The organism is Pseudomonas sp. LD120 (assembly GCF_009861525.1).
Taxonomy (GTDB): domain Bacteria; phylum Pseudomonadota; class Gammaproteobacteria; order Pseudomonadales; family Pseudomonadaceae; genus Aquipseudomonas.
The window spans coordinates 3,085,655-3,142,345 of record NZ_WVHL01000005.1 but is presented as its reverse complement, the minus strand read 5'-3'; the positions used below and the strand labels follow the sequence as shown (position 1 = coordinate 3,142,345).

At 63.8% G+C, this 56,691-nt stretch carries 52 protein-coding genes and 2 pseudogenes (2 of these 54 only partly in view); 35 read left to right on the top strand and 19 right to left on the bottom strand.

Annotation, left to right across the window (positions count from 1 at the left end):
* From PLD_RS28845 to copD, 3 genes are all read left to right on the top strand, one after another.
* Positions 1-431: the 3' end of an AraC family transcriptional regulator gene (locus tag PLD_RS28845; RefSeq protein ID WP_159898090.1), read on the top strand. It extends 529 nt beyond the left edge of the window; only the last 431 of its 960 coding nucleotides appear in the window; the start codon falls outside the window, past its left edge; it ends in the stop codon at positions 429-431.
* Positions 432-559: 128 nt separating this feature from the next.
* Positions 560-928 carry a copper homeostasis periplasmic binding protein CopC gene (copC, locus tag PLD_RS28840; RefSeq protein WP_159898089.1) on the top strand — a complete coding sequence of 123 codons (369 nt, stop codon included), beginning with the start codon at positions 560-562 and terminating at the stop codon, positions 926-928.
* Between the two features lie 3 nt (positions 929-931).
* On the top strand, positions 932-1,807 hold the full coding sequence (copD, locus tag PLD_RS28835; RefSeq protein WP_159898088.1) for a copper homeostasis membrane protein CopD: 876 nt from the start codon (positions 932-934) through the stop codon (positions 1,805-1,807).
* Positions 1,808-1,984: 177 nt separating this feature from the next.
* On the opposite strand, the gene PLD_RS28830 is transcribed toward copD, so the two are convergent.
* Positions 1,985-3,469 carry a DASS family sodium-coupled anion symporter gene (locus tag PLD_RS28830; protein WP_159898087.1) on the bottom strand — a complete coding sequence of 495 codons (1,485 nt, stop codon included), beginning with the start codon at positions 3,467-3,469 and terminating at the stop codon, positions 1,985-1,987.
* A 444-nt stretch (positions 3,470-3,913) separates the two neighbouring features.
* Here PLD_RS28830 and PLD_RS30885 point away from each other — a divergent pair.
* Together PLD_RS30885 and PLD_RS28820 are read left to right on the top strand one after the other, a co-directional pair.
* Positions 3,914-4,111, top strand: a pseudogene (locus PLD_RS30885) (methyl-accepting chemotaxis protein); the annotation flags it as partial.
* A 246-nt stretch (positions 4,112-4,357) separates the two neighbouring features.
* Positions 4,358-5,563, top strand: coding sequence for an HD-GYP domain-containing protein (locus PLD_RS28820; protein WP_159898086.1), 1,206 nt, complete (start codon positions 4,358-4,360; stop codon positions 5,561-5,563).
* A 3-nt stretch (positions 5,564-5,566) separates the two neighbouring features.
* Here the strand turns inward: PLD_RS28820 and bkdR are convergent, their stop codons facing one another.
* On the bottom strand, positions 5,567-6,055 hold the full coding sequence (bkdR, locus tag PLD_RS28815; protein ID WP_159898085.1) for a Bkd operon transcriptional regulator BkdR: 489 nt from the start codon (positions 6,053-6,055) through the stop codon (positions 5,567-5,569).
* A gap of 196 nt (positions 6,056-6,251) precedes the next feature.
* Here bkdR and PLD_RS28810 point away from each other — a divergent pair, with 196 nt between their 5' ends.
* The 5 genes from PLD_RS28810 (at position 6,252) to PLD_RS28790 (ending at position 12,602) form a co-directional block, all read left to right on the top strand.
* Entirely contained in the window at positions 6,252-7,487 is a 1,236-nt protein-coding gene (locus PLD_RS28810) for a 3-methyl-2-oxobutanoate dehydrogenase (2-methylpropanoyl-transferring) subunit alpha (protein WP_159898084.1), read from the top strand.
* 1 nt (position 7,488) lies between these two features.
* Positions 7,489-8,547, top strand: coding sequence for an alpha-ketoacid dehydrogenase subunit beta (locus tag PLD_RS28805; protein ID WP_123725672.1), 1,059 nt, complete (start codon positions 7,489-7,491; stop codon positions 8,545-8,547).
* A complete protein-coding gene (locus tag PLD_RS28800; RefSeq protein ID WP_159898083.1) occupies positions 8,548-9,861 on the top strand; it encodes a dihydrolipoamide acetyltransferase family protein in 1,314 nt (437 codons plus the stop codon).
* 17 nt (positions 9,862-9,878) lie between these two features.
* On the top strand, positions 9,879-11,270 hold the full coding sequence (gene lpdA / locus PLD_RS28795) for a dihydrolipoyl dehydrogenase (protein WP_159898082.1): 1,392 nt from the start codon (positions 9,879-9,881) through the stop codon (positions 11,268-11,270).
* Between the two features lie 312 nt (positions 11,271-11,582).
* Complete coding sequence (locus tag PLD_RS28790) at positions 11,583-12,602, top strand: branched-chain amino acid aminotransferase (protein WP_159898081.1); 1,020 nt, start codon at positions 11,583-11,585, stop codon at positions 12,600-12,602.
* A gap of 489 nt (positions 12,603-13,091) precedes the next feature.
* Here the strand turns inward: PLD_RS28790 and PLD_RS28785 are convergent, their stop codons facing one another.
* A complete protein-coding gene (locus PLD_RS28785; RefSeq protein ID WP_159898080.1) occupies positions 13,092-13,604 on the bottom strand; it encodes an AAA family ATPase in 513 nt (170 codons plus the stop codon).
* A 79-nt stretch (positions 13,605-13,683) separates the two neighbouring features.
* Positions 13,684-14,892 (bottom strand): EAL domain-containing protein, encoded by a 1,209-nt coding sequence (locus PLD_RS28780; protein ID WP_159898079.1) that lies wholly within the window; start codon positions 14,890-14,892, stop codon positions 13,684-13,686.
* A 319-nt stretch (positions 14,893-15,211) separates the two neighbouring features.
* On the opposite strand from PLD_RS28780, the gene PLD_RS28775 reads away from it, so the two are divergent.
* A complete protein-coding gene (locus tag PLD_RS28775) occupies positions 15,212-18,817 on the top strand; it encodes a transporter substrate-binding domain-containing protein (protein ID WP_159898078.1) in 3,606 nt (1,201 codons plus the stop codon).
* 31 nt (positions 18,818-18,848) lie between these two features.
* Here PLD_RS28775 and PLD_RS28770 read toward each other — a convergent pair whose 3' ends face one another.
* The gene (locus tag PLD_RS28770) at positions 18,849-19,613 is read right to left on the bottom strand and encodes a helix-turn-helix transcriptional regulator (RefSeq protein ID WP_159898077.1); all 765 of its coding nucleotides are present in this window, start codon (positions 19,611-19,613) and stop codon (positions 18,849-18,851) included.
* Between the two features lie 81 nt (positions 19,614-19,694).
* On the opposite strand from PLD_RS28770, the gene PLD_RS28765 reads away from it, so the two are divergent.
* The 3 genes from PLD_RS28765 (at position 19,695) to PLD_RS28755 (ending at position 21,753) form a co-directional block, all read left to right on the top strand.
* Entirely contained in the window at positions 19,695-20,837 is a 1,143-nt protein-coding gene (locus PLD_RS28765; protein WP_159898076.1) for a cytochrome P450, read from the top strand.
* Entirely contained in the window at positions 20,834-21,193 is a 360-nt protein-coding gene (locus PLD_RS28760) for an antibiotic biosynthesis monooxygenase (RefSeq protein WP_159898075.1), read from the top strand. Before PLD_RS28765 ends, PLD_RS28760 begins: the two co-directional genes overlap by 4 nt.
* Positions 21,194-21,258: 65 nt before the next feature.
* The gene (locus PLD_RS28755) at positions 21,259-21,753 is read left to right on the top strand and encodes a DUF1543 domain-containing protein (protein ID WP_159898074.1); all 495 of its coding nucleotides are present in this window, start codon (positions 21,259-21,261) and stop codon (positions 21,751-21,753) included.
* On the opposite strand, the gene PLD_RS28750 is transcribed toward PLD_RS28755, so the two are convergent.
* On the bottom strand, positions 21,746-22,699 hold the full coding sequence (locus tag PLD_RS28750) for a LysR substrate-binding domain-containing protein (protein WP_159898073.1): 954 nt from the start codon (positions 22,697-22,699) through the stop codon (positions 21,746-21,748). The genes PLD_RS28755 and PLD_RS28750 overlap by 8 nt on opposite strands.
* A gap of 120 nt (positions 22,700-22,819) precedes the next feature.
* Here PLD_RS28750 and PLD_RS28745 point away from each other — a divergent pair, with 120 nt between their 5' ends.
* Together PLD_RS28745 and PLD_RS28740 are read left to right on the top strand one after the other, a co-directional pair.
* A complete protein-coding gene (locus tag PLD_RS28745) occupies positions 22,820-23,458 on the top strand; it encodes a LysE family translocator (RefSeq protein ID WP_178116253.1) in 639 nt (212 codons plus the stop codon).
* A gap of 213 nt (positions 23,459-23,671) precedes the next feature.
* The gene (locus PLD_RS28740) at positions 23,672-24,694 is read left to right on the top strand and encodes a sensor domain-containing diguanylate cyclase (RefSeq protein WP_159898072.1); all 1,023 of its coding nucleotides are present in this window, start codon (positions 23,672-23,674) and stop codon (positions 24,692-24,694) included.
* A 21-nt stretch (positions 24,695-24,715) separates the two neighbouring features.
* Here PLD_RS28740 and PLD_RS28735 read toward each other — a convergent pair whose 3' ends face one another.
* The 4 genes from PLD_RS28735 to PLD_RS28720 form a co-directional block, all read right to left on the bottom strand.
* Entirely contained in the window at positions 24,716-25,138 is a 423-nt protein-coding gene (locus PLD_RS28735) for an NUDIX domain-containing protein (RefSeq protein WP_159898071.1), read from the bottom strand.
* Between the two features lie 23 nt (positions 25,139-25,161).
* A complete protein-coding gene (locus PLD_RS28730) occupies positions 25,162-25,500 on the bottom strand; it encodes an FKBP-type peptidyl-prolyl cis-trans isomerase (RefSeq protein WP_159898070.1) in 339 nt (112 codons plus the stop codon).
* Between the two features lie 76 nt (positions 25,501-25,576).
* Positions 25,577-25,984 (bottom strand): Imm10 family immunity protein, encoded by a 408-nt coding sequence (locus PLD_RS28725; RefSeq protein ID WP_159898069.1) that lies wholly within the window; start codon positions 25,982-25,984, stop codon positions 25,577-25,579.
* A 22-nt stretch (positions 25,985-26,006) separates the two neighbouring features.
* The gene (locus PLD_RS28720; protein WP_159898068.1) at positions 26,007-26,438 is read right to left on the bottom strand and encodes a DUF4265 domain-containing protein; all 432 of its coding nucleotides are present in this window, start codon (positions 26,436-26,438) and stop codon (positions 26,007-26,009) included.
* 191 nt (positions 26,439-26,629) lie between these two features.
* Between PLD_RS28720 and PLD_RS28715 the strand changes: the two genes are divergently transcribed.
* Together PLD_RS28715 and PLD_RS28710 are read left to right on the top strand one after the other, a co-directional pair.
* Positions 26,630-27,229 (top strand): LemA family protein, encoded by a 600-nt coding sequence (locus tag PLD_RS28715; protein ID WP_159898067.1) that lies wholly within the window; start codon positions 26,630-26,632, stop codon positions 27,227-27,229.
* Positions 27,230-27,256: 27 nt separating this feature from the next.
* Positions 27,257-28,276 carry a M48 family metallopeptidase gene (locus PLD_RS28710; protein WP_159898066.1) on the top strand — a complete coding sequence of 340 codons (1,020 nt, stop codon included), beginning with the start codon at positions 27,257-27,259 and terminating at the stop codon, positions 28,274-28,276.
* A 5-nt stretch (positions 28,277-28,281) separates the two neighbouring features.
* On the opposite strand, the gene PLD_RS28705 is transcribed toward PLD_RS28710, so the two are convergent.
* The 4 genes and pseudogenes from PLD_RS28705 to PLD_RS28690 form a co-directional block, all read right to left on the bottom strand.
* Positions 28,282-29,535: an OprD family porin gene (locus tag PLD_RS28705; protein ID WP_159898065.1), complete on the bottom strand. Its 1,254-nt coding sequence runs from the start codon at positions 29,533-29,535 to the stop codon at positions 28,282-28,284.
* A 90-nt stretch (positions 29,536-29,625) separates the two neighbouring features.
* Positions 29,626-30,930 (bottom strand): CitMHS family transporter, encoded by a 1,305-nt coding sequence (locus tag PLD_RS28700; RefSeq protein ID WP_159898064.1) that lies wholly within the window; start codon positions 30,928-30,930, stop codon positions 29,626-29,628.
* A 139-nt stretch (positions 30,931-31,069) separates the two neighbouring features.
* Positions 31,070-32,394 (bottom strand): annotated as a pseudogene (gene dctA, locus PLD_RS28695) (C4-dicarboxylate transporter DctA).
* A 41-nt stretch (positions 32,395-32,435) separates the two neighbouring features.
* A complete protein-coding gene (locus tag PLD_RS28690; RefSeq protein ID WP_159898063.1) occupies positions 32,436-33,518 on the bottom strand; it encodes a 4-oxalomesaconate tautomerase in 1,083 nt (360 codons plus the stop codon).
* 169 nt (positions 33,519-33,687) lie between these two features.
* Between PLD_RS28690 and PLD_RS28685 the strand changes: the two genes are divergently transcribed.
* The 4 genes from PLD_RS28685 to PLD_RS28670 all read left to right on the top strand — a co-directional run bounded on the left by PLD_RS28685 (position 33,688) and on the right by PLD_RS28670 (position 39,068).
* Entirely contained in the window at positions 33,688-34,578 is an 891-nt protein-coding gene (locus PLD_RS28685) for a LysR family transcriptional regulator (protein ID WP_159898062.1), read from the top strand.
* A gap of 179 nt (positions 34,579-34,757) precedes the next feature.
* Positions 34,758-36,581: a monovalent cation:proton antiporter-2 (CPA2) family protein gene (locus PLD_RS28680; RefSeq protein WP_159898061.1), complete on the top strand. Its 1,824-nt coding sequence runs from the start codon at positions 34,758-34,760 to the stop codon at positions 36,579-36,581.
* A gap of 322 nt (positions 36,582-36,903) precedes the next feature.
* The gene (locus PLD_RS28675) at positions 36,904-38,010 is read left to right on the top strand and encodes a DNA alkylation repair protein (protein WP_159898060.1); all 1,107 of its coding nucleotides are present in this window, start codon (positions 36,904-36,906) and stop codon (positions 38,008-38,010) included.
* Between the two features lie 17 nt (positions 38,011-38,027).
* A complete protein-coding gene (locus PLD_RS28670; RefSeq protein ID WP_159898059.1) occupies positions 38,028-39,068 on the top strand; it encodes a DUF6602 domain-containing protein in 1,041 nt (346 codons plus the stop codon).
* Between the two features lie 142 nt (positions 39,069-39,210).
* Here the strand turns inward: PLD_RS28670 and PLD_RS28665 are convergent, their stop codons facing one another.
* Positions 39,211-39,762, bottom strand: a complete 552-nt coding sequence (locus tag PLD_RS28665) for a cytochrome b (RefSeq protein WP_159898058.1) — start codon at positions 39,760-39,762, stop codon at positions 39,211-39,213.
* A gap of 211 nt (positions 39,763-39,973) precedes the next feature.
* Between PLD_RS28665 and PLD_RS28660 the strand changes: the two genes are divergently transcribed.
* The 7 genes from PLD_RS28660 to PLD_RS28630 are packed head-to-tail and all read left to right on the top strand — an operon-like array spanning position 39,974 to position 46,324.
* Entirely contained in the window at positions 39,974-40,651 is a 678-nt protein-coding gene (locus PLD_RS28660) for a thermostable hemolysin (RefSeq protein ID WP_159898057.1), read from the top strand.
* Entirely contained in the window at positions 40,641-42,122 is a 1,482-nt protein-coding gene (locus PLD_RS28655; RefSeq protein WP_159898056.1) for an AMP-binding protein, read from the top strand. The genes PLD_RS28660 and PLD_RS28655 overlap by 11 nt, the downstream gene beginning before the upstream one ends.
* Complete coding sequence (locus PLD_RS28650; RefSeq protein WP_159898055.1) at positions 42,119-42,793, top strand: TenA family transcriptional regulator; 675 nt, start codon at positions 42,119-42,121, stop codon at positions 42,791-42,793. Before PLD_RS28655 ends, PLD_RS28650 begins: the two co-directional genes overlap by 4 nt.
* Positions 42,780-43,589: an SDR family oxidoreductase gene (locus PLD_RS28645; protein WP_159898054.1), complete on the top strand. Its 810-nt coding sequence runs from the start codon at positions 42,780-42,782 to the stop codon at positions 43,587-43,589. The genes PLD_RS28650 and PLD_RS28645 overlap by 14 nt, the downstream gene beginning before the upstream one ends.
* Complete coding sequence (locus PLD_RS28640) at positions 43,586-44,230, top strand: tetratricopeptide repeat protein (protein ID WP_159898053.1); 645 nt, start codon at positions 43,586-43,588, stop codon at positions 44,228-44,230. The genes PLD_RS28645 and PLD_RS28640 overlap by 4 nt, the downstream gene beginning before the upstream one ends.
* A gap of 22 nt (positions 44,231-44,252) precedes the next feature.
* A complete protein-coding gene (locus PLD_RS28635; protein WP_159898052.1) occupies positions 44,253-44,915 on the top strand; it encodes a response regulator in 663 nt (220 codons plus the stop codon).
* The gene (locus PLD_RS28630) at positions 44,912-46,324 is read left to right on the top strand and encodes an ATP-binding protein (RefSeq protein WP_159898051.1); all 1,413 of its coding nucleotides are present in this window, start codon (positions 44,912-44,914) and stop codon (positions 46,322-46,324) included. The genes PLD_RS28635 and PLD_RS28630 overlap by 4 nt, the downstream gene beginning before the upstream one ends.
* A 28-nt stretch (positions 46,325-46,352) precedes the next feature.
* On the opposite strand, the gene PLD_RS28625 is transcribed toward PLD_RS28630, so the two are convergent.
* Both PLD_RS28625 and PLD_RS28620 read right to left on the bottom strand, forming a co-directional pair.
* Positions 46,353-46,727, bottom strand: a complete 375-nt coding sequence (locus PLD_RS28625; RefSeq protein ID WP_159898050.1) for a hypothetical protein — start codon at positions 46,725-46,727, stop codon at positions 46,353-46,355.
* A gap of 15 nt (positions 46,728-46,742) precedes the next feature.
* Positions 46,743-47,387 (bottom strand): TetR/AcrR family transcriptional regulator, encoded by a 645-nt coding sequence (locus PLD_RS28620; RefSeq protein ID WP_159898049.1) that lies wholly within the window; start codon positions 47,385-47,387, stop codon positions 46,743-46,745.
* A 155-nt stretch (positions 47,388-47,542) separates the two neighbouring features.
* Between PLD_RS28620 and PLD_RS28615 the strand changes: the two genes are divergently transcribed.
* The 3 genes from PLD_RS28615 to PLD_RS28605 all read left to right on the top strand — a co-directional run bounded on the left by PLD_RS28615 (position 47,543) and on the right by PLD_RS28605 (position 50,617).
* On the top strand, positions 47,543-49,045 hold the full coding sequence (locus tag PLD_RS28615; RefSeq protein ID WP_159898048.1) for an MFS transporter: 1,503 nt from the start codon (positions 47,543-47,545) through the stop codon (positions 49,043-49,045).
* A 106-nt stretch (positions 49,046-49,151) separates the two neighbouring features.
* A complete protein-coding gene (locus PLD_RS28610) occupies positions 49,152-49,562 on the top strand; it encodes a hypothetical protein (RefSeq protein WP_256674803.1) in 411 nt (136 codons plus the stop codon).
* A 119-nt stretch (positions 49,563-49,681) separates the two neighbouring features.
* Positions 49,682-50,617, top strand: coding sequence for a phytanoyl-CoA dioxygenase family protein (locus tag PLD_RS28605; RefSeq protein ID WP_159898046.1), 936 nt, complete (start codon positions 49,682-49,684; stop codon positions 50,615-50,617).
* Positions 50,618-50,623: 6 nt separating this feature from the next.
* On the opposite strand, the gene PLD_RS28600 is transcribed toward PLD_RS28605, so the two are convergent.
* Positions 50,624-51,517, bottom strand: a complete 894-nt coding sequence (locus PLD_RS28600; protein WP_159898045.1) for a LysR family transcriptional regulator — start codon at positions 51,515-51,517, stop codon at positions 50,624-50,626.
* Between the two features lie 146 nt (positions 51,518-51,663).
* Between PLD_RS28600 and PLD_RS28595 the strand changes: the two genes are divergently transcribed.
* The 3 genes from PLD_RS28595 to PLD_RS28585 all read left to right on the top strand — a co-directional run bounded on the left by PLD_RS28595 (position 51,664) and on the right by PLD_RS28585 (position 56,074).
* A complete protein-coding gene (locus tag PLD_RS28595; protein WP_159898044.1) occupies positions 51,664-53,310 on the top strand; it encodes a GMC family oxidoreductase in 1,647 nt (548 codons plus the stop codon).
* A 302-nt stretch (positions 53,311-53,612) separates the two neighbouring features.
* Positions 53,613-55,235 carry an MFS transporter gene (locus tag PLD_RS28590; protein ID WP_159898043.1) on the top strand — a complete coding sequence of 541 codons (1,623 nt, stop codon included), beginning with the start codon at positions 53,613-53,615 and terminating at the stop codon, positions 55,233-55,235.
* Between the two features lie 95 nt (positions 55,236-55,330).
* Positions 55,331-56,074: a hypothetical protein gene (locus PLD_RS28585; protein WP_159898042.1), complete on the top strand. Its 744-nt coding sequence runs from the start codon at positions 55,331-55,333 to the stop codon at positions 56,072-56,074.
* Between the two features lie 154 nt (positions 56,075-56,228).
* Here PLD_RS28585 and PLD_RS28580 read toward each other — a convergent pair whose 3' ends face one another.
* Positions 56,229-56,691: the 3' portion of an SUKH-3 domain-containing protein gene (locus PLD_RS28580; protein WP_256674828.1), read on the bottom strand. 53 nt of this gene lie beyond the right edge of the window; 463 of the gene's 516 nt are visible here — the last part of the coding sequence; the start codon falls outside the window, past its right edge — the gene reads right to left on this strand; its stop codon occupies positions 56,229-56,231.

Below are 56,691 nucleotides of genomic sequence, written 5' to 3'. Positions count from 1 at the left end.
GCAAGGACCAGCAGTTGATCAGGCACTGCATCGACTACATCAACCGCCATTACCAACGGGAACTGCCCCTGGCGGAAGTCGCCGCCCAGGCCAACCTCAGCTACCACCACTTCTCCAAGCTGTTCAAAAAGGTTAACGGCTGCAACTTCAAGGACTACCTGGCGCAGGTGCGGGTCAACCGCGCGCGCTTCCTGCTGAAAAACACCCAGCTGCCGATCACCGAAATCTGCTACAGCTGCGGCTTCAGCGAGCACAAGCAGTTGATCGCAGCATTTCGCAACCACTGCGCCCTGACGCCCAGCGAGTACCGCAAGCAGTACCTGTCGCAATTGCAACGGGATTACCGGGATGCCGGCCGGGACTTTCGCTGCCTGGAGTGGGACAGCCAGATCCTCGGGTTGCTCGACGCCGATCCGCCACGGGCTTCCTGATCCGCGGCGGCTTCGATGTACACTGGCGCCGCCCACGGATTGGGACGCGGCCGAAAGTCCGCCCTCGGCCTTTTTAGTCGCCGCCAGTCGTGGCCTATTACCCTCCACTGTTCATCAGGTACCTGACCATGTCGCTGAAAAACCTGCTCAATGCCACCGCCCTGCTCACCTCGCTGCTCGCCGCTTCGTCGGCAATCGCCCATGCCCACCTGAAAAGCTCGACGCCGGCGGCCGACAGCAACGTGAGCGCGCCCAACGAACTGCGCCTGGTGTTCAGCGAAGGCGTGGAGGCGGCCTTCACTCAAGTGAAAATCAGCCAGGGCGGCGCCCCGGTCGAAGTAAAAGACCTGGCCACCGAAGGTGCGGACAAGAAAACCCTGATCGTCACCCCGGCCGCCACGCCGCTGCGCGCCGGCGAGTACAAGGTGGAATGGCACGCGGTGTCGGTGGACACTCACAAGAGCGAAGGCCGCTACAGCTTCAAGGTGAGCCCGTAACCCGTGGCGACGTGGCTGGTGCTGTGCCGCTTCGTGCACTTTGCGGCGGTGTTGACCCTGGTGGGTGCCTGGGTGTTTCGCCCGTTGCTGCTGGGGCGCGATGCGCAATCGAGTCCCTGGAACGCCCTGCATCGGCAACTGGACCGGCTCAGTCGCTGGCTGACCCTGATCGGCCTGGGCAGCGGCTTGTGCTGGCTGGCGCTGATCACCGCCAGCATGACCGGGACCTGGTCGGCGGCGCTGAACCCGGTGACCTTGCAGTTGGTACTGAGCAAGACCTTTTTCGGCTGGGTCTGGACCTGGCACTTGCTGCTCAACCTGCTCCTGCTGGGCCTGCTGCTCACGCCTCTGGGCCAGCGCCTACCGCTGCAACTGGGCCTTGGCGCTTTGCTACTGGCGACCCTGGCCCCGGTGGGCCATGGCGCTATGCTCGATGGCGTGCCAGGACAGTTGCTGATCCTCAATCAGATCGTGCACCTAAGCACTGCCGGCCTCTGGCTGGGAGGGTTGCTGGTGCTGTTGCGGTTGTTGCGGCAACCGGCCGGCGCCTCGATCGAGCCGTTGTTGAGACGCTTTAGCGGTGTGGGCTACGTCCTAGTGGCGGGGTTGCTGGTGAGCGGTCTGATCAACGTCCGGGTACTCAGCGGACAGTGGTGGCCGACTCCATTGTTCAGCGGCTTTGCCCTGATCCTGCTGATCAAAGTGCTGCTGGTGGCGGGGATGTTGGGGCTGGCGCTGTTCAATCGCCTGCGGATTCGCGGCTGTGACCAGCGCCTGGCAAGCCTGCGCACCAGCGTGCAAGTGGAATGGCTGCTGGGCGTGACCGCCGTCGCCGCGGTCTCGCTGCTCGGCATCTTGCCGCCGATGCAGGCGGCATAGTCTGCGGCGTCGCGCCCCACAGGGCTAGGGTCTTGGTTGGTGGGCAGCAGTGGGCTATGAAGGCGGCGCCATACAAGATGCGCAAAGAAGGTGAACTGGGACGGCCAGGGCAAGGCGCGCCTGGCCGGCAGCGTGACCCGGGGGTTCAGCGGGTCACGGTGAGGTACAGCCCAGTCCTCACATCCAGCCCAGCCATTTCCACCAGGTCATGGCGAACACCAGCATCAGCAGGTAGCCGATCAGCGTCAACAGCAGCCCAACCTTGGCAAACTGCCGTGCATTGAAGGTCTCGGTGCCCAGGCAGACCATGTTCTGCGGCGCGTTGATCGGCAGGATAAAGCCATAGCTGACGACAAAGCCCAGAAGCATGGTCATGCCCAAACGGTTGAACTCACCGGGCAAGGTCTGCAACACGGCGATCAGGATAGGCAGCAAGGCCGATGTCAGGGCCGTGGCGCTGGCGAACCCTAGGTGAATCAGGATCAGGAAGGCACCAAGAATCGCGAATACCGCCAGCGGCCCCAGTTGGTCGAGTCCGGTGCGGGCCACCACCTGAGTGCCCAGCCATTGCCCGGCCTGGGTGCTGAGCAATGCCGAGCCGAGGCTGATGCCGACCCCGAAGACGATCACCGTGCCCCAGGGAATGCGCGACTGCACGTCCTTCCAGGTCATGATGCCGATGCGTGGCAGCAGCAGGATCACCAGCCCGGCGTAGGTGGTGGTCGTGGTATCGAAGGGGTGCAGCTTGCCTTCGGTGGACCAGGCCACAAGCAGTAACAGCGATACCGTCAGCAAACGCTTCTGCGGGCCGGTCATGGGCCCGATGTCCACCAGGGACTGGGCCACCGCCTCCTTGCCGCCGGGGATGCTGTCGGTTTCCGGCGGCAGCAGTTTCAGCACCAGCCACAGCAGCACCAGGGACATGATCACCGCCCAGGGCGCGCCGGCGATCAGCCAATCGAGCCAAGACACCCGCTGGCCGAGCATTTTCTCCATGAAGCCCCCGGTCAGCAGGTTCTGCGCTGCGGCGGTCTGGATCCCGACGTTCCAGATGCTGGTGCCCTGGGCCACGACAATCATCAGTCCGGCGGCGATGTTGGAGCGTTTGTCGACACCGAACGCGGCAATCACCCCCATCATGATCGGCACCACGCAGGCACTGCGGGCCGTGGCGCTGGGCACCAACAGGCTGAGCACAATGGTCACCGCGATGGCCCCCAGCAGGATGCGTCGGGTGCTGGTGCCGACCCGGTTCAGGGTCACCAGGGCGATGCGTCGGTCCAGCCCGGTGTGGGTCATGGCGGCGGCGATGAACAGGGCTCCGGCCACCAGGGCCAGGGCCGAGTTGGAGAACCCGGTCAGGGCCAGGCTGATGGCCGCCGAGCTGCCATAAAGCTGGGTCGGGTCCTGCAGGGTCGGCGCGGTGCCGATGAGAAAGGCCATCAGCGCGGTGATCATGATGGCGCTGGCCTCGTAGGACACCGCTTCGCTGATCCACACCACCACCGCGAAGGCGAGAATTGCCAGCATGCGCTGCCCGGCCACCGGCAGGTCGGCGGGCAGTGGCAGCAAAAGTACGGCGACCAGCGCCAAGACGCCGATCAACAGGCCGACGGGCAAGCGCGCCCGAGGCTCGCTAGTGTGATTCACAGGGGCATTCATCGGTAGGGTGTTCCTTCTCCGGGTGGGCGGGCAAAGGATGCCGGCAGATTCGCCTGAACGCCTTGATAGAGGTCAAGCCGGAAACGCCGCAACAGCTCTAGAACGCGGTTAAAGCCGCGATTTTCGGGCGTTTTTCAAAGACTCGGAGGGGCCAGCGCCGTGCCTGTGACTAGGTTTTTTTTCATTTCTACAGATTTTTCACTTCAATGAGATCAAATTGACATCATATCCTGAGGGCATCGACACCTCGCCTTACCCCTTCTGACAAGCAGGTACCTTATGGTGACAAGAAACATAAAACCGACCGTGCGGACACCGTTCAACCTGGGCTCGATCGGCTTGTTACTGATTGGCCCCGGTGGACTGGCCCCGTGGAGGATGGAGCAGATCCGTGACCCCGCGGCGGACCTGCACACCAACGGGCTGCCCAGCAAGCGCCAAACCATCGCTGCACAGACCAACCTGCTGGCCCCCAACGCCGCCATCGAAGCCGCCCGAGCCGGCAGGCAGGGTCGTGGTTTTGCCGTGGTGGCCGACGAAGTGCGCGCCCTGGCCCATCGCACCCAAGTCTCGACCCAGGAGGTCGAGACCATGATCCAGGGCATTCAGAGTGGTTCGAACACGGCCATGCTGTGGATGCAACAAAGCCGCGAGGACGCCAGCCAGACGTCGGTGGCCAGCGGCCAGCTGTCGACACTGGCCGCGAGCCTGAACCCGCCGGTGACTCGCTGCTCGCGGTAAGACAAGCCCAGACCCGCGAAGAGGTCAGGTAGAAAAGCGGACGCGCTGACGCCGTTCGGTGGCAAGCTAGTGCCTACACTCGTCCACGTGACCCGTAGGAGCCGGCGTACCGACGATGGTCAGGCGTCCTGAGGGAGAGTATTGGTCATGCTGAAATTGATCTCGATCGAACAACTGCAATTGGGCATGTACATCCATCAATTCTGTGGTTCCTGGCTGGACCATTCGTTCTGGAAAGCAGGCTTCGTTCTCAACAGCCGCGAAGACTTGCGGCGCCTGCAACGCTCAAACCTGAGCAGCCTGTGGATCGATTCCGCCAAGGGCCGCGACCTGCCTGCCGCACCGGTCTCGCACTCACCCGCCGCTCAGCGAGTACAACCTGCCGAGCCTGCCAGGGCCACGGCGCGAGTGAGCATGAGCGATGAAGTCGCGCGGGCGTTAAAAATCTGCGCCCTGTCGCGCCAGGCGGTAATGGCGATGTTCCAGGAAGTGCGCATGGGCCAGGCCCTGGAGGTGCAACACGCCGAGGAATTGGTGACGCAGATCGCCGAGTCGGTGATGCGCCACCCCAATGCACTGATCAGCCTGGCGCGGCTCAAGACCAGCGACGACTACACCTACATGCACTCGGTAGCGGTGTGTGCGTTGATGATCGCCACCGCGCGCCAGTTGGGTCTGTCCGAGGACTACATTCGCCTGGCGGGCATTGCCGGCTTGTTGCATGACGTGGGCAAGCTGACCATCCCCGACACTATTCTGAACAAACCGCACAAGCTCTCGGAAAGCGAATTCGAGCGGGTCAAGCTGCACCCCGAAGCCGGCGGCGCGATCCTGCGTCAAAGCCACGATGTGGATGCACTGGTTCTGGATGTGTGCCTGCATCACCACGAAAAGGCCGACGGCTCGGGCTATCCGCACCGTCTGGCCGGCAACCAGATCAGCCTGTTCGCGCAGATGGGCGCGGTCTGCGATGTGTACGACGCGGTGACCTCCAATCGTCCCTACAACCGTGGCTGGGACCCGGCCGAAGCGATCCAGCGCATGTCCACCTGGAAAGGCCATTTCGATCAGCGGGTGTTCCAGGCCTTCGTCAAGAGCGTGGGTATCTATCCGGTGGGAGCCCTGGTGCGCCTGGAGAGCGGGCGCCTGGCGGTGGTGATCGAACAAAACCCCAAGTCGTTGCTGACGCCCAAGGTCCGGGTGTTCTTCTCCACCCGCTCCAACCTGCACCTGGAACAGCACGTGGTCGACCTGGCCAGGATCCACGGCCAAGACCGCATCGTGGCGCGCGAAGCCCCGGAGGACTGGGAGTTCAAAAACCTGGACCGGCTCTGGAACGGCGTTCCCGCCTGAGCCTCAACTGCCCAGGGTCAACCCGTTGGCCGGCAGCGGCAGCGCAGTCTTGTAGCGCACCTGCTTGAGGGCAAAGCTGGAACGGATGTTGGCCACCCCCGGGACCTTGGTCAGAAAGTCCATCATGAACCGCTCCAGGGCCTGGATGCTGGGCACCAGCACTCGGATCAGGTAGTCCGGATCACCCGCCATCAGGTAGCACTCCATGACCTCCGGGCGGTCGGCGATGGCCTCTTCGAAGTGCTGCAACGCCTCTTCCACCTGCTTCTCCAGGCTGACGTGAATGAACACGTTGACGTGCAGCCCCAAGAGGTCGGCATCCAGCAGGGTCACCTGCTCGCGGATCAGCCCCAGCTCTTCCATGGCCTTGACCCGGTTGAAGCACGGCGTGGGTGAAAGGTTCACCGAACGGGCGAGGTCGGCGTTGGTGATGCGGGCATTCTCCTGAAGACTGTTGAGAATGCCGATGTCGGTACGATCCAGTTTGCGCATGAGACAAAACAACCTTCTTTTTATGTTTATGCAGATTTTTTATCTGCAAATAACTTCCAGCGCAATGAAACAGAGATAAATATTCTTCTACGCCCAGCCTATGATGTTTGTAGGACAAGATTTCCCTTACCCAGGGAATGACTGTCAGCTAGCGCGCCCAATTACAAGAAATCCACAAGATCGAGCGTAGAAAGCCATGACCACCGCGTATGCACCGCTACGCCTGCACGTTCCCGAACCCTCGGGCCGTCCCGGCTGCAAGACCGACTTCACCTACCTGCGTCTGAACGACGCCGGCCTGGCCCGCAAACCTCCCATCGATATCGAACCTGGCGACTGCGCCGACCTGGCCCGCGGCCTGATCCGTGTGCTCGACGATCAGGGCAACGCCCTGGGTGACTGGGCCGACGACGTGCCGCTACAGATCCTGCGCCAGGGCATGCGCGCCATGCTCAAGACGCGGATCTTCGACAACCGCATGGTGGTTGCCCAGCGGCAGAAGAAAATGTCCTTCTACATGCAGAGCCTGGGCGAGGAAGCCATCGGCAGTGCCCAGGCCCTGGCCCTGAACATCGACGACATGTGCTTCCCCACCTACCGCCAGCAGAGCATCCTGATGGCCCGGGAAGTGCCGCTGGTGGAGATGATCTGCCAACTGCTGTCCAACGAGCGCGATCCGCTCAAGGGGCGCCAGTTGCCGATCATGTACTCGGTGAAGGAATCCGGCTTTTTCACCATCTCCGGTAACCTGGCGACCCAGTTCGTGCAGGGCGTGGGCTGGGGCATGGCCTCGGCGATCAAAGGCGATACCAAGATCGCCTCGGCCTGGATCGGCGACGGCGCCACTGCCGAATCGGACTTCCACACCGCCCTGACCTTCGCCCACGTCTATCGCGCGCCGGTGATCCTCAACGTGGTCAACAACCAGTGGGCGATCTCCACCTTCCAGGCCATTGCCGGCGGTGAAGCCACCACCTTCGCCGGCCGCGGCGTGGGCTGTGGCATCGCTTCCCTGCGGGTCGACGGCAACGATTTCATCGCGGTCTATGCCGCCTCGCGCTGGGCCGCCGAACGCGCCCGGCGCAACCTCGGGCCGACCCTGATCGAGTGGGTGACCTACCGCGCCGGCCCGCACTCCACCTCCGACGATCCGTCGAAGTACCGCCCGGCCGACGACTGGAGCCACTTCCCCCTGGGCGATCCGATTGCCCGCCTCAAGCAGCACCTGATCAAGATTGGCCAGTGGTCCGAAGAGGAACACACCGCGGTCAGCGCCGAGCTCGAAGCCCAGGTCATCGCCGCGCAGAAGGAAGCCGAGCAGTACGGCACCCTGGCCGGCGGCCAGATCCCCAGCGCCGCGACCATGTTCGAGGATGTCTACAAGGACATGCCCGAACACCTCAAGCGCCAACGCCAGGAACTGGGGATCTGACATGAACGATCACAACAACAATATTCAGCTGGAAACCGCCATGACCACCACCACCATGACCATGATCCAGGCCCTGCGCTCGGCCATGGATGTGATGCTTGAGCGTGACGACAACGTCGTGGTGTTCGGCCAGGACGTCGGTTACTTCGGCGGTGTGTTCCGCTGCACCGAGGGCCTGCAGGCCAAGTACGGCACCTCGCGAGTGTTCGACGCGCCGATCTCGGAAAGCGGCATCGTCGGCGCGGCCATCGGCATGGGCGCCTACGGCCTGCGCCCGGTGGCGGAAATCCAGTTCGCCGACTACGTCTACCCGGCTTCCGACCAGATCATTTCCGAAGCCGCGCGCCTGCGTTATCGCTCCGCCGGCCAGTTCACCGCGCCGATGACCCTGCGCATGCCTTGCGGCGGCGGCATCTACGGCGGCCAGACCCACAGCCAGAGCATCGAGGCGATGTTCACCCAGGTCTGCGGCCTGCGCACCGTGATGCCGTCCAACCCCTACGACGCCAAGGGCCTGCTGATCGCCTCCATCGAGAACGATGACCCGGTGATCTTCCTCGAACCCAAGCGCCTGTACAACGGCCCGTTCGATGGCCACCACGATCGCCCGGTAACCCCCTGGTCGAAACACCCGGCGGCTCAGGTGCCAGACGGCTACTACAAGGTGCCGCTGGACGTGGCGGCCATCACCCGCCCGGGCAAGGACGTCACCGTCCTCACCTACGGCACCACGGTCTATGTGTCGCAAGTGGCGGCCGAGGAAACCGGCATCGACGCCGAGGTCATCGACCTGCGCAGCCTGTGGCCGCTGGATCTGGACACCATCGTCAAGTCGGTGAAGAAGACCGGCCGTTGCGTGGTGGTGCACGAAGCCACCCGGACCTGCGGGTTCGGCGCCGAGCTGGTATCGCTGGTACAGGAACACTGCTTCCACCACCTGGAAGCCCCGATCGAGCGCGTCACTGGTTGGGATACGCCGTATCCCCACGCGCAGGAGTGGGCATATTTCCCAGGGCCGTCCCGAGTGGGCGCGGCGCTGCAACGGGTCATGGAGGTCTGAATGGGCACGCACGTTATCAAGATGCCGGACATCGGCGAAGGCATCGCGGAAGTGGAACTGGCGCAGTGGCACGTAAAGGTCGGCGACCAGGTGGTGGAAGATCAGGTCCTGGCGGACGTGATGACCGACAAGGCGATGGTCGACATCCCCTCCCCGGTGCACGGCACGGTCATTGCCCTGGGTGGCGAACCCGGTGAAGTGATGGCGGTGGGCAGCATCCTCATCAGCATCGAAGTCGAAGGCGCGGGCAACCTCAAGGAATCCGCCCAGGCCGCCGCACCGGCGGCAATAGCGCCGGACGCTATCAATCAGCCGGCTGCCGCGCCGGTGGTCGACGCGCCAGTGGTCGAAGCACCCAAGGTGGAACAAGCCGTCGTCAGCCAAGCAGCCTGCCGCCCTGCTCCCCAGGCGCCGGTGGCGCGCCAGGCCGACGAACGCCCCCTGGCCTCGCCCGCCGTGCGCAAGCACGCCCTGGACCTGGGCATCCAGTTGCGCCTGGTGCAAGGCAGCGGCCCGGCCGGGCGCATCCTGCACCAAGACCTGGAGGCCTACCTGGCCCAGGACAGCCAACCGCTCAAGGGTTACTCGGCACCGGGCGCTGGTTATGCCGAACGCCACGACGAAGAGCAGATCCAGGTGATCGGCATGCGCCGCAAGATCGCCCAGCGCATGCAGGAATCCAAGCACCGCGCCGCGCACTTCAGCTATGTCGAGGAAGTGGACGTCACCGCCCTGGAAGAGCTGCGCATCCACCTCAATGAAAAGCACGGCGGCACTCGCGGCAAGCTGACCCTGCTGCCATTCCTGGTGCGGGCCATGGTCGTCGCCCTGCGCGACTTCCCGCAGATCAACGCGCGCTACGACGACGAAGCCCAGGTCATCACCCGCCACGGCGCGGTGCATGTCGGGGTCGCCACCCAGAGCGACGTCGGCCTGATGGTGCCGGTGGTGCGTCACGCCGAAGCCCGCAGCCTGTGGGGCAACGCCGAGGAAATCTCGCGCCTGGCCAAGGCGGCCCGCAGCGGCAAGGCGGCCCGGGATGAACTGTCCGGTTCCACCATCACCCTCACCAGCCTCGGCGCCCTGGGCGGAATCGTCAGCACCCCGGTGCTGAACCTGCCGGAAGTGGCGATTGTCGGGGTCAACCGCATCGTCGAGCGGCCGATGGTGATCAAGGGCCAGATCGTGATCCGCAAGATGATGAACCTCTCCAGCTCCTTCGATCACCGGGTGGTCGACGGCATGGACGCTGCGCAATTCATCCAGGCCATTCGCGGCCTGCTCGAACAACCCGCCACGCTGTTTGTGGACTGACTTTCAGAGGAGCAGGCATGCAACAGACTCTCAACACCCAACTGCTGATCATCGGCGGTGGTCCTGGCGGTTACGTGGCGGCAATCCGTGCCGGCCAACTGGGCATCTCCACCATTCTGGTGGAAGGCCAGTCCCTGGGCGGCACCTGCCTGAACATCGGCTGCATCCCGTCCAAGGCGCTGATTCATGTGGCCGAACAGTTCCACCAGACCCGCCACCACAGCCAGGGTTCGGCCCTGGGCATCGAAGTGGCGGCGCCAACCTTGAACATCGGCAAGAGCGTGGAATGGAAGGACGGCATCGTCGACCGCCTGACCACCGGGGTCGCCACGCTGTTGAAGAAAAACAAGGTCCAGGTGATTCACGGCTGGGCCAAGGTCATCGACGGCAAGACCGTGGAGATCGAAGGCGCCGACACCCGCATCCACTGCGAGCACCTGCTGCTGGCCACCGGTTCGAAGAGCGTCAACCTGCCGATGCTGCCCATCGGCGGGCCGATCATCTCCTCCACCGAGGCCCTGGCGCCCAAGACCCTGCCCAAGCGCCTGACCGTGGTCGGCGGCGGCTACATCGGCCTGGAACTGGGGATTGCCTATCGCAAGCTCGGGGTCGAGGTCAGCGTGGTCGAGGCCCAGGAACGCATCTTGCCGGCCTATGACGCGGAACTGACCCAGCCGGTGCTGGAATCGGTGAAGCAGCTGGGCATCAAGCTCTACCTCAAGCACAGCGTGCTGGGCTTCGATGCCGCCAGCAGCAGCCTGCAGGTGCGCGAGCCCAATGGCGACACCCTGAACCTGGCCACCGATCAGGTGCTGGTGGCCGTGGGCCGCAAGCCCAACACCCAGGGCTGGAACCTGGAAAGCCTGAACCTGGACATGAACGGCGCGGCGATCAAGATCGACCAGCGCTGCCAGACCAGCATGCGCAACGTCTGGGCCATCGGCGACCTCAGCGGCGAGCCGATGCTGGCCCACCGGGCCATGGCCCAGGGCGAGATGGTGGCCGAGCTGATCGCCGGCAAGCACCGCGAATTCAACCCGACGGCGATCCCGGCGGTGTGTTTCACCGACCCGGAACTGGTGGTGGTGGGCAAGACTCCGGACGAGGCCCGCGCTGCCGGGCTGGACTGCATCGTCAGCAGCTTCCCGTTCGCGGCCAACGGCCGGGCCATGACCCTGGAATCGAAAAGCGGTTTCGTGCGGGTGGTGGCCCGAAGCGACAATCACCTGATTGTCGGCTGGCAGGCGGTGGGGGTCGGTGTCTCCGAATTGTCCACGGCGTTCGGCCAATCCCTGGAAATGGGCGCGCGCCTGGAAGACATCGGCGGCACCATCCACGCCCACCCGACCCTGGGTGAAGCGGTCCAGGAAGCGGCGCTGCGGGCACTGGGCCACGCCCTGCATTTATAGAAGCCCCCAGTGGCGGGGGAGCTAGCTCCCGCTCCAGTGCGCAGCGCTGGCAATAAGGAAGACACGGTGCAACGGAAATACTGCGTAGGCCGGATTGGGGCCGCTTTACGGCCCAGCGGGAGCAAGCTCTCTCACCACAGTAGGTGCACATGGCTGTATCGAGAGCGCTTTATGAGCTGGCTAAGTTTTTTTGCTCACCCGCCCTTAGTCCGGGATGCGATACGCCCCCGGAATGCAGTATTGTTGTGCCCATCCAAAAAAACGTCAGAAGCCTTGAGCCGTTCCGGCGGTTGTTAAGTGATAGAGGGTGTCATGGGTAACGAAAGCATCAATTGGGACAAGCTGGGTTTTGACTACATCAAGACAGACAAGCGCTATCTGTCGCACTGGCGTAACGGCGAGTGGGACGCAGGCACCCTGACCGAAGACAACGTGCTGCACATCAGCGAGGGCTCCACCGCCCTGCACTACGGTCAGCAATGTTTCGAAGGCCTGAAGGCCTACCGCTGCAAGGACGGCTCAATCAACCTGTTCCGTCCGGACCAGAACGCCGCGCGCATGCAGCGCAGCTGCGCCCGCCTGCTGATGCCGCAGGTGTCCACCGAACAGTTCATCGAAGCCTGCAAGGCCGTGGTCCGTGCCAACGAGCGCTTCATTCCGCCATACGGCACCGGCGGCGCGCTGTACCTGCGTCCGTTCGTGATCGGCGTGGGTGACAACATCGGCGTGCGCACCGCTCCCGAGTTCATCTTCTCGGTCTTCGCGATCCCGGTCGGCGCCTACTTCAAGGGCGGCCTGACCCCGCACAACTTCCTGATCTCCGGCTACGACCGCGCCGCGCCGCAAGGCACCGGCGCAGCCAAGGTCGGCGGCAACTACGCCGCCAGCCTGATGCCCGGCTCCCAGGCCAAGAAAGCCAGCTTCGCCGACTGCATCTACCTCGATCCGCTGACCCACAGCAAGATCGAGGAAGTGGGCTCGGCGAACTTCTTCGGCATCACTCACGATGACAAATTCGTCACCCCCAACTCGCCATCGGTGCTGCCGGGCATCACCCGCCTGTCGCTGATCGAGCTGGCCAAGACCCGCCTGGGCCTGGAAGTGGTCGAAGGCGACGTGTTCATCGACAAGCTCTCGGACTTCAAGGAAGCCGGTGCCTGCGGTACTGCGGCGGTGATCACCCCGATCGGCGGCATTCAGTACCAGGACAAGCTGCACGTGTTCTACAGCGAAAAAGACGTCGGCCCGATCACCCAGAAGCTCTACAAAGAGCTGACCGGCGTGCAGACCGGCGACATCGAAGCGCCAGAGGGCTGGATCGTCAAGGTCTGATTGGCTGCTTTATCTTTCCCATCGTTCGGAGACTCCGTCGGTGGGAAAGCGCTGATTCGCCAGATAGGTAGAACGTCACCAGCGACTCAAAAAGACTGCCTGCTATTAGTAACCGTCCGGCCTGCACACAAAAAATCTGACAGTCCCCGTCGACTTACTACTTGATTTTGTCTACACCGTCTTAAAGTAACGCTCAGGGCGGTCCAAGCGTGATTGACTAGGGGGCTCAGCGCACGGCGCTCGCAATACTGATCACAGTGCTAAACGACTCGGGGCGGCTCACCGCCCCTCAAGCAGACACTCAGGATTGAACACCATCGGATCGATGGCAGGCATCATCCAGACTCACTAAATCACCTCAACCGCCTGGGACCGTAGCCACGCCAGGCATCCACCAACTGCACCGGCACACCCTATGCAGCACCATTCATCGGCCGCCTGCGCTGCCATCTATGCAGCCGATGCCAAGCCGGGCACTCACACCGGCGTTCAGGTTTGAGGCTCAAGAGCCGATCGGAGCTGTGCGAGGATCAGTTGCACCGCCTGCTGTAGTGATAGTTGCGCGCTGTCAATAAGCAGCGGCGAAGACGCCCAGGGCTGGTAATCATGTTCAAGCACCGACTGCCAACTAGGGGCTTGCAGCCCCGGCACATCCAGCTCCCGGGTCTCGACACGGCGTCGATGCTCCTGCCGGTCGGAGCAGACCACCTCAAGTTCCAGCAAATCCACGCCCAGGCGACGCGCCAGGGCCTGCCAGGCCTCGCGGCTTTCAGCCACGGGGTTGACGCAGTCGGCCAGCACCAGATTGCCCAGCAGCAGGTTGGCCTCGGCCAGCTGCAAGGCAATCTGGTAGCCGCACTTGCCAACCTCCGGCCAGCCACTGTTGCGCAGCTCCTGCTCGATGGTGTCGATACGCAGATAGGTGGCCTTGAGGTGTGGCGCCAGCGCCCGGGCGATGGTGGTTTTGCCGGTGCCGGGCAATCCGCTGAACACGATAAGCATGCACGTTGCTGCCGGAGTCAAAGGGTGGCCAGTTTCAACACAATGGCCACCGGCGTCCAGTAGGGGTTGGTCCGGTGTTTCACAAAGATTGCGTTGGCGGTACGCTGGGAACGCTGCGAGGCCAGGCGAGCAGTTCGGCTTCCGGCATCGGCCTGGCGTACCAGTAGCCTTGGCCCAGCACGCAGCCCATCTCCAGCAGCAGACGACGTTCAAGCTGGGTTTCCACGCCTTCGACCACCAGGCGCATGTCCAGCTTGTTGGCCAAAGCCAGGGAGGCGCCGACCACCGCCCGGCAGCGCGGCTGACGCACCAGTTCACGGACAAAGTGGGCATCAAGCTTGATCTGGTTGAAGGGCAATTCGCACAGACGTTGCAGCGAGGAATAACCGGCCCCGAAGTCGTCGATGGCCAGGTTGCACTCCATCATGCGCAAGCGCACCAGGTTTTCCAGGCTGATGGCCGGGGCCTGTACCAGCCCCACCTCGGTGATCTCGAACGTCAGCAAGCGTGGCGGCACCCGATGGCGCTCGATGGTCCGGCGGATATGCCCCACCATGTCGCTGCAAGCCAACTGCCGGGGCAACAGGTTGAAGGCCAGCTCCAGTTCTTCGCCCTGATTCAGCAATTGCCGCTGCAAGGCCATGCTTTGATCCAGTTGTTGCAGAAACACCTGATCCAGCAGGCCTTCGGCTTCCAGTTCATCGAGAAACGCGGCCGGAGCGAGAATGCCGCGTTGCGGATGGACCCAGCGCATCAGCACCTCGGCGCCGCAGCAAATGGCCTGCTGCAGGTCGAATTTGGGCTGGTAGTAGGACACGAACTGGCCCTGCTCGACGCCCTGCAGCAGGTCCTCGCGCTTCACCGGGGCAAAGTGCCGCGGCGGCGCCGAGGCCGGTTGCTGATGGTGCTGCTGATAAAAATAGAGCATCGCCTGCAAGGCCGACAGTTCCGCCGGCTTGCCCACATCACCGAGGACGATCAGACCGTGCAGGCTGATCATCTGCAGCACTGCCCGGCGCAGGTCGGCGTCGATCAGGCTGTAGAGAATCACCCCGCGCACCAGGCGCTCTTCACTGGCCCGGCGCAAGAACTCCAGGCCGTCCATGCCCGGCATCTGCAAATCACAAAGCACCACATCCGCCGCACCGCGCTCACGCAACAGCGTGAGCGCGCCGACCCCATCCGCCGCCGCCAATGGCTCGACCACCCCCAGGCGCTGCAACTGCTCCAGCGCCAGTAGCTGCTGCACGGGATGGTCTTCGAGCACAAGTATCTTCAAGGTATTCAATCAATGATCCTGGAGAAACGGGGACGACCAAAGTTGAGCGTCGCCGAATCCGTGTGGGGACAGCAATCGACGCGCCCACCCAGAGCGCACGGATTAAACAAGCGTATCGCTAACCGCCAGCGGGTCAAGCGATCAGCATAACCTTCGGTCCGCCCGCATCGGCGGACTTGCTCAACAGGCAATGGCTCGGGAAAATACCCAGGTTTCATATATATTGGTTTCCAGCACTGGCGACCCGTTGGTGCACGGCCATGAGCAGCGGCCATCCGCTGTGTCCCTCTCGCACCGTCCCTGTGCCGCTATTCGATCAGGAGCCCAGATGCCTCGTTTTTTACTGCTGCCGGTGCTGATCTGGCTGGCATGCCTCCCGGCACTGGGTGACACCGCGATCCCCCTGCAACTGCTCAATTATGAAACGCCCCATAACCACGAATTGCCGCTGTCCGGCGAAGACTGGCAATGGCTGCGCAAAAGGCGCGAATTGGTTTATGGAACCTCAAGGCAAAACCTGCCGCCTCTGGAAATGGTCAACGAAGCCAAAGAATATGAAGGCGTTACAGCCGACTACCTTGGCCTGTTGGCGGACTCTTTGGGGGTGAAAATCAGCATCCGCGCCTACGACACCCGCGAGCAGCTTTTCAACGCCCTGAGCAAGGGTGAAATCGATTTCATGGGCAGCGTCACCTCGGACGAAGCCCACCGACACCAACTGCGACAGAGCCGCGACTACCTGGTCAGCCGCCCCACGTTGGTGATCCGCCAAGGCGACTCGCAGGCCCTAAAAAACGGACTGCAGGGACGCCGCCTGGCCATCTCTCTGGATATCGTCTCCCAGGCGCAGGTGCAGACCATGTACCCCAAGGCACAGATTGTCGGCTACGAGAGTGCGGACGCCGCCATCGCCGCCGTGGCCTTCGGGGACGCCGACGTGCTGCTCAGTGACGCGATCTCGGCCCAGTTTCTGATCTCGCGCAACTACAGCGACTACTTGCGCATCATCTACAGCGGCCCGACCGGCGCCTTGGGATTCTCCTTCGCAATCGCCCCCCAGGCCCCGCAGTTGCAGCGGTTGCTCAACGCCGCGCTGCAGTCCATTCATAAAGAGCAGGACACCAGTATTCGCAACCGTTGGGGCGACCGGCTGTTGCTGAGCATGGAAAAAACCATCCTCACCGATGACGAACAACGCTGGGTCGAAAAGAATCCGGTGGTGCAGATTGGCGTCCATCGTTACCTGCCGCCGCTGTCCTATTACGATCCCGATGGCAACTACCTGGGGATCACCGCAGACTTGCTGGAGATGCTCGAAACCAAGACTGGGCTGACCTTCAAAATCACCTCATACCCCAGTCTCAAGGATTTGAACCAGGCCTTACGCAAGGGCCAGGTGCAAATGCTCGCTGACGTGGCGCGCAACCCTGAGCGCGAAACCTACATGCTGTTCACCCGTCCCTACCTCGTGGGGCCGTACATGCTGATCACTCGCGATGAACCCGGGGCCCCAAAAAACCTGGACGAGATGGCCGGCAAAAAACTCCTGATCGGCCGGGGCCATGCACTGTTGCCCCTGCTGCGCGAGCGCTATCCACAGATCCAGCTTGAAGAAGTGCAGACCAACATCGAAGCCCTGAGCCTGCTGCGCGAGCACAAGGGCGACGGGGTTGTGCAGGCCGAAATCTCCATCAGTTTCAACATGCCGCGGATCAAACAAGACCAACTGAAGATCAGGTCAGTGCTCAACCTGCCCTTGCTCAATGAGTCCTTGGGCGTGCGTCGCGACCAGTTGGAGCTGTTCAGGATCATCGATAAGTCCTTGCGCAGCATTGCTCCCGATGCCATCACCGAGCTCAACAACCGCTGGCGTTCCAAGGCCCCGATCGTCCCGCCATCCTGGCGCGACTACCGCAACACGCTCTATCTGGCGGCCGCTGGCTCGGCGCTGTTGCTACTGATCGCCCTGGCCTGGGGCTATGCCATGCGGCGTCAGGTCAGCCAACGCAAACGGGCCGAGGATGCGCTCAACGACCAGATGCGGTTCATGGACGCGCTGATCAACGGCACGCCGAACCCGATCTACGTACGTGACCTGCAACGACGCCTGGTGATCTGCAACGACAGCTACCTCAAGACCATGGGAGTTGACCGCCAGCATGTTCTGGGCACCAGCCTCGACCAATTGGACGTGCCCGAAGCCAAGCAGTTCGGCGAAGATTTCAAGACCATCCTTGACGGTGGCCAACCCCTGCTGCTTGACCGCCAGGTGCACATCAACGGCCAATTGCGGCAGATCTACCACTGGATGCTGCCCTACCGCGACGCCGAGGGCGCGATCGTCGGCATCATCGGCGGCTGGCTGGACATCAGCGAGCGCCAGCAACTGCTGGATGAACTGACCCAGGCCAAGAACGACGCCGACAAGGCCAACCGGGCCAAGACCACCTTCCTGGCCACCATGAGCCATGAAATCCGCACCCCCATGAGCGCAGTGATTGGCATGCTCGAACTGGCCCTCAAGCGTGCCGATCAAGGCCAGCTCGACCGCAACTCGATCGAGGTGGCCTACAGCTCGGCCCAAGGGCTGCTGGACCTGATCGGCGACATCCTGGACATCGTCCGGATCGAGAGCGGGCGCCTGAGCCTGAGCCCGGAGCGAGCCAACCTGCGGGACCTGGTGGAATCGGTGTTCCGCGTGTTCGATGGCCTGGCCAGGCAGAAAGGCCTGCGCCTGGAGCTGGATCTGGACTTCAGCGCCAACGACGAGGTGCTGGTGGACCCACTGCGCTTCAAACAGATTTTGTCGAACCTGGTCAGCAATGCGATCAAGTTCACCGAACACGGCAGTGTGCAGATCCGTTTGCTGGCCGAGCGCGACGATCCGCACCTGCTCCCGCTGTTGCTGACGATCAAGGACACGGGGATCGGCATCAGTCGCGACGACCAGAAGCGCTTGTTCCAGCCGTTCAGCCAAGTACCCGGACAGCATCAGAATGCCCGCTCGGGCACCGGTCTGGGGCTGGTGATCTGCCGGACCCTGTGCAAGATGATGGGCGGCCAGCTCAGCCTGGAGAGCGTCCCCGGCCAAGGCACCCTGGCTCGGGTGCAACTGCAGTTAAGCCGGCTCGCCCCCTTACAGGACCTGCCGCGCACCGAGACGCAACAACCTCCGCCAGTGACCGCCAAGCCACCTCTGCACATCCTTGTGGTCGACGACAGCCAAGCCAACCGCCAACTGCTCTGCGAACAACTGCGCTTTCTCGATTATTCCCTGAGCCAGGCGCAAAACGGCGCCGAAGCGTTCAAGGTCTGGCAGCGTGAAACCTTCGATGTGGTGATTACCGACTGCAACATGCCGGTGCTCAACGGCTACGAACTGAGCCAGCAGATCCGCGCCGCCGAGCAACTGCAGAACCGCCCGGCGGTGCAAATCTTCGGCTTTACCGCCAATGTCCAGCCCGAAGAAGAGCAGCGCTGCCGGGATGCTGGGATGAATGGCTGCATCTTCAAGCCCATCGCCCTGCCCGAGCTGGATCGGCGCCTGCGGCAACTGCCGGTCCTGCCCCGGATGCCCCTCAAGGCCACCAGCGAGCGTTACGACATCCAGCAGTTGAACCACCTCACCGGGGGCAACCCGCAGTCCATTCAGCGGGTGCTCAAGGGGTTGCATCAGAGTAATCAGCAAGACCTGAAACAAATCCGCGAGCTGCTGGCCAGCGACAGCAATGAGGGCGCCGCCGACCTCGCCCACCGTATTCGCGGCGCGGCGCGGATCATCAAGGCCCAGGCGTTGATCGAAGAATGCGAGTACCTGGAGCGAGCTTGCCGCGAGGACAGCAGCGCCAGCCAGATCAAAAGCGCTCTGACCCGGCTGGAGCTGGCGATGGTCGGCCTCGATCGTGACTTGCTGGAGTCCTTGAACACCGACTGACCAGGGCTCGCGGCACCGGCCGGACGAGTTCTCAGTCGGCCAGGCTGTGCAGCTCCAGGCGGACCGAGGCGGACAGCGGCTTCGCCGGCTGAATCAAGGCCATGCCAAAGCGCTTGCTGATGTAACGGCCACCTGTACCGGTCAGGGTCAGGGCGCGACTGTCCAGGTCCTGGATCAACCATTTCCGCTCCAGTAGGGCACGCAGCAATGCCGCGCCCAAGGCGCCCCCCAGGTGCGGACGGCGCATGCTCCAGTCCAGGCACGGGCAAGCAAGACGCCGGCGCAAGGTTTTCAACTGCGCCACCTCGATGCCCAACCCACGGAAAAATTCCACGCCGCTGTCCGTGACCCGATAAGCATCGCCCTGCTCGCCGTCCTCGGCCGCCAGCAGCCAGCCGGCCTCAAACAGCCGGTCATGCAACTGCACCCCCAGGGTACCCGCAAGATGGTCGTAACAGGTGCGGGCGAACTGCAGGCGATCGGGGGTGCGCGGGGTGAACGTCGGGGCACTGGCCTGACCGATCACCATCAGTGCCTCCAGGGCCTGGGCCACCAGCGGGTCGCCCAGGCAGTAATAACGGTGCCGTCCCTGAACCTGCAGACGCAGCAAGCCGGCGTCCTTGAGCTTGCTCAGATGGGCGCTGGCGGTGGAGGTACTGACTTCGGCGATGGTCGCCAGCTCGGTACTGGTGCGGGCGTGGCCGTCCATCAGCGCACACAGCATCCGGGTCCGGGCTGGTTCGGCAATCGCCGCCGCCACACTGGATACCCGCTGGTCGTTCTGCACTGCATTCATATTTCGCTCCCTGACGAATCATGCCTTCGAAACGATGAGGATAGTAGCAACCTGAATATCTGCCAGACAAAGAGATAAATCATGGACCCGATCAGTGCAGCTACCCATTTCAACCCCTATGACGTTCACTACCCCCGCCTGCGCGCCCGTGGCGGCCTGACCTTCGATGCCACCCTCGGGCTCTGGGTGGCCAGCAGCGCCACGGCGGTAGCGGCGGTGCTGAACCACCCCGCCTGCCGCGTGCGTCCGCTGCATGAGCCCGTACCCCGCGCGATTGTCCGGCGCCCCGCCGGGCAACTGTTCGCCCGATTGATGCGCATGAATGATGGCCCGCGCCACCGCTGCCCTCGCGCGGCCATCGAAGCGGGCCTGGGGCAACTGGTCGCCAGCGACCTGATGCCCACCCTGGCCAACTGGCGCCCGGCCCTTGTTGCACCGCTGCGCGCCGCCGACCTGCGCCGCTGGCAGTTTGCGTTGCCGGTGGCGCTAGTCGCGGGCTTGCTGGGCGTGCCCACCGAACAGCGAGAGGACCTGGCCCGGCGCACCGGCGAATGGGTGGCCTGTTTCTCGCCGCTGAGTAATGAGTCGCAGTTGCTGGCCGCCGATCAGGCCACGCAGCACCTGAGCGCACAGTTGCAGGCAGTGCTCGCGGCACCTGAGCACAGCCCATTGCTGAGTGACATCCTGCGCCGATCGGGCGACCTCGATCCCCAGGATCTGCTGGCCAATCTAGTGGGCCTGCTGGCGCAAACCCACGACGCCTGTGCCGGGCTCATCGGCAACAGCCTGATCGCCCTGCTGGCCGATCCGGCGCTGTGCCAACACCTGCGCCAGACGCCGGCGGCGCTGGCGCCCTGGCTGTTGCAACGCCAGCGTCTGGACCCACCGGTGCAGAACACCCGACGTTTCGTGGCCGAGCCCTGCACCCTCAACGGGATTGAGCTGCAAGCCGGTGATTGCGTACTGGTGCTACTGGCGGCGGCCAACCATGACCCGGCCCTGGCGGCGGTCACCGGCGCTGCGGCCACGCCACCCGACTTCAGCTTTGGTGCCGGCGTGCACCGCTGCCCCGGACAGGGGCTGGCGCAAAATATCGTCGGCGCCCTGCTGCAGGCCCTGCTACGCACATCGGATCTGAGCAGGTTGCCTTTGCGCTGGTGCTATCAGCCCTCGGTCAATGGCCGCATTCCGCTGTTCGAAGACAGCCTGGAGGCCGGACAATGATTGCCGTGATCTTCGAAGTGCTGCCGCACCCACCGTTGCGCGAGCAATACCTGGCGCTGGCCGCCGAGCTCAAGGAGCACCTGGCGGGCATCGACGGATTCATTTCCATTGAGCGCTTTCAGAGCCTCAGCCAGCCCGAGAAACTGCTGTCGCTGTCGTTCTGGCGCGATGAACAGGCCGTAAGCCAATGGCGCCAGCTGGAGTGTCACCGCCAGGCTCAGGCCCTGGGCCGGGAGCGGGTCTTTGCCGACTATCGCTTGCGGGTCACCCAGGTGCTGCGCGACTACGGCTTGAACGAGCGCGCACAAGCCCCCCGGGACAGCCTTCAAGCCCATTGGCATGCACGCCGCCCTTAAGGTAAAACGTGCACCCGCCGAGCCGAGGGCTCATCCCGCAACCGATACCGGAGAAAGGAACGCCCATGCTGTTTGTGGTGATGCTGGGGGGTAAGCACCCCAGAGCGAAAATCGAAGTCCATGACGTGCAGTTCGTGATTGCCGACAGCCTGCAAGCGGCCTATCCACAACTGCGCGAAGGCTGGTTCGGCAGCCCGGCGGGCTTGCATATCGACTCGTGGATGCAGGTCGACGGCGTCGAGGAATACAAGGTCGAGCTCAGCTCCCTGGCCCCCGGGCCGGGCGCGCCGCGCCTGTACTTCCTCAACCTGGGCGGCTACGAGGCGGCAACCTTCGGCGAGGCCCACCACTACCTGCTGGTGGTGGCCAGAAACAAGACCGAAGCCAAGGCCAAGGGCAAACGGCAGATGCTCGCCCACTGGCACAAATCCCACACCGATGCACTGCTGGATGTGGACGACTGCCTGCCGATCGACCTACTGCAAGGCCGCTATGTGCACCTGGTACCTGGGCCGCACGACGGCATCGTGCAGCACAACGATTACCTCATCCTCAGTTGAGCGGCGCGCCGGGAACCCGGTAGCTCAGATCAAGATCGGCAATCGACGTCACCTGACTCAACAGAAACCCCCGCAGTTGGTGGATTGCCTCCTCATGTCGGTTGCCCGGCGGCCAGACCAGGTAATAACCGTCGCCTGAAGCCACCGCGCGAGGAAACGGCAAGCCGACCCGCCCGCGGCGGATGTCCTCGGCCAACAGGTGCAGATCGCCAATGGACAGGCCATGCCCGCCCATGGCGGCGCAAATGGCCTGATCCAGGGTGTCGAAGACCAGGCCGCGATCCAGGCGCACCTGTTCCAGCAGCTCCTGCTCCTGCGCCCCCTGCGCCTGCAACCAGCGCCGCCAGTCGCGGCGGTCGACCGAAGGGTGAATCAGCGCCGCGCCCTTGAGCCGCTCCAGCGTCCAGGGCGGGGCATCCGCCGGCTCAGGCGGGCCGATGGGAATCAGCCATTCATCAAACAACTTGCAGGCTTGGACTGTGCTACCGAACTGGCCGTTGCCCAGCAGGATCGCGCAGTCATAAGGCTCGGCATGAAAGTCCACATGGTCGAAATCCATCCACACGCTGGCCAGTTGCACCTGCAGTGACGGATCGGCGTGCTTGAGCTGCTCCAGAACCTGTAACAGCCAGCGCATGGTCAGGGTCGAGGGGGCTTTCAGGCGCAACGGACCACCCGCGCCGCGCAAGGGCGAGCAGGCGTCCTCGATGATTCGAAAACCCGCCTTGAGTTCCCGGGCCAGGCGCTGCCCGACGTCGGTGAGTTCAAGCCTGGGTCCGTGGCGCTCGAACAGACGACAGCCGAACTGCTGCTCCAGGGTCCGGATATGCCGGCTGATCGCGCTTTGGGTCAGCGACAGTTCCTCGGCGGCCCGGGTAAAGGAACTGGAGCGGGCAGCCACCTCAAAGGCACGCAAGGCGTAGAGGGGCGGCAAGGATTCAACCATTGGCAAGCACCAATCATGATTAAAAATCATAGTAGGTCATAGCTTTTTGCGTTTTTCAATGCCGACAAAAGCCACCAAGCTGCGCGCTCCCCCCTTACTGAGGAGCGCTTGCTCGTGGACATTAATCTGTCGTTATTGTTGCTGTACATGCTCAGCGTGCTGATGCTGGTGGCGACCCCGGGCCCAGTAGTGGCGCTGATCGTCAGCACCAGCCTCAACGCCGGCCCCCGCCAAGCCCTGCTGACCGCTCTGGGCACCCATGCAGCGTCGCTGCTGCTGGCGTTGCTGGCGGTGCTGATGCTGACCACCGGCTTTGCGCTGGACCCACGGCTGATCAATTGGGTGAGTCTGCTGGGGTGTGGCTTTATCACCTGGTTGGCGCTGCAGGGATTGCGCGAGGCTTCAGCGGCGCAGGACCAGCCAGCCGTTGCGAGGCGTGCGCACAATCGCGGCAAGGGCTTGACCAGCGGTTTTTTGCTGGGCATCAGCAACCCCAAGGACATCATGTTCTTCGTCTCGTTCTTTCCCCAGTTCATTCAGGTCAGCCATTCGTTGCAACACAGCGCGCTGCTGCTGACGTTGATCTGGGTGTTGATCGACTTTGCCGTGCTCGGGGCTTACATCCTGGTGGCGCGCCAGGGATTTTCGCGTCGCTACCAGCGCCTGGTGACCCTTGTTTCAAGCCTGGTGTTGCTGACGGTGGCGTTGCTGGGGATGCTCTATTCACTGTTTGAACTGTGCCACCCGGGCGCGGCCTGAAGCCCCCTGCTACCTGCTACCTGCTACCTGCTACCTGCACCCTGCACGGATAGGATCGACGAGCCCTCCAGAATGGCCCGGCACGGCCAATGCCGGCGACGAACGAGGCGCAGGGGCTGCAGAAAAAAACTGCGGATCAGCCCTTGCCGTGAATTAACATAGCAAAGCGCCATACCGGTTCCAGGAACTCCCTTTGATGCTGTCCAGAATCCGATGATTGCTGTCTGGTCCCTGCTTTGCCTATGCGTGCTGCTGAGCGTGCTGACGCTATGGCTGTTGCGCCGTGAACGCCGCGCCCAGGCCCAACTGCGGGCGTATCGAACACGTGCCGAGCAGTTGCCCGAGGACGCCGAGCGATTCAAGCGCAGCCAATACTTTGCACGGATCGGCACCTGGGACTGGGAGGTCGATACCCAGCGCCTGTACTGGTCGGAAGCCATCTACGGCATGTTCGGCTACGAGGTCGGCGCCGTGGTGCCTTCCTACGAGCTGTTCTGCTCCTGTGTGCACCCCGAGGACCGGGAACGGGTTCGCGCCGGTGAGCTGCGTTGCCTGGAAACCGGCGAGAACCATGACGAGGAGTACCGCGTGGTGTGGCCCGACGGCAGCATTCACTGGCTGCGGGAAACCGGTAACGTGGTGAAAAACGCCCACGATGAAACCATCAAAATGATGGGCGTGGTGCGCGACATCACCGACGAAAAGGTCTCCACCCGGCACTTGCAGCAACTGGCGCATTTCGACCCGCTGACCGGCCTGCCCAACCGTCTGATGCTGGAGCAGCGCCTGTCTCGGGCCCTGGAGCAGGCCCGCTTGAACCGGACCCGGGTCGCCCTGGTGTTTGTCGACCTCAACCGTTTCAAAGCCATCAACGACCACTACGGCCACGCCGTCGGCGACCGGGTCCTAAGCACCATCGCCCAGCGCCTGCAAGGCATCCTGCGTGCCAGCGACACCGTGGCGCGCATTGGCGGCGATGAATTCGTGATGATCCTCGAAAGCCTGTCCATGGAGCTGGACCTGATAGAAGAAGCCCGGCGCATCTGCGAGAAAATCGTCCAGGCACTGTCCCCCCCCGTAGCAGTGGACAACCAGCGCCACAGCATCGGCAGCAGCCTGGGGGTGGCGGTGTTCCCCGACCACGCCGGGCGCATGGATCAGCTACTGCACATCGCCGATCTGGCGATGTACGAGGCCAAGCGCAGCGGCGATAACCAGTATCGGTTGGGGCCGTAAGGCGAGGTCAGTCCAATGCCCTCAGGCATTAACCTGCAGGCTGACTCTGCGCTCACGCAGAAAATTCAAAGCGCCTTGAAACAGCGGATGCCATTCGGCGGAGGGCTCACAACCCAGGGGATGCCAGAAGAAACTGAACCTGTGTCCGCCATCATCACCGCACGCATGCTGCCAGCGCTCCGGCAAACCTTCAGCCACGCGACGCTCATGGAAAGCCCAAACCTGCCCGGAAAAACCCGAGTGCCAGATCCCCAGCTGGCGCACGGCCTCTCCCTGAACCCCCGCCTCCTCCAGCAATTCACGGACCGCGGCGACAGCACTGGACTCACCGGGCTCCAGCGTGCCTTTGACTAGTTGCAATCCGGCCAAAGGGTGCCTGAAGGCCAGTATTTCCAGTGAACTCCCGTGCCGCAGTACCACCGGGCAGGCTTTATTGACCAGCATCTAGACCGCCCTCCAACCGAGGATCAATCATCCCGAGTCAGCACTTCCAGCAACTCGATCTCGAAGATCAGGTTCGAGTTGGGCGGGATCGCCCCCATGCTGCGCTCGCCGTAGCCCAGGTGCGCCGGCACCAGTAGCTTGCGCTTGCCGCCCACCTGCATGCCCATCAGGCCCAGGTCCCAGCCCTTGATCACCCGCCCAGTGCCGATCACGCACTGGAACGGCTTGCCGCGATCGTAGGAAGAATCGAAACTGCTGCCGTCTTCCAGAAATCCCCGGTACTGGGTGGTGATCAGGGCGCCCTTGACCACGGCCTTGCCGTCACCCGGCTGGATATCGATCACCTGCAATTCGTCGCTCATGGTTCACTCCCGTTCAAGCATGGCCCCGTCACGGGACTGCGGCGCGCTTTTTCGCAGAATTGCCGCGGCTTGGCAATCACTGCGGCACGGCCGGCCCGCGCTGGACCTGAATCTGGGTGTCGGTGCCGAGCAGCATTTCACCGAACGCCGCCTCGACCGCTTCGACGCTGGCCAGCCCAAGGTCCCAGCTGACTTCCAGGCTAGGCAAGCCCCGGCACCAGGCCTGGTCGCGGGAGAAGTGCAGGGTCAAGCGCCCCGGTGCCAATTGCAGCCGCTCGATGCCGCCATAGCCGGCCACGCACTGCCCGCCCAGTTCCACGTAATAGGTATCCATGCCCAGTTGCCGATCCTGCTCGTCAAAGCAATCGGCACGTTGCAACAGCAGGTAGTGCTCGGGCTGCTGCCCGTCGTCAGCAAAACCCAGGATCTGCACTTCATCCTCGGTGCAGGCACTGTAGGTGTTGGCATGAAATTTCAAACTCATCGGTCCTAGCTCCTTGGCGCGGTCACTGCCGCAACAGCCCGCTTTCATAATCCAGCCAATCCTGGTCAAAGCATTCCTGCAGGTAGTCCAGCACGCTGTCCAACGGCACCGAGGCCGGCACATTGACCGCGAAGAAGGCCTGGCTCATGCCCTCCCAGGTGCAGCCCAGGGTGTTGATCCGCTCCAGCACCTCGGCGCTCCGTTCCCGGCCGGCCTTGAAGAACACCAGGCGCAGCGTGCTGTTGCCACTGCTGCGCTCGACCTGCCTGAACCATTTCAGGCCATCGGCCTCGACCTGGACTGCCACGTCGTCCTCGTAACAGAGGTCCTGGGAATAGAAAGGCAAATTGGCGATACGGTACAGACCGTCAGGCTGCCGCTCAGCCCAGACCCCTTCGCTGGCAACCGGTGGATAGTCGTCGACCACCGTCAACCTGAGCATGATCTTGTCCATTGCCTGTCCCTGGTTCATTGAATAGAAGGCGCCCGCTCGACCTAGAGGCCGGCGCATGCCGCGCGCTTTTTCGCAGAATTGCCAGCCCATGGCAATCCTTGAATGGCGCTCGGGCAAAGGTCTGTCACGGCCCGGACCCTTTCCGTTACCATGGCCGCCCCCACGCCTGCCCCCCCCGATAAGGACATCCAATGGCCACCGTCGATATCGTCGCCCTGGTGCTGCTCGCCGCTGTGGCACTGTACCTGGTCAACCTCTACAACCGCCTGACGACCCGGCGTAACCGCCTGCGCAATGCCTTCGCCCAGATCGAAGTGCAACTCAAGCGCCGCTATGACCTGATTCCCAATCTGCTGGAAACCGTCAAGGGCTACCTGCAACATGAGCGCCAGACCCTGACCGCCCTGGCCGAGGCGCGCAACAGTGCCCGGAACAGCCTGCAAGCGGCCGCCGCGACCCCCGGCGACAGCGCGCGCATCGCCCGTCTGGGCCAGGCCCAAGGTGCTCTCGACCAAGTCCTCGGTGGCCTGCACCTGCGCCTGGAGGCCTACCCGGAACTCAAGGCCTCGCAGAACATGGCGCAACTCAGCGAAGAGCTCACCAGCACCGAGAACAAGGTCGCCTACGCCCGTCAGGCCTTCAACGACGCCGTGAGCGACTACAACTTGTGCAAACAGCAGGTGCCGGCGCGATTGTTCGCCGGGCTGTTCGGCCACCGGGCCGATGCCGCCCTGCTGCAATTCGCCGACAGCGCGCAGATTCAAGACGCCAGCAAAGTGTCGTTCCAGTAACCCTGCCGCCTGCCCCCGGAAGTTTGCATGAAGTTCTTTCAACACCAGGCCCGTGCCCGGCGCCACACCCTCAAGCTGCTGCTGTTGATGCCCCTGGCGGTGACCACCCTGGTCAGCCTCAGCAGCCTCGGGCTGGGCCTACTGTGGCGTGAGTTGAGCCAGGAGTACGGCCAGCCCAAGGTGCTGAACTGGATCGTCGTCGCGGGATTGGCGCTGCTCATACTCGTGGTGGTGCTGCTGGGCAGTGGGTACAAGACCTGGCGCCTGCGGGCCGGGGGCCAGGTGATCGCCGAGCACCTGGGCGGACGCCTGATCAACGACTCGCCACGGGGCAGCGAAGAACAGCGCCTGCTGAACGTCGTCGAGGAAATGGCCCTGGCCTCAGGCACCACGATGCCAGCGGTGTATGTACTGCCGGAAGACGCGATCAATGCCTTTGCCGCCGGGCTGACCCCGCAGCAGGCCGTGCTGGGCATCACCCGCGGCGCCCTCGTCCATCTGGACCGCGACGAGTTGCAGGGCATGGTCGCCCACGAGTTCAGCCACATTCACAACGGCGACATGCCCCTCAACACCCGATTGCTGGCGGTGATCCACGGCCTGCTGGTGTTCAGCCTGGCGGGCATCGCGGTGCTGCGCCAGGCTGAAAAACAGCACCTGGGCAGCGACCGCCACCGTTTCATCTGGCAGATCGTTTTCGCCGTGCTGGGCCTGGCCCTGCTGATCTTCGGTTCCCTGGGCAGCCTGCTGGGCAACCTGATCAGGGCCGCCGTCTGCCGCCAGCGCGAATTCCTCGCCGATGCCTCGGCGGTGCAGTTCACCCGCAATCCCCAGGGCATTGCCGGGGCCCTGAAAAAGATCGGCGGCAGCAGCGCCGGTTCACGCCTGCGCACCTTCGCCGCCGCCCAGTACAGCCACCTGTACTTTCACCAGGGGGTGAAACTGCGCCTGGGCCGCCTGGGCCGCCTGTTCGCCACCCACCCACCACTGGCGGCGCGCATCCAGCGCCTGGACCTGCAATGGGATGGGCGCTTCAAGCCCTTGTAGATGCGCTACCAGAGGGCAATGTCGTAAGTGATGTAGAGGCGGTTGCTGTCGCGTCCACGTGAGTAGCTAGAGCGATACACATAATTGCGCAACTTCACCCCCAGCCCCTTGAACGAACCTTGCTGGAGCACATAGGCCAGTTCGGCGTCGCGCTCCCACTCCTCGACCTGGGTCTTGGACTTGCCGTCACTGCCGCTCAGGTAACGTGAGCTGAAGGTCAGGCCGGGCACACCAACAGTGGCGAAGTTGTAACCATAACTGAGCATCCAGGTCTTTTCGTCCTCCTCGATGAACTTGCCGATGCCGGCGTTGCTGAAGGAGTAGACCGAGGCGCCGCTGATGTAAGGCAAGCCGGCCTCGCCATCCAGGCGCTGATAACCGCCGCCAAAGGCATGCCCGGCAATGACGTAGGTGAGCTGGCCGCTGAGCATCCGGTTGGCGATCTTGCCGTCATGGGCCGCACCTGAATCGGCGCTGCGAAAGTAGCGCAGATCGCTGGTCAACGTCCCCTGCCCCAGCGCCAGGTCATGTTGTAGGCCGACAAAGTCCTGCCGATAGAAGTTCTCAAGCTCGCCATGGAAATAGCTCAGGCGCAGGTTCTTGCCCCACGTGTAGTCGGCTCCGGCATAACGGAAATCGCCGGACTTGTCGCCACGGTAACCGTTAGGCACCAGCCCTACACTATCGCTGGAGTCGCGCTGCTTGAAGCGCTCCAGATAACCACCCGACACGCTCAGGCCATCGATATCGGTGCTGGTGAGCTGGGTTCCCTGGAACGTCTGAGGCAGCAGGCGGGCATCGTTGTGAACCAGCACCGGGGTCTTGGGCAGCAAGGTGCCGTACTTGAGCGTGGTCTTGGCCAGCCGCACCTTGGCCGTGGCGCCGGCACTGGCAAATTCGCTGGCGGCGCGACCGTCATCGTGTACTGGCAGCAGCCCCGTACCACTGCGCCCGCGACCGGAATCGAGCCGAACCCCCAGCAGGCCCAGGGCATCGACCCCGAACCCCAAGGTGCCGGGGGTGAATCCGGACTGATAGTCCAGCAGAAAGCCTTGAGCCCATTCGGTGCGCTCGCTCTTGGCGGTGCGCGCCGCCTTGGCGCTGAGGCCGTGTTCGTCGCGAAAGTTTTCGTTGAAATAGACGTTGCGCAGCTGCAGCTTGAGGCTGCTGTCGTCGATAAAGTCAGCGGCCTGGAGCCCGGCCACGGGCAGCAGGCTCAAGCAGGAAAATAGCGTTGCGCGAATCAGCAAATGGCTCATGTCGGACTTCTCGTTGTTGTTATTCAAGGCGCAGTTCGCCTAGCGCACCTGAAGCCGGCGCGCCGCGATAAAAGTGAGGTTTCGAACGAATCAGACGAGCAGGGTCAAGGCACCGGTCAGCAAGGCCAGGGCCGTGATCACCAGAGAGGTCAGCACGGCCCACTTCACCGTGGCCTTCTGGAAGTCGCCGATGTCACGGTCCACCATGCCCACCAGCAGCAGGGTCGAGGCCACCAGCGGGCTCATCAGGTGCACCGGCTGGCCGAGGATTGAGGCCCGGGCGATTTCCAGGGGCGAAATGCCGTAGGCCGCCGCCGCGTTGGCCAGAATCGGCACCACGCCAAAGTAGTAGGCATCGTTGGACAGGACAAAGGTCAACGGCATGCTGGTCAGTGCCACCACCAGCGGGAACAGGTGGCCCCAGGAGGGCGGAATCCAGTCCACCAGGGTCTGCGCCAGGGCGTCGACCATCTTGGTGCCGGAGAAGATCCCGGCGAAGATCCCCGCGGCGAATACCAGCAGCACCACGGTCATGGCATTGCCGGAGTGGGCCAGAATACGCTCCTTCTGAATATCCAGCTGCGGGTAGTTGATCATCAGCGCCAGGACAAAACCAATCAGGAACAGCACCGCCGAGTGCATCACGCCCAGCACCAGCGCGGTCATGATGACCACCACCAGCAGCAGGTTGACGTAGGCCAGCTTGGGCCGCTTGTGCGGGGTGTCTTCGAGAATGGCCTTGATGTAGCAGTCGCCACCGCCACTTTGCAGTTGGGTATTGCCGATACGCTTGCGCTCGGCCCGGCCCAGCAAGTAGGCGGTGAACACCACCCAGGCGGCGCCGCCGATCATGGTCGGCAACAGCGGCACAAAGTACTCGCCGGCATCCAGGCCCAACGCCGCGATGGCTCGGGTCGCCGGCCCGCCCCAGGGGGTCATGCCGCTCATGATGCTCAGGGACAACATGGAGATGGTGGCGAGGATCATCGGGTTCATGCCGATGCGCTTGTACAGCGGCAGCATGGCCGCGCAGGTGATCATGTAGGTGGTGGTGCCGTCACCGTCCAGGGCCACCACCAACGACAGCAGCGCGGTGCCCATGGCGATCTTGGTCGGATCGCCATTGACCCGCTTGAGGATCTTGCGGATCAGCGGATCGAACAGGCCCGAGTCGATCATCAGGCCAAAAAACAAAATGGCAAACAACAGCAGCGCCGCCGACGGCGCGACCATCTTCAAACCGTCGAGCATCATTTTGCCGGTGGTGCCGGCAAATCCGCCGAGCACTGCAAAGACGATGGGCACCAGCGTCAGCGCGACGATGGGCGACAAGCGCTTGGTCATAATCAGAAAGGTGAAGACCACCACCATGGCGAGGCCGAGCAAAGCGAGCATAAGTCGATTCTCTTGTTTTTATGATGAGCGTGGCCGCCACCCAGGCGCACGGCCACCCGAGCGCCTGGCGACCCGATCAAGGGCGCCCGGCACAGGTGTTGAGTCGGTACTTGGGGTAAAGCGGTGCTGCCTGGCGGGTCTAGCCGAGCTTGCTTGCCAGAGTGGCCGCTGGGCTGTCATCAGCGGCAGCGGCCTGATCCGCAAGCGGCTGGCCATCGAGCGTGCGTAACAGCACCTGGCGGTCGCAGGCCTGCTCCGAGAGGGCGATCACCACGGTTGCCACGGCATTACTGGCCAGGCTGGTCAAGGCCCGGGCCTCGGACATGAAGCGGTCGATGCCGATCAACAGCGCCAGGCCCGCCAGGGGAATGTCATGAATCACCGTCAGGGTCGAGGCCAGCGCCACGAAACCGCTGCCGGTCACCCCGGCGGCGCCCTTGGACGACAGCAGCATGATCGCCAGCATGGTGATGACCTGACCGGCACTCAGGTCGATGTTGCATGCCTGGGCAATGAAGATCGCCGCCAGGGACAAGTAAATGGCCGTGCCGTCGAGATTGAACGAATAGCCGGTGGGTAGCACCAGCCCCACCACGCTCTTGCGGCAGCCCAGGGCCTGGAGTTTTTCCAGCATGCGCGGCATCACCGGCTCCGTGGACGAGGTGCCGAGCACCACCAGGAACTCTTCACGCAGGTAGCGCAGCAGCTTCCACAGGCTGAAGCCGTTTGCCCGGCAAATACTGCCCAGGACGACGCAGACAAAGAAGCCGCAGGCGATGTACAAGGTCATGATCAGTTTGGCCAGGGCGCCCAGGGACGTGATGCCGTACTGACCCACGGTAAAAGCCAGCGCGCCAAAGGCACCGACGGGGGCAAAACGCATCAGGTAGGAAAAATCTTGAACACCATCTGCGAGGCCGACTCCAGCACCACCAGCACCGGTTTGCCGCGCTCGCCCAGGGACGACAGGGCAAACCCGCACAGCACCGCGATAAACAGCACCGGCAGCACCTCGCCTTTGTTGAAGGCGCCAATGAAGGTCTCGGGGATGATGTGCATGAAGAATTCCACCACCCCCAGCTTGGCCGCCGAATCGGTGTACTGCGACAGCCCCACAGTGCTCAGCTGGGTGGGGTCGATGTTCATTCCCGCCCCGGGCGCAAACAGGTAGACCGCCCCCAGGCCGATGAACAGGCTGATCAGCGTCAGGCCCAGGAACAGCAGCATGGTCTTGCTCAGCAAGCGTCCCAGGGAACGCTTGTCGCTCATGCCGGCGATGCCGGTGACGATGGTGCAGAACACCACGGGAGCGATCATCATCTTGACCAGCTTGATGAAGGCATCTCCCAGGGGCTTCAGGGCCACGGCTTGCGCGGCCCAGAAGTGCCCCACCAGAACCCCGAGGAGCACGGCGCAGAGGATCTGGAAGTAGAGCGATTTAACAACTTTCATGGCATCACCCATTTTTAGAATTGTGTTGATGCAACACGGGTCGACAGCAACGACTAACCGGCCAGACGTTGTGAAGCAGGCGCATAGACGTACCCGGAGAACAACCGCCGGGCGGTGCGGACCACCGAGGCGCGGAGGGTCTCAGGATTGTTTGCGGCGTAGGACAATACGACATCTATTGCACCGCCGGGGTGTTCGATACGGACCGTTTGCAGGCGCGGCTCACTGACCCCGCCCAGCATCTGGGCCACCACACTGCCGGCGGTGACACAGGCGGTAGCCAGGCCAATGGAGCCGGTGATGGCCAGGGCCCGATGACAGTTATGGGGCATGAAATAGCGCACCGCGAGGGTCCCTCCCGCCCGAGCCTGGGACACCAGGACCGGTTTGGGGATCACTTTGTCGCTGACATCCCCCAGGCCCATGGCCAGGCCGGCCTTCAGGCGCAGCCTCTCCAGACGCTTGAGAAACTCCGCGTCAGCGTCCAGTTCGGCCGGAGTTTCATCGCCGCGCTTGCCCAGGTGGGCGGCCTGCACCAGCACCATGGGCATGGCCATGTCGATGCAGGTCACGGGAATGTCGTCGATCAGGTCCTGAGGCTGGCCGGTGGGGAACAACTGGCCGGTCTTGCTGCCAGCGGCATCGAGAAAGGTCAGGGCCACCGGCGCCGCGCTGCCCGGCACGCCGTCAATGGTGGTGTCGCCTTCGTAGCTGACCTTGCCATCGGGGGTCTGTACCTGGGCATGAACCATAGTGCCGGTGTTGAGGTTGCGAATCCGCACCTGGGTCTGTGCCCCCGTGGCCTTGACCAGCCCCTGCTCGATCGCGAAAGGCCCGACGGCGCACAGCATGTTGCCGCAGTTGGGCGCGGTATCGACCCGACGCTGCGACACCATGACCTGGACGAACAGGTAGTCGACATCAGCCTCCGGGTGCAGCGACGGACTGACGATCGCCACCTTGCTGGTTTGTGGGCTGCCACCGCCGATACCGTCGATTTCCAGCTCGTGGCCGGAGCCCATCAGGTTGAGCAGCAGCTCATCGCGCTCGGGCACCGCCACCGGCAGATCCCAGGCCAGGAAAAACGGCCCTTTGGAGGTGCCGCCGCGCATCAACACACAAGGAATTCGTTGCATGAACACTGACTCTTGTTGATCAATCGAGGTAATTGATGTTCTGGACACAAGAGTGTCAGGGATTAAAAAGTGTTTCCAATGCAAATATCAGAGGGATTATTGCGTTCTGCGCATGAATTAAATATCGTGTCCGGCAGCGCCCCACCGACTCCCGCCTTGAGAAGCCCGCATGGAATATGAGCTCCAGGACATCAGATCTTTCGTGAAAATCGCCGAACTGGGGAGTTTCCACGAAGCCGCCGACGCCTTGCACCTGTCCCAACCGGCCCTGAGCCGGCGCATGAAAAAGCTCGAAGAGGGACTGGGCACCGCCCTCCTCGACCGCACCACGCGCAAGGTCAGCCTGACCAGCGTCGGCCGCGACTTCCTGCCCAAGGCCCGACGCCTGCTGGATGATTTCGACGACTCGATCCTCAACATCCGTGAGCTGGCAGAACGGCAGATCGGCCAGGTGACCCTGGCCTGCATCCCCACGGCGGCCTTCTACTTTCTGCCGTCGGTGATCCGCCTGTACAACCAGCGCTACCCGAAAATCCGCATCCGCCTGCTCGACCTCAGCGCCAACGAAGGCCTTGAAGCGGTGCTGCGCGGCGAAGCGGACTTCGGCATCAACATGATGAGCGGCCAGCACCCGGACATCGAATTCGTGCCACTGGTCAACGAGCCCTTTGTCCTGGCCTGCCGGCGCGACCATGAACTGGCCGGACGCCGTTCGGTGACCTGGTCGGAACTCAGCGATTACCGCTTGATCGGCGTTGGCCGCCTGAGCGGCAACCGCATGCTGCTGGACCACGCCCTGTCCGGCTTGAGCTGGCGGCCCCAGTGGTTCTACGAGGTGCAGCACCTGTCCACGTCACTGGGCATGGTGGAGGCCGGGCTCGGGGTTTCGGCGATGCCGAGCCTGGCCATGCCCGCCGCCGATCACCCGACCCTGGTCAGCGTTCCGCTGACCGACCCCGTGGTCAACCGCACCCTGGGCCTGGTGTACCGCCGCGGCGCATCGCTGTCGCCGGCCGCGGAAAAATTTGTCTCGATCCTGCTGGAGCAGTGGCCGCACTGACTCGCGCGCCACTCCAGCAACCTCCCGCCAGATCCGACGTGCCTTGAAGGCTGCACTGCCAGTCTGAGAACATCCACGTCGTTTTTTTTACCCCGGCGCAAGTCGGCAACATCACACAGGTCATCGCCGCCGCTGAGCCTCGATGATCACCTGCGCCCCGCTCTGGCTGGAGTCCCCCGATGCCCCATGAAGGCAACCTGCTACAAGCCGCCGTCGTGTTCCTCTGCGCCGCGGTGCTCATCGTACCGCTGGCCAAGCGCTTGCAACTGGGCGCCGTGCTCGGCTACCTGCTGGCCGGGGTGCTGATCGGCCCGTCGGTGCTGGGGCTGGTGGGCAATCCGCAAAGCGTTAGTCACATCTCCGAGCTGGGGGTGGTGCTGCTGTTGTTCATCATCGGCCTGGAGCTGTCGCCCAAGCGCCTGTGGGTGATGCGCAAGGCGGTGTTCGGCGTCGGCCTGGCCCAGGTGCTGTTGACCGGTACAGCGATCGGCGTGGTGGCGCTGTTTCTGTTCGGCCAATCGCTGAACAGCGCCATCGTGCTGGGCCTGGGGCTGGCCCTGTCGTCCACCGCCCTGGGCCTGCAAAGCCTGGCCGAGCGCAAGGAGCTGAACAGCCCCCACGGGCGCATGGCCTTCGCCATCCTGCTGTTCCAGGACATCGCCGCCATTCCGCTGATCGCCATGGTCCCGGTGCTGGCCGGCAACGATCACCACACCAGCAGCGCCGAGGACCTGCGCCACGGCCTGCAAGTGCTGGGCAGCATCGCCGTGGTGGTGGTGGGCGGACGCTACCTGCTGCGCCCGGTGTTTCGCATCGTGGCCCGTACCCGCTTGCCGGAAGTGTCCACCGCCACCGCCCTGCTGGTGGTGATCGGCACCGCCTGGCTGATGGACCTGGTGGGGGTGTCCATGGCCCTGGGCGCCTTCCTCGCCGGCCTGCTGCTGGCGGACTCGGAATACCGCCATGAGCTGGAAGCACAGATCGAACCCTTCAAGGGCCTGCTGCTGGGGCTGTTCTTCATCAGTGTCGGCATGGGCGCCAACATCGGCCTGCTGCTCAGCGCGCCCATTGCGGTGCTGGGCCTGACCCTGCTGCTGATCGGCCTCAAGCTGCCGCTGCTGTTTGTGGTCGGGCGGCTGGCCGGCGACCTCAATCGCGAGAGCGCGGTGCGCCTGGGCGTGGTGCTGGCGGCCGGAGGTGAATTCGCTTTCGTGGTGTTCAAGATCGGCCGCGACCAGGGCCTGTTCGAGGCCCGCCTGCATGACCTGCTGGTGCTGACCATTACCTTGTCCATGGCCCTCACGCCGCTGCTGTTGCTGGCCTGCTCGCGCTGGCTCAAGCCCAAAGCCAAGCCCCTGGAAATGCCCGCCGAATACCGCCAGATCGACGCCGACAGCCCGCGGGTGGTGATTGCCGGGATGGGCCGCATGGGACAGATCGTGGCGCGGATTCTGCGGGCGCAAAAGATCCCCTTCGTGGCCCTCGACACCTCGGTGGAAACCATCGAGCTGATCCGCAGTTTTGGCGGCGTACCGGTGTTCTACGGCGACCCCATGCGCCCGGAAATCCTCAGTGCGGCCAAGGTAGGCACAGCAGAGTACTTCGTCATCGCCACCGACGATCCAGAGACCAACATCAAGACTGCCGAACAGGTGCGCAAGCTCTACCCGCACCTGAAGATCATCGCCCGGGCGCGCAACCGTCAGCACGTGCACCGGCTGGTGGATCTGGAAGCCCAGGCCGTGCGGGAAACCTACTACTCCAGCCTGGAAATGAGCCGCCGGACCCTGGTGGGCCTGGGGCTCAGCCAGGCCCAGGCCGACTCGCGGATCCAGCGTTTTACCGAGCATGACGAACAACTGCTGGCGGCCCAGCACGGGGTCTACGATGACGCCGCCAAAGTGCTACAAAGCGCCCAGGAAGCCCGCGCCGAACTGGCCCGGCTGTTCGAGGCCGATGAGCAGGAAGAACAGCTCGAAAGCCCGCTGCCGCCGGTGCGCTGACGCCGCTGCCCCCGCACCACCTCGTGGGAGCCGGCTGGCCGGCGAAGGCGGCCTTGAGAGCGCCGGAGAATGATCTGAGGGCCGTGGTGTGCCCTTCGCTGGCAAGCCAGCTCCTACAGGCACGGCACGACACACCGTAGGAGCCGGCTTGCCGGCGAAGGCGGCCTTGAGGGCGCCGGAGAATGATCTGATAGCCGTGGTGCGCCCTTCGCTGGCAAGCCAGCTCCTAACAGGCGCGGCACGCTTGAGCGACTACCGTCAGGTTCTGTCAGGAGCGGTTGTGTAAAGTGGATGCCGCCTCGCCACTGAACGGATACACCCCATGAGCTCAAGCCAGCAGAACGCTCCCGCCCTCAAGGAGATCTTCAACCAGGAACGCCTGGAACACATCGCCGAGCAGATGCACGCGGTGTATCCAGACTTCCAGCGCCAGGCCTTCTTGCGGCTGGCCAGCCAGGATCTGCCCCAGCTGTCGCTGATGCAGCGCCTGGCCCGGGTCAGCGACAGCCTGCATCAGGTGCTGGACCTGGACTACGCCACCAGCCTCGAGCTGTTGCGCCAACTGGCGCCGCGCCTGAACAGCCGCTTCGTGTGCATCTTCCTGCCGCATTACGTGGCCAGTTTCGGCCTAGACGATTTCGAGCGCTCCATGCAAGCCCTGCAGTACTTCACCGGGTTTGGTTCATCCGAGTTCGCCGTGCGCCACTTTCTGCGCCAGGACTGCCAGCGCACGCTGGCCGTGCTGCAGGAGTGGGCCACCGACAGCGATGAACACGTGCGGCGCCTGGCCAGCGAGGGCAGCCGTCCGCGCCTGCCCTGGTCGTTTCGCCTGGAACAGTTGCAGGCCGACCCGCAGTTGGCGGCGCCGATCCTCGAACGCCTGCGCAACGACCCCAGCCTGTACGTGCGCAAATCAGTGGCCAATCACCTCAACGACATCACCAAGGAGCACCCGCAGTGGGTCCTTGAACGCCTTGAAGGCTGGCCCCTGGAGCAACCCCACAGTGCCTGGATCGCCCGTCATGCCTTGCGCAGCCTGATCAAGCAGGGCGACCGCCGGGCCCTGGCGATCATCGGGGCCGGGGCCCGGCCCGAGGTCGAGGTCCAGAGTTTTCAGGTGGCGCCCGGGCACTTGCGCCTGGGGGACAGCCTCGAACTGTCCCTGACCCTGGCCTCCACCAGCCCGCGCGATCAGCGCCTGGTGGTGGATTACGCCATCGACTACGTCAAGGCTTCAGGCGCCACGGCGAGCAAGGTGTTCAAGCTCAAGACCTTCACCCTGCAGGGCCTGGCCCAGGTGGACCTGGGCCGCAGCCAGCAGATCCGCGAACTGACCACCCGCCGTCACTATCCCGGACGCCATGGCGTGCAGTTGCTGGTCAATGGCGAGCCCCTGGCCGCCAGCCATTTCGACTTGTTCATCCCCTGACATTCAAGGAAGACCGCGTGGCAATCATCAGCAAATGGGCGAAATCCATCGCCCGGGTCCTGGAAAGCAGTTTCAGCGTCAGCAGCACCATCGCCAGCCACTCCGGGGTCCTTGGCGACGCCCGGGAGAGTTTCATCCGTGACGTCCTCAAGCGTTTTCTACCGAGCAACATCAGCATCGGTGCCGGACAGATCATCGACGCCCAAGGCGGCATCTCCAAGCAGATCGACCTGATCATCTACCGCAACGATTTCCCCACGCTGCGCACCTTCGGATCGGCCGACGTGTACCTGATCGAAGGGGTGATCGCCACCGTGGAGGTCAAGTCCCAGCTCAACGAAAAGAGCCTGTACGAGGCCCTGGAGAACGGCAAGTCGGTGCGCAACCTCAAGCCCTCGGTGCTGCGCCATTCCCTCGACGAGTACAGCGCGCGCATCTATGACCGCGACTATCAGAACCTCACGGTCTCGCAGATGAATTCGGTCATGGGCCTGGTGCTGCCGCCAGCGTATGTGTACGGCTATCGAGGCTATCCCGGCGCCAGCCTGGAGCAACTGCGCAACAGCCTGAACACCTGGCACAACCTCCCCGACCGTGCCGGTGAACTGGACGTGACCCTGATGCCCGAGGTCATCGCCACCCAGGGCTGTGTGACCCTGAAGAACCTCAACAACCACCTGGCCCTGCCCCGGCCCGGCGCTGCCGACCTCGAAGCCTGTCGCCAGAGCTACAACACGGCCATGTCCAGCAGCATGAGCAAGCAGGAATTCTTCGCCTGCTTTCGCGAAAGCAACGCTGAGAGCTTCGACTACGGCATCGCCATCAAGGCCTACGAAACGCCGCTGCAGTACCTGATTTCCAGCTTGCTGGAGGCGGTGACCTCACGCATCGGCTACCAGCAACTGGGGGGGACGGCGATCCAGTACAACCTGTTGAAATATCACCTGAGTGAAGAGATGGAGGGCGGCTGGTCCGGCGCCGCGATCAACCTGACCCGGGTACGTGATCCCAAGCTGGATCTGGCGGGCAAGTTCGGCCTGTGGAAGGCCAGGACCTGAAGCAATCGCCCCCCCACCACAGACCGTCCCCCCGTAGGAGCCGGCTTGCCGGCGAAAGCGATCCTGAGGACGTCGTGGAGAATCGGCAGACCGCGGCGCGACGGTTCGCTGGCAAGCCGGCGCCTGCCGGCCACGCCGTATTTCAACGCCGGGTACCCGGCAGCATGCGCTTGAGGGTGTTGTCGCCCACCCAGTAATGGTGAAACAACCCGGCCGCGGCGTGCAGGCCGATCAACCAGTAGCCGGCGTTGCCCAGTTGCTCGTGCCAGTGCTTGAAGAAACGCGCTTGGTCAGGGTCCACGGTCACCGGCGCGGCCGGCAGGAAGAACTCGAAGTAAGGCACCGGCTTGCCCGCTGCCGAGAGCATCAGCCAGGCCAGCAGCGGCGTGGCGATCATCAGCGCGTACAGGATCAGGTGCATCAGGTGCGACAGCCCGGTCTGCCAGACCGAAGGTGCCGGCGAGATTGGCGGGCGCGGCTGCAGGCGCGCCATCAAGCGTATCCACACCAGGGCAAAGATGCTGATCCCGAACAGGCTGTGCAGGCCAAGAAACACGCCCCGAGCCGTGCTGCCCCGAGGCATCAGCCCCTTGAGTTCAATGCAAGCGTAAACGCCGACGAACAAGGCCAGCATCAGCCAGTGCATCAGGATCGACAGGCGCGCGTAACGAGATGGTGCGGCTTCAGCAGTCATACACAGTCCTCACGGTGGTTCGGGACGCCCGACTCATTCAGGCCGTCGCGGGGATACCAGCCAGCGCTGTTCGCTGCCTGGGTGCGCCACCTTGCCGTGCCTGCCTTAAGGCAACCTGAAGATGGCAAAAATGTCTTTTTGCCATCTTCAGACTTCGTTAAGAAAGCCTGCCGATACTCCTCTCCAACACGTCTTGGGAGGAATCACATCCATGCCCGGTTTCGACTGGAACATCCGTTTGCCCCTGCGCTTCGGCCTTACCGCCGACGCTCCGATGACCCTGGCCCGCGCCCTGCCCGAGGACAGCCAGCGAGGCGCCTTCGAAACCTATATCAGCCAACGCTTCCAGCAGGTGCATGGCGCCCGGATCCATCAGTTCATGCCAGAGCTGTTTGGCCTGAGCAACCTTGAGGGGGCGCTGTGCGCAGTCGCCGGCGTACGCATGGCCAGCAGCGGCCCACTGTTTCTCGAACGTTACCTGGACGCCCCCATCGAGGGCTTGATTGACACTGCCGCCCAACGTCCGGTGGAGCGCCAGGGGGTCGTCGAGGTGGGCAATCTGGCGGCCAGCGATACTGGCAGTGCACGCCTGTCGATCATCGCCATCACCTGGCTGCTGGCCATGGGCGACCTGGAATGGGTGGCGTTCACCGGCAATATCGGTCTGGTCAACAGCTTTCATCGCCTGGGCCTGCGCCCCCTGACCCTGTGCGCCGCCGACCCCGAGCGCCTCGGTGAAGAGCGTCATCACTGGGGCAGCTACTACCAGAGCCAACCATCGGTACACGTGGGCAGCATCCGCGCCGGTTTCATCCACTTGCGCAACATGGGGATGTTTAACCGCCTGGGCCTGCCGGTGTCGTTCGAGGAGAACAGCCATGTCGCTTGAAATCCAGCGCTTCAAGGAAACACTGCGTAAACACGCCGAAGAAAAGACCATTCACATTGCCCTGTGGGGCGACCAACTGCGCCTGGACTACGCGACGCTGTATGCCGAGGTGGTGTACCGGCAGCAACGCCTGCGCGATGAGCGAATCCAGGTGCTCGCCCTGGCCTTGGACAACGGCCCTGAACTGCTGCTCTGGGACCTGGCGGCGCTGTTCGAGGGCCTGACCTGCCTGACCCTGCCGCCCTTCTTCAGCGCCGCTCAGCGCCAGCACTGCCTGGAACAGAGCCGCGCCGAGCTGCTGCTGGCCGAAGACGGCCAGGACGCGCAACTGCAAGCCGCCGGCTATGAGCGCCAAGGCGAATTCTGGCGTCGGCGCTTCGATGAACCGTCGACCCTGCCGCCAGGGACCGCAAAACTGACCTTCACCTCCGGCACCACCGGCACTCCCAAAGGCGTGTGCCTGGGCGCCGAGAGCCTGCTGCGGGTAGCCCGGGAGCTGGAGCACGCCAGTCATTCCTGCAACCCGCGCCACCACTTGGCGCTGCTGCCCCTGGGGATTCTCCTGGAAAACCTAGGCTGCTACGCCGCGCTCTATGCCGGTGCCACCCTCAGCCTGCCGAGCCAGAAAACCCTGGGCATCCAGGGGGCCAGCGGGGTCGACGCGCCGACCCTGCTCGGCTGCCTGGCCCAACGCCAACCCGAAAGCCTGATTCTGGTGCCACAGCTGTTGCTGCTGCTGGTGGGCGCCGCCGAACAGCGCCTGTTCAACCCCGCCCACCTGCGTTTTGCCGCGGTCGGCGGGGCCAAGGTCGCGCTGGAACTGCTGCAACGGGCCCAGCGCCTGGGCCTGCCGGTGTACGAAGGTTATGGGCTGTCGGAATGCGCCTCGGTGGTGTGCCTCAACCGTCCTGGCGAGCAGCGTCCGGGCAGCGTCGGCCAGCCTCTGCCCCATGTCCGAGTGCACCTGGCGGCCGATGGTGAGGTGCTGATCGAAGGCTCGTTGCTGCTGGGTTACCTGGGCGAAACCGGCCGCCCCGATGGCTGGTGGCACAGCGGCGATATCGGTGAATTCGACAGCGACGGCTACCTCTACCTCAAGGGCCGCAAAAAGCACCAGTTTGTCACCAGCTACGGACGCAACGTCAATCCCGAGTGGGTCGAAGCCGAACTGACCCAGCGCAGCCATATCGCCCAAGCCTTCGTCTACGGCGAAGCCCTGCCCCACAACCATGCCCTGCTCTGGCCGCATCGGCCCGACTGCAGCGACCGCGAACTGGCGGCCGCCGTGACCGAAGCCAACCAGGCGCTGCCCGATTACGCCCAAGTCCATCGCTGGACCCGCCTGCAACAACCCTTTACCCCCGGCAACGGCCTGCTCACCGCTAACGGCCGACCACGTCGCGAGGCAATCGTCGAACACTACCGCGACTTGCTCTGCGCCCCTGTTTATTCCGAGGAGTCACCATCATGAGTTTTTTTGACCACTTGCAAGCCGCCACCAGCCAGGACCGTGAACAACTGTTCAACCTGCCAATCATTCGTGAAGCCCTGGTCGGCCAGGTCAGCCTCGAAGGCTACCGGGCCTTTTTGACCCAGGCTTACTACCACGTGCGCCACACCGTGCCGCTGATGATGGCCTGCGGCGCGCGCCTGCCAACTCGCCTGGAATGGCTGCGGGGCGCGGTGTGTGAGTACATCGAGGAGGAGTACGGCCATGAACAGTGGATACTCAACGACATCGCCGCCTGCGGGGGCAACCGCGAGGCCGTGCGCGATGGCCAGCCGGCCCTGGCCATCGAGCTGATGGTGAGCTTTCTCTATGACCTGATCGCTCGCGGCAACCCGGTGGGGCTGTTCGGCATGGTCAACGTCCTGGAAGGCACCAGCATCGCCCTGGCCACCATGGCCGCCGGGAGCATTCAAGAAAGTCTGCAACTGCCACAGACGGCCTTCAGCTACCTGGCCTCCCACGGCTCGCTGGACATCGAACACATGCAAACCTACCGGCGCCTGATGGACCGCCTCGAAGACCCGGCCGATCAGGCTGCGGTGATCCATGCCTCGAAAGTGGTCTACCACCTCTACAGCGAGATGTTCCGCGGCTTGCCACGTGCTGGGGAGAACGCTCATGCGTCTGCCTGAAGCCCGCGTGGTGTTGACCGGCGCCAGTGGTGGCATCGGTCTCGCCATCGCCGAAGCCCTGTGCGCCAGTGGTGCCCATGTGCTGGCCGTGGCCCGGCACAAGGAGCCCCTTGAACCGTTGCTGGCGCGTTACCCGGAACGCCTGTGCTGGATCTCGGCGGACCTGACCTTTCTCAGCGACCGGCGCAAGGTGCTGCTGGCGGCCGAATCCATTGGCGGGGTCAATCTGTTGATCAACGCCGCCGGGATCAATCATTTCGCCATGCTGGAGCAGCTCGATGATGCCGAGATCAACGCCATGCTGGCGGTCAACATCAGCGCACCAATGTGCCTGACCCGGCTGCTGCTGCCGATGCTGCAACAGGCGCCCAGCGCCATGGTGGTGAATGTCGGGTCCACCTACGGCTCCATCGGCTACCCCGGCTACACCGCCTACTGCGCCAGCAAATTCGCCCTGCGCGGCTTCTCCGAAGCCCTGCGCCGCGAACTGGCGGACACTCGGGTCAACGTGCTCTACGTGGCCCCCAGAGCAACCCGGACCCGCATGAACAGCGCCGCGGCCCAAGCCTTGAACGCCGCTCTTAAAAGCAATGTCGACGATCCACAGACCGTGGCCGCCGCCGTGGTCCACGCCATCGCCGGCGACCACCGCGAGCTGTATCTGGGCTGGCCCGAGCGTTTTTTCGTGCGCCTCAACAGCCTGCTGCCCAATGTAGTGGACCGTGGCTTGCGCAAACATCTGCCGCTGATCCGGCGGCTCAGTGTCAGATCTGAACGGGAGCATCAGGAACCATGAAAACCTTGATCAGCGCACTTTTACTGGGCTGCCTGAGCCTACCGGCCTGGGCCCTGGATACTGCGGACCAGGAACGTCTGAGCAACATCCAGCAAAGCTGGGCGCACATTCAGTACCAATTGCCCGACAACCAGCGCACGGCCGCCTTTGCCACGCTCGCCACGCAAACCCAAGCCTTCACCCAGGAGCGCCCGACGCTGGCCGAGGCCTGGATCTGGTCGGGGATCATCACCAGCAGTTGGGCCGGAGCCCAGGGCGGACTCGGCGCCCTGAGCAAGGCCAAGGCGGCCAAGGCCGACCTGGAACGGGCGCTGAGCCTGAACCCCAAGGCGCTACAAGGTTCCGCCTACACCAGCCTCGCCGCGCTGTATGATCGCGTTCCCGGCTGGCCCATCGGCTTCGGCGACGCCGACAAGGCCGAAGCGCTGCTCAAGCAGGCCTTGCAGTACAACCCCGACGGTCTGGATAGTCTGTACTTCTGGGGCGACCACCTGTACCGCCAGGATCGCTACGGCGAGGCTCGGGCGGCCCTGCTAAAAGCCTTGCAGGCAGCCCCGCGCCCCGGCCGGGAAGTGGCCGACCAGGGCCGACGCGAAGAAATCAAGGCGTTGCTGGACAAGGTCGGCCAGAACATCAAATGAACGAAACGGGACAGGAGTCGTTGTGCGCTTACTACTGATCGAAGATGACCAGCCCCTGGGCGAAGGTATCCATCAAGCCTTGAGCCGCGAGGGCTACACCGTCGACTGGCTCAAGGACGGCAGCAGCGCGCTGCATGCACTGCTCAGTGAAACCTTCGACCTGGCCCTGCTCGATCTTGGTCTGCCGCGCCTGGACGGGTTGGAGGTGCTGCGGCGCCTGCGCGACAGCGGATCGACCCTGCCGGTGTTGATTCTGACCGCCCGGGACGCCACCGAAGACCGCATCGCCGGCCTGGATGCCGGCGCCGACGACTACCTGATCAAGCCCTTCGACCTGGACGAACTCAAGGCCCGGTTGCGTGCCCTGCTGCGGCGCAGCGCCGGCCGCGCCCGGGTGCAGATCGAACACGCCGGCATCAGCCTCGACCCCGGCACCCAGCAAGTGCACTACCACGGCGAGCCGGTCGCCTTGACGCCCAAGGAGTACCAGTTGCTCTACGAACTGCTGTCGCCGCCGGGCCGGGTGATGACCCGCGACCGCCTGGTGCAACTGCTGTATGGCTGGAATGAAGAAGCCGAAAGCAACACCCTGGAAGTGCACATCCACCACTTGCGCAAGAAGTTCTCCGCCGACCTGATCCGCACCATCCGCGGGGTCGGCTATCTGGTGGAGGAGCGCCGATGAGTTCGATCCGTCGGCGCACCCTGACCCTGATCATCGGCCTGCTGTTCGCGGGGCTGCTGATTCTCACCGCCTTCAACCTGCACGACAGCAATCACGAGATCGACGAAGTCTACGATGCCCAACTGGCACAACATGCCCGTCTGCTGCTGGGCATCATGCGCATGCCCAACAGCAGCACCGACCAGGCCCAGCTGTACCACGCCTTCAACCTGGCGCTGAGCCAGGCCATACCCCAGGTCGACGGCCACCCCTACGAAAGCAAGATCGCGTTCCAGGTGTGGAGCCGCAAAGGCAGCCTGCTGGTACGCACCACCAGCGCGCCAGCCCTGGCGGTGCCGCCCCTGGAACCGGGCTTTAGCAATGAACGGGACGCAGGCGACCGCCAGTGGCGCGCATTCATCCTCGACGATCAGGACAGCGGCCTGCGGATCTGGGTTGGCGAACGGGTGGATATTCGCAGCGATCTGGTCGGGCGCATCATGCGTCACACCTTGTGGCCCAACATCGTCGGCAGCCTGCTGCTGACGGTGATGATCTGGCTGGCCATCGGCTGGGGCCTGCGCCCCCTGGCCAACATGGCCGCGACCCTGAGGGCGAGGCACAGCGGCTCCCTGGAACCACTGCACCTGGAGCCCTTGCCCAGCGAGCTGGAACCCATGCAGGCCGCCCTCAACCGCATGCTGACGCAGATCCAGGAAGTGCTGGGGCGGGAACGGCGCTTCATTGCCGACGCCGCCCACGAGCTGCGTACCCCCCTTGCAGTCCTGCGGGTGCACGCGCAGAACCTGTTGGAGGCCGGCACCGAACAAGAACGCCGCGCCTCCCTGGAATCCCTGCTCCTGGGCGTCGACCGCGCCGCACGCCTGGTCAACCAATTGCTGACCATGGCACGCCTGGAGCCCAAGGCGCAGCAGCACCACACTCAGTCGGTGGATCTGGCCCAGACCGTGCGCGAAAGCCTGGTACAACTGACCCCCTGGTTGCTGAGCAAGGGCCTGGAGCTGTCCTTCGACGTGGATGAGCGTGACTACCCGATTCGCGCCGAAGCCGCGTCCATTGATATCGCCTTGAACAACCTGATCAGCAACGCGGTGAATTTTTCGCCGGCCAACGGCGTGATCAACGTGCGCCTGCGCCAGGCCGGCGAGCAGTTCGAACTCAGCGTCGAGGACCAGGGCCCCGGCATTGACGAGGCTGAACGCGAACGTCTGTTCGAACGTTTCTACAGTCGCGGCAACGCCCACGGCGCCGGCCTGGGCTTGACCATTGTCAGCGTTATCGCGCACCACCTGGGCGGGCGCATCAACCTCGACAACCTGCCCCAGGGCGGCCTGCGCGCCACCTTGTCGATTCCCTGCAATCAGCGGTCGCGACTGAGCAGCGCCTGGATGCCGCAGCGCGGGCAATAGCCCATGGGGTTGTGCCAGGGCTGGGCGTTCAGTCCACCTTGGCTTTCGCGGTCAGCACGATCAAGTGCTCGTTGCAGCCGAAGCCGCCCACCGCATCGTCGTACCAGGACACTTCCACCACCGCAATGCAGCCGTCATAGGACCGCCCCACCAGCGTGCCGTCGGCCTTGAACACCCGCAGGTAGCCGCCAACGCTGTACCGAGAGCTGTCGCCATCACCGGGCATGGTCATGCTGGGAATCCAGGTGCGCCAGCTGAACAAACGGTATTTCTGGTAGTAGAAAGCCTGGTCGGGACTGTAGTCGCGGCCCTGATACGGCTTGCCGTAATAGAACGAGGCATAGGCCTGGTACGCCAGGAACGCCGCCAGTGCGGCACCCAGAATGGGTCGGATTTTTTTCACTGGGGGTCGTTCCTTTTACCCGCGCAAACGTCTACGGGGTTGCAGGCCCAGCATGCGTAAACAGGCCTGGACAATGGCCTCGGCCAGGGCCCGAGCATCGTCCTCGCCAGCGGCGATTACATCGTCGGTGGCTCCGTGCACACCGGCGTAGATCAGCGACGCAATCACCCCCGGCTGGGCCAGGGACCAGCAGCCGGCGCGCTGGCCGCCTTCGAGGATGCCCTGCAACTGCGCAAGGATCGCGTTCCTTTGCGGGTTACCGCGGTCGTGGTGATGGTGGTTGGGGTAGACGATATCGTGCAGGCGGTAAGTGTCGAGATAGGCCTGCACGCTGGTGCCGATCCAGCAGGAAACCTTCGCCACCCAATCATCCTCGGGGCAGGCATTCACCGCCTCCTCCAGACGCGCCAGGAAGCGCTGGGTATAGCGCTGCCCCAGGGCCACCAGCATGTCGTTCTTGGAATCGAAGTAGTGATAGAAGGTGCCCTTGGCCACCTCGGCGCGCTGGACGATTTCACTGATAGTGGTGGCTTCCACGCCCTGGCTGAGGAACAAGGCTTCGGCGGCGGCCATCAACTCTTCCAGGCGCACTTCAGCCGGCTTGGTGCGCGGCCGCGACGGGCTGGCGCGCTTGGCAAGCGGGGAGGTTTTGACACTCATGAACGAATCCGAGCTGCTCGACAAAGGCCGACAGTCTAGGGCAATTGCCGGAAGAAAGAGAGTTGAGAATACATGTCACTTCCCATTGACCGACGGTCAGTCAAAACACTATGCTCGCCCCGAAAGCTCATTCAAGAACCTGCGGGAGACGCCTCATGGATCGCTATCGCCGCCCTGCCCTGGTGGCCGCCACCTACCTCGGGACCTTTCTCGCGTCCCTGGACATCAGCATCGTCAACGTCGCCCTGCCGACCTTGCAACACAGTCTGGCCACCGACCTCAGCGGCCTGCAGTGGGTGGTCAATGCCTACGCCATCGGCCTCTCGGCGTTCATGCTGTCGGCGGGGCCACTGGGGGACCGCTTCGGCCACAAGCGCTGCTGGCTGCTCGGGGTACTGCTGTTCTGCCTCGGCTCGGCGCTTTGTGCCCTGGCCCAAGAACTCTCGCTGCTGCTGGCCGGGCGTGCCGTGCAAGGACTGGCCGGGGCCCTGCTGATTCCCGGGGCGCTGCCGATCCTCAGCCATGCCTTTCCCGCCCCCCGGCAACGGGCCCATGTGATCGGTGGCTGGTCGGCCTTCAGCGCCCTGGCGCTGATTCTCGGCCCACTGCTGGGTGGCCTGCTGCTGGAGCAGCTGGGCTGGCAGAGCATTTTTTTGATCAACCTGCCCATTGGCCTACTGGCCCTGGTTCTGGGTTGCTGGGGCATCAGCGAACGCAAGCATCCCCAGCACGCCGCACTCGATCCCCTGGGCCAGATCCTCTGCGTGCTCTGGCTCGGGGCCCTGACCTATGGGCTGATCGCCTCCGGCGAAGACGGATTCGGTAGCCCCGGGGCGCTCACTTCATTGCTGCTGTCGACCCTGGCGCTGCTGGCTCTGATTCAGGTGGAGCGTCGAGTGCAACGGCCCCTGGTACCACTCGCGCTGTTCCGCCTGCGCCCCTTCGCAGTGGCCAACCTGGCATCGTTCATCCTTGGTTTCTCCTGCTACAGCAGCCTGTTTTTCTTCTCGATCTTCCTGCAGCAGATCCAGGGCTGGTCCGCCGCCGACACCGGCCTGCGGATGCTCCCGCAGTTCGTGTGCACAGGCTGTGTATCGATACTCTTCGGCCAATTGCACCAGCGCCTCCCCCTGCCCTGGCTGATGGTCGGCGGCTATGGCCTGGTGGGCCTGGCCCTGAGCGCCATGGCCGGCTTCGACGCCCACACGCCCTACTGGCGGGTGGGTTCGTTGTTCGGCCTGCTGGGGCTGGGCATGGGTCTGGCGGTACCGGCCACCGGGCTGCTGGTAATGGCCTGCGCACCGGCGGAACGCGCCGGAATCGCCTCGGCCAGCATGAACGCCCTGCGTCAGACCGGCATGAGCGTCGGCATCGCCCTGCTCGGCAGCCTGATGAGCGCCCGGGCGGTGCAGGTGCTCAGTGAGACCGCTGCAGCGGCCGGCATCAATGGCGCTGCCGAACTGGCGCACCAGGCCGTGAACGAACACCGCCTGCCGCTGCACAACCCGTTGTTCGCTGAACTCTATGGCGTCGCCATGACCAGCGGCTTTCGTCTGGCCATGGCCTTGGCCGGATGCGCCAGCCTACTGGCCATGGGAGTGCTGCTGGGAACTCGCCGGCAGTCGGCTCACGAACCTGCCACCGAGGCTTGCCGGTAGCCCCGGTGCCAGGCTGGCTCGTTGACAAGCCCCGTGGCACCGCCGACCATCGGCTGCCGTCCGCACGGGCGGATGCCTGGATCGAGGAGCGGCAAGGGTGAAAAGGATGAGCGCACTGCTGTTATCGCTGGCCGCTGCCTGCAGCGCGGCCCAGGCCACCAGTGAGGTCGACGCTGCCCGCCAATCCCTGAAGAACTACGGCCTGGCCAACTGCCTGGCCCAGCGCTTCCCGGAACCCTCTGCCCTGCGTCGGGACGTCGGCCACGCCGTCGGCATGTACGGCGTGCTGGGGATAGGCCTGTACAACGTGCTGCAGAACGAAGACACCCTGAAAACCCTGCACAACCCCTACACCGCCACCAGCGACTACGTGGCACAAGCCTATGAGCAGGCCTCGGGAAGCAGCAAATACAGGCGCGACAAGGTGGTGCTGCATGCTTGCCTTGAGGTCTACAACTCCCGGGCTTTCGATGCCTTCATCCAGACCCAGGATCGCTACATCCGGCCTGACGACTGAGGCACCGGGCGTGCCGGGCGAATGTCGCAAAAACGTTGTTCGAGGTCGAATCCAGCCTGCCGACCCAACGCGTGCTGTCCATACTCAAGGGCCTTGTCCCCTGGTAATGGAATACCCCTGTGAACCTGCCACCGCTCCTGCCTGACACCGCCCCTGCCCTGGTCAACCCGCTACGTCTGGACCAGGACGATCTACGGCATTTCAAGGAGCGTGGCTTCATCAAACTGCGCAGTCTGTTGACACCAGCGGCCATCCTGCAACTGCGCGAGCTGGCCAACAGCCAACTGCGCCCGGCCCCCTCGGGCACCTCGGCCCATGGCGACGGTTTCAGCCGCCTGACCCACCGAGTGACCCAGGTGGGCATCCTCGAACGCCTCTACCGGCAACCGGCCTTCGCCCAGGTGCTGACCCGCCTCACCGGCTGCCGCTTGATCATGAGCGAGGCACAGAGCTTCGAGCTGGGGGTGGGACGCTCGGGCTTTGCCTGGCACTACGACTCGCTGAACTTTCGCTACATCCGCCCCCAGGACCCGGCCTTCAGTCTGTGGATGCCGTTGCAGCCGATCCGCCCCGAGCGCCAGGGTGGTGGCATGGCCTGGGTGCCGCTGTCGCAATTCTCGGCCCAGGCGAACTTCCAGTTCTCGCGCCTGTTGGCCGAGAAGCTGGCGCGCGGCGAGGCCATCGATGAATTTTCCGCACACCTGCGCCAGACCTACTGCACACCGGGGCTGCTCACCGACAGCTTCGAGGCACAACGCACCGAGGAGGCCTTCGAGCCCGGCGACGCCCTGCTGTTCAGCAAATACCTCTGGCACCGCTCCAGCCCCTTGCTGGCCGGCGACCTGGAACGGCGCCAGGCCGTGACCCTGCGCCTGCTGGACTGGCGGGCCTGCCTTGATCCAACGCTGCAGGACGGTGAAACCCGCAGCGCCGGTGGCCTGGGCATGGGCCTGGACGGCGGCCCGCTGAACCCGCTGTCCTACGGCTCGCGGTTCGTCGACATCAAGCCCGGTGCACCGATCCGCAGTTCGGCCCATTGCGGGCCGATTCTCTGATCCAGGCTAGCGCTCGGGCCCCAGCAGCACCTGCTGCTGCGCCGCGCACTGTTCCACCAGATAGTCCCAGACCACCCGCAGCCGCACCGACTTGTGCAGCTCGCGGCGAGTGCTGATCCAGTAGGCGCGCTGGATGCTCTCGGCCGGCAGCAGCGGCACCAACTGCGGATCTTCGGCGGCCATGTAGCACGGCAGCACGGCGATTCCCAAGCCCGAACGCGCCGCTTCGTGCTGGGCGATGACGCTGGTGCTGTGAAACACCACCTGAGGGTTGCGGCAAAAGCTGTTGAGAAACATCAGTTCCTGGCTGAACAGCAAGTCGTCGACGTAGCCGATCCAGGCATGGCGCCCCAAGTCTTCGCGGCTGCGCAGCGGCGGTGCGCGGTCCAGGTAGGCCTGGCTGGCATACAGGGCCAGGCGGTAGTCGGTGAGTTTACGGGTCACCAGCATGTCGGCGCTGGGCCGCTCCAGGTGGATGCTGATCTCCGCCTCGCGGTTGAGGATGCTGACAAAACGTGGCACCGCCACCAGCTCCACCTGCAACCCCGGGTAACGCTCGAACAAAGCGTACAGGCGACTGGCAAGGAACTTGACCCCCAAGCCCTCGGTGACGCCGACGCGGATCTTGCCCAGGGGCGCGCTGGACTGGGTGATGTCCTCCTGGGCCAGCAACGCGACGTTTTCCATGGCCTCGGCATGCTTGAGCAACACCTCGCCGGCCGGGGTCAGTTCATAACCCTGGGCATGCTGGACAAACAGCGCGGTGCCCAAGGCTTTCTCCACCGCCTCGATATGCCGGGCCACCGTGGCGTGGGTGGTGTTCAGCCGCCGGGCCGCGGTGAGCAAGCGCCCGCTGCGTTGCAGTTCAAGAAAAAAGCGCAGGTCATTCCAGTCGAACATTGCGATTCCTTGTTGAGATTCCTTGTCGATGCCGAAAATCATCGCTGTTAGAAAACGCACAGCGGGTGGGCAAAAACTAACATTCTTTTAACGAAAGCTAACAACTAGGATTGACCCCAATAAAAATCAGAAAAACGAGGTCATGGATGCTCCCTGCCTTTGACGCCTACGACTACATCGTGGTCGGCGCCGGTCCCGCCGGCTGTCTGCTGGCCAATCGCTTGTCGGCCAATCCCCAGCACCGGGTGCTGCTGCTGGAAGCCGGCGGCCGCGACAACTACCCCTGGATTCACATTCCCGTGGGCTACCTGTTCTGCATCGGCAACCCGCGCACCGACTGGTGCTACAAGACCGAAGCCGAACCGGGCCTGCAGGGCCGCAGCCTGAGCTACCCGCGGGGCAAGGTGCTGGGCGGTTGCTCGTCGATCAACGGCATGATCTACATGCGTGGCCAGGCCGCCGACTACGATGGCTGGGCCGCCGAGGGCAACTCCGGTTGGGGCTGGAAGGATGTGCTGCCGCTGTTTAAGAAAAGCGAAAACCACTTTGCCGGCGACAGCGAACTGCACGGCGCCGCCGGCGAATGGCGGGTCGAGCGCCAGCGCCTGTCGTGGCCAATCCTCGATGCCTTCCGCGCAGCCGCCGAGCAGAGCGGTATCGGCACCATCGATGACTTCAACGGCGGCGACAACGAAGGCTGTGGCTACTTCCAGGTCAACCAGAAAGCCGGGGTGCGCTGGAATGCCGCTAAGGCCTTTCTCAAGCCGATTGCCCAACGCGCCAATCTCACCGTATTGACCGAGGTCGACGTGCAACGGCTGATACTCGAAGACGGCCGGGCCAGTGCAGTGCTGGCCATCTACCAGGGATGCGAACAGCGCTTCAAGGCACGCCGGGAGATCATTCTGTGCGCCGGCGCCATTGGCTCGCCAAGCATCCTCCAGCGCTCGGGCATCGGTTCGAGCGCGCTGCTGCAACGCCTGGGAATCGGCGTCAGCCACGCCCTGCCCGGAGTCGGTGGCAACCTTCAGGATCACCTGCAATTGCGGCTGATCTACAAGCTGGAAAACGCTCGCACCCTGAACCAGATCGCCGGCAGCCTGTGGGGCAAGATGGGCATGGGCTTGCGCTACTTGTATGACCGCAGCGGCCCGCTGTCCATGGCCCCGAGCCAACTGGGGGCCTTTGCCCGCTCGGGCCCGGAACAAACCCGCGCCAACCTCGAATACCACGTGCAGCCACTGTCCTTGGAGCGCTTCGGCGAGCCTTTGCACAGTTTCCCGGCCTTCACCGCATCGGTCTGCGACTTACGCCCGCAGAGCCGGGGCCGGGTGGAAATCCGTTCCCTGAACGCCGGGGATGCGCCGCTGATCCAGCCCAATTACCTGAGCCACCCCCAGGACCTGAAAGTCGCCGCCGACGCCATCCGCCTGACCCGGCGCATTGTCAGCGCCCCGGCCCTGCAGCCGTTCAAGCCCAGCGAATACCTGCCTGGGGCGGCGCTGCACAGCGAGGAGCAATTGCATGAAGCCGCCGCGCGCATCGGCACCACCATCTTCCATCCGGTGGGCACTTGCCGTATGGGCAGCGACGCCCAGGCGGTGGTGGACGCCCAACTGCGAGTGCACGGCATTCCGGGGCTGCGCATCGCCGACGCCTCGATCATGCCGCGCCTCACCTCCGGCAATACCTGTTCACCCACACTGATGATCGCCGAGAAAGCCGCCGAGTTGATCCTCGCCACCGCCCCCAGGAGTACCGTCCAGCACATGCAACCCACCATTCCGGCATGACCGTAGGAGCCAACTTGCTGGCGACGGCGCCCCCAAGATCGGCATCTGATTCAAGGGCCACCTCGCTGGCAAACCAGCGCCTACGGGAGAGCAGGAACAGATGCACCTGATGCAGGCGCCGGCTTACCGGTGAAAGCGCCTCCAAGGCCGGCACCTGGCGCAAGGCTCTCTTCGCTGACAAGCCCGCTCGCTCAGGAAGGAAACGAGGGTTCATCGCACGGTCGCGGTGAATCGCAGCAACGGCGTCGGTCACGACGTCGGCAGTGGAACAACAACAATAATCACTGTAAGGAAGCCCCTTTATGTCAGAACACGCTCACTCCCTGAATCCGTCCGTGGACGACGCCGTCGCCAAGGGCAGTCAGAAGGTCATCTTCGCTTCGTCTCTCGGCACGGTGTTCGAGTGGTACGACTTTTTCCTCTACGGCGCCCTGGCGGCCGTCATCAGCAAGCAGTTCTTCGCCGGGGTCAACGACACCACGGCGTTCATCTTCGCCCTGATGGCCTTCGCCGCCGGCTTTGTCGTGCGTCCCTTCGGCGCCCTGGTGTTCGGCCGCCTGGGGGACATGATCGGGCGCAAGTACACCTTCCTCGCCACCATCGTCCTCATGGGCATGGCGACGTTCGCCGTGGGTCTGTTGCCCAACTACGCCAGCATCGGCATCGCCGCACCGATCATCCTGGTGGCCCTGCGCATGCTCCAGGGTCTGGCCCTGGGCGGTGAATACGGTGGCGCCGCGACCTATGTCGCCGAGCACGCGCCCCAGGGCAAACGCGGCTTGCACACCAGCTGGATCCAGTCCACCGCGACCCTGGGCCTGCTGCTGTCGCTGCTGGTGGTATTGGCTTGCCGCTATTTCACCGGCGATCAGTTCGAGGTCTGGGGCTGGCGCCTGCCGTTCCTGCTGTCCATCGTCCTGCTGGGGATTTCCACCTGGATCCGCATGAGCCTGCACGAGTCGCCGGCCTTCCTGAGAATGAAAGAGGAAGGTAAGGCCAGCAAGGCGCCGATCCGCGAGTCCTTCGGCAAGTGGGAAAACCTCAAGGTGGTGCTGATCGCCCTGTTCAGCATCAACGCCGGGCAGGCGGTGACCTTCTATGCCGCGCAGTTCTACGTTTTGTTCTTCCTCACCCAGTTCCTCAAGATGGACCCAGCCCTGGCCAACAGTCTGCTGATCATCAGCGTGGTGATCGGCGCGCCGATGTTCATTTTCTTCGGCTGGCTCTCGGACAAAGTCGGCCGCAAGCCGGTGCTGATGCTCGGTCTGTTGCTGGCCACGCTGCTGTACTTCCCGATCTTCAAAGCCCTGGCCCACTACGCCAACCCGGCCATCGATCAGGCCAGCCGCCAGGCGCCCATCAGCGTCACCGCCGACCCGGCCACCTGCACCTTCCAGTTCGACCCAGTGGGCAAGGCACGCTTCGACAGCCCTTGCGACAAGGTCAAGACCTTCCTGGTGAAACAGGGCCTGCCCTATAGCAGCGTCGCCGCCCCGGCCGGCAGCCCGGTGCAGGTCAGCGTCGGCGAGGTGAAGATCGACGGCTTCGACGAAGCCGCCCTGCGCGACGCGGTGACCTTGGCCGGCTACCCGCAACAGGCCGACAGCCAGAACGTCAACAAACCCATGGTGGTGCTGCTGATCGTGGCGCTGATCCTGATTGCCGCCATGTGCTACGGCCCGCTGGCGGCGCTGATGGTGGAGCTGTTCCCGACCCGTATCCGCTACACCTCGATGTCCCTGCCCTACCACATTGGCAACGGCTGGTTTGGCGGGTTCCTGCCGACGGTGTCCTTTGCCCTGGTGGTGTACACCGGCGATATCTTCTATGGCCTGTGGTACCCGGTGCTGATTACCGGAGTCAGTCTGATTGTCGGCATGCTGTGCCTGCGCGAAACCCGCAACGTCGACATCGACCAGGTCTGACGGCCCTGCCCGGGACGCCAGTCCCGGGCATTGTTCGCTTGAATTGAACGGCACTTTACGCCACTGTCTCGGCACTTTTGCGCTGGAGACCGAGCATGCTGTTGATCCTTCCTGTCGTGGTGACCCTGGTCTTGATCCTGGTGCTCTGGCGCCGCCAGAAAGCCCTCAGGGCATTGCGTCGGGACGCCTATATCCGCAGCTTCACCTTGCCACCGCGGCTGTTCGAACCGCTGCGCACCCAGCATCCGCACCTGAGCCTCAAGGACTGCCAACTGGTGGCCCAGGGCTTGCGCCAGTTCTTCCTGGCCTACCTCAAGAGCGGCCAGCGCTACGTGTCGATGCCGTCCCAGGTGGTGGACGACCTGTGGCATGAGTTCATCCTGCATACTCGGGATTACCAGGCCTTCTGCGACAAGGCCTTCGGCCAGTTCCTCCATCACACGCCCGCCGCGGTGCTTGGCCAGAACGCCGAGCAGAAAAGCGACAATGGCCTGCGCCGGGTCTGGCGCCTGGCCTGCCTGGAAGAGAACATCAACCCCGCCCAGCCCAGTCGCCTGCCGCTGCTGTTCGCCCTGGACGCCAAGCTGAAGATCGCCCGGGGCTTTCACTACGTCGCCGACTGCCAGTCCCTGCGGCGCCTGACGGACAACGGCAGCGCGGCCGCAGTGGTCCACTGCGGCAGCGAGCTGCACAGCAGTTCCTTAGACAGCGATTCCGCCAGCAGCGACGGCGACGGCTCGCGTTTCGGCGGCGACGGTGACAGTGGCGGCAGCGATGGCGGCGGGGGCGACAGTGGCGGTTGCGGGGGTGGCGGTTGTGGCGGCGGGGGCGGCGACTGACCGCCCGTGGACCAGCGCCACCGACAGCCAGGTGGCCGAGGCAATGTCCTGGTGCTGTGATTTGCCAGGCGCGGGCGCAGACCAGGAGGCTTGCCTGAGCGCTGAGCGAAACCGACACAGGCACACGGGCTGGGCGCGATGCCCAGCCCCCACATCAGAGCGCGCGGGCGCTGAAAAAATCGGGCGTTAGAACACGCGGATCGCCAGCTCGAAAACGCTCTCCCCACACCATGACGTCCTCCTGCGATGGCAACAGCATGGGGCGTGATCGATACCCTTTGAGCAGGGCCTCGATGCCTTGGGCAAAATCATGCCCAACAAAAAGCATCATGGACGCGACCAATCCGTTCGAGAACAAACGGCCTTGGCTGTCCAGCCAGAGCTGTGCATGACCATGATGTACATCACCCAAGCACACAAAGTCGGTGCGCAGCGCTTCTTGCCAGCCATCTACTTGTTCATCGGGGCACGCCGGACAGCCAAACTCGATGTCACTGGAGGCACACTCCTCCCCCGTGCCGATATGCCCTACGGTCAATTCGGCAAATGCTTGCAGGATGCGAAATGCCGGATGTGCGCGGGGTACGCGACGATCAACCACAACGGCCCTGCCAGGG

Excerpts from the sequence above, each read along its gene's own strand:
- PLD_RS28770 (WP_159898077.1), bottom strand. The coding sequence starts at position 19,613 with ATGAATGCAGTGCAGAACGACCAGCGGGTATCCAGTGTGGCGGCGGCG.
- PLD_RS28750 (WP_159898073.1), bottom strand. The coding sequence starts at position 22,699 with ATGGTTGAATCCTTGCCGCCCCTCTACGCCTTGCGTGCCTTTGAGGTG.
- PLD_RS28595 (WP_159898044.1), top strand. The coding sequence starts at position 51,664 with ATGCTCCCTGCCTTTGACGCCTACGACTACATCGTGGTCGGCGCCGGT.
- PLD_RS28690 (WP_159898063.1), bottom strand. The coding sequence starts at position 33,518 with ATGCAACGAATTCCTTGTGTGTTGATGCGCGGCGGCACCTCCAAAGGG.
- PLD_RS28790 (WP_159898081.1), top strand. The coding sequence starts at position 11,583 with ATGGGTAACGAAAGCATCAATTGGGACAAGCTGGGTTTTGACTACATC.
- PLD_RS28665 (WP_159898058.1), bottom strand. The coding sequence starts at position 39,762 with ATGACTGCTGAAGCCGCACCATCTCGTTACGCGCGCCTGTCGATCCTG.
- PLD_RS28765 (WP_159898076.1), top strand. The coding sequence starts at position 19,695 with ATGGACCCGATCAGTGCAGCTACCCATTTCAACCCCTATGACGTTCAC.
- copC (WP_159898089.1), top strand. The coding sequence starts at position 560 with ATGTCGCTGAAAAACCTGCTCAATGCCACCGCCCTGCTCACCTCGCTG.
- PLD_RS28725 (WP_159898069.1), bottom strand. The coding sequence starts at position 25,984 with ATGAGTTTGAAATTTCATGCCAACACCTACAGTGCCTGCACCGAGGAT.
- PLD_RS28735 (WP_159898071.1), bottom strand. The coding sequence starts at position 25,138 with ATGCTGGTCAATAAAGCCTGCCCGGTGGTACTGCGGCACGGGAGTTCA.
- PLD_RS28630 (WP_159898051.1), top strand. The coding sequence starts at position 44,912 with ATGAGTTCGATCCGTCGGCGCACCCTGACCCTGATCATCGGCCTGCTG.
- PLD_RS28680 (WP_159898061.1), top strand. The coding sequence starts at position 34,758 with ATGCCCCATGAAGGCAACCTGCTACAAGCCGCCGTCGTGTTCCTCTGC.
- PLD_RS28715 (WP_159898067.1), top strand. The coding sequence starts at position 26,630 with ATGGCCACCGTCGATATCGTCGCCCTGGTGCTGCTCGCCGCTGTGGCA.
- PLD_RS28700 (WP_159898064.1), bottom strand. The coding sequence starts at position 30,930 with ATGCTCGCTTTGCTCGGCCTCGCCATGGTGGTGGTCTTCACCTTTCTG.
- PLD_RS28800 (WP_159898083.1), top strand. The coding sequence starts at position 8,548 with ATGGGCACGCACGTTATCAAGATGCCGGACATCGGCGAAGGCATCGCG.
- PLD_RS28645 (WP_159898054.1), top strand. The coding sequence starts at position 42,780 with ATGCGTCTGCCTGAAGCCCGCGTGGTGTTGACCGGCGCCAGTGGTGGC.
- PLD_RS28760 (WP_159898075.1), top strand. The coding sequence starts at position 20,834 with ATGATTGCCGTGATCTTCGAAGTGCTGCCGCACCCACCGTTGCGCGAG.
- PLD_RS28820 (WP_159898086.1), top strand. The coding sequence starts at position 4,358 with ATGCTGAAATTGATCTCGATCGAACAACTGCAATTGGGCATGTACATC.
- PLD_RS28805 (WP_123725672.1), top strand. The coding sequence starts at position 7,489 with ATGAACGATCACAACAACAATATTCAGCTGGAAACCGCCATGACCACC.
- PLD_RS28655 (WP_159898056.1), top strand. The coding sequence starts at position 40,641 with ATGTCGCTTGAAATCCAGCGCTTCAAGGAAACACTGCGTAAACACGCC.
- PLD_RS28650 (WP_159898055.1), top strand. The coding sequence starts at position 42,119 with ATGAGTTTTTTTGACCACTTGCAAGCCGCCACCAGCCAGGACCGTGAA.
- PLD_RS28730 (WP_159898070.1), bottom strand. The coding sequence starts at position 25,500 with ATGAGCGACGAATTGCAGGTGATCGATATCCAGCCGGGTGACGGCAAG.
- PLD_RS28675 (WP_159898060.1), top strand. The coding sequence starts at position 36,904 with ATGAGCTCAAGCCAGCAGAACGCTCCCGCCCTCAAGGAGATCTTCAAC.
- PLD_RS28755 (WP_159898074.1), top strand. The coding sequence starts at position 21,259 with ATGCTGTTTGTGGTGATGCTGGGGGGTAAGCACCCCAGAGCGAAAATC.
- PLD_RS28720 (WP_159898068.1), bottom strand. The coding sequence starts at position 26,438 with ATGGACAAGATCATGCTCAGGTTGACGGTGGTCGACGACTATCCACCG.
- PLD_RS28585 (WP_159898042.1), top strand. The coding sequence starts at position 55,331 with ATGCTGTTGATCCTTCCTGTCGTGGTGACCCTGGTCTTGATCCTGGTG.
- PLD_RS28830 (WP_159898087.1), bottom strand. The coding sequence starts at position 3,469 with ATGAATGCCCCTGTGAATCACACTAGCGAGCCTCGGGCGCGCTTGCCC.
- PLD_RS28600 (WP_159898045.1), bottom strand. The coding sequence starts at position 51,517 with ATGTTCGACTGGAATGACCTGCGCTTTTTTCTTGAACTGCAACGCAGC.
- PLD_RS28785 (WP_159898080.1), bottom strand. The coding sequence starts at position 13,604 with ATGCTTATCGTGTTCAGCGGATTGCCCGGCACCGGCAAAACCACCATC.
- PLD_RS28640 (WP_159898053.1), top strand. The coding sequence starts at position 43,586 with ATGAAAACCTTGATCAGCGCACTTTTACTGGGCTGCCTGAGCCTACCG.
- PLD_RS28620 (WP_159898049.1), bottom strand. The coding sequence starts at position 47,387 with ATGAGTGTCAAAACCTCCCCGCTTGCCAAGCGCGCCAGCCCGTCGCGG.
- PLD_RS28710 (WP_159898066.1), top strand. The coding sequence starts at position 27,257 with ATGAAGTTCTTTCAACACCAGGCCCGTGCCCGGCGCCACACCCTCAAG.
- PLD_RS28685 (WP_159898062.1), top strand. The coding sequence starts at position 33,688 with ATGGAATATGAGCTCCAGGACATCAGATCTTTCGTGAAAATCGCCGAA.
- bkdR (WP_159898085.1), bottom strand. The coding sequence starts at position 6,055 with ATGCGCAAACTGGATCGTACCGACATCGGCATTCTCAACAGTCTTCAG.
- PLD_RS28705 (WP_159898065.1), bottom strand. The coding sequence starts at position 29,535 with ATGAGCCATTTGCTGATTCGCGCAACGCTATTTTCCTGCTTGAGCCTG.
- PLD_RS28610 (WP_256674803.1), top strand. The coding sequence starts at position 49,152 with ATGAGCGCACTGCTGTTATCGCTGGCCGCTGCCTGCAGCGCGGCCCAG.
- PLD_RS28740 (WP_159898072.1), top strand. The coding sequence starts at position 23,672 with ATGATTGCTGTCTGGTCCCTGCTTTGCCTATGCGTGCTGCTGAGCGTG.
- PLD_RS28615 (WP_159898048.1), top strand. The coding sequence starts at position 47,543 with ATGGATCGCTATCGCCGCCCTGCCCTGGTGGCCGCCACCTACCTCGGG.
- PLD_RS28590 (WP_159898043.1), top strand. The coding sequence starts at position 53,613 with ATGTCAGAACACGCTCACTCCCTGAATCCGTCCGTGGACGACGCCGTC.
- PLD_RS28660 (WP_159898057.1), top strand. The coding sequence starts at position 39,974 with ATGCCCGGTTTCGACTGGAACATCCGTTTGCCCCTGCGCTTCGGCCTT.
- PLD_RS28775 (WP_159898078.1), top strand. The coding sequence starts at position 15,212 with ATGCCTCGTTTTTTACTGCTGCCGGTGCTGATCTGGCTGGCATGCCTC.
- lpdA (WP_159898082.1), top strand. The coding sequence starts at position 9,879 with ATGCAACAGACTCTCAACACCCAACTGCTGATCATCGGCGGTGGTCCT.
- PLD_RS28810 (WP_159898084.1), top strand. The coding sequence starts at position 6,252 with ATGACCACCGCGTATGCACCGCTACGCCTGCACGTTCCCGAACCCTCG.